Origin of the sequence: Microbacterium sp. OR16, assembly GCF_047306725.1 — a bacterium.
Lineage (GTDB): Bacteria > Actinomycetota > Actinomycetes > Actinomycetales > Microbacteriaceae > Microbacterium.
Genome location: NZ_JAZEXK010000001.1, coordinates 55,640 through 112,042, shown reverse-complemented (window position 1 = coordinate 112,042; position 56,403 = coordinate 55,640). Strand labels below are relative to the sequence as shown.

Annotated in this window: 49 protein-coding genes (2 of these 49 only partly in view); 28 read left to right on the top strand and 21 right to left on the bottom strand. The window is 70.8% G+C overall.

The window, feature by feature from the left end:
- Together V2S05_RS00520 and V2S05_RS00515 are read right to left on the bottom strand one after the other, a co-directional pair.
- A protein-coding gene (locus V2S05_RS00520; protein WP_413633314.1) for a DUF1648 domain-containing protein crosses the window boundary here: on the bottom strand, positions 1–19 show its 5' end (the start). 1,025 nt of this gene lie to the left of the window's left edge; 19 of the gene's 1,044 nt are visible here — the first part of the coding sequence; the start codon lies at positions 17–19; its stop codon lies off the left edge, out of view.
- A complete protein-coding gene (locus V2S05_RS00515; protein ID WP_413633312.1) occupies positions 16–366 on the bottom strand; it encodes a GntR family transcriptional regulator in 351 nt (116 codons plus the stop codon). Before V2S05_RS00515 ends, V2S05_RS00520 begins: the two co-directional genes overlap by 4 nt.
- A gap of 98 nt (positions 367–464) precedes the next feature.
- Between V2S05_RS00515 and V2S05_RS00510 the strand changes: the two genes are divergently transcribed.
- On the top strand, positions 465–947 hold the full coding sequence (locus tag V2S05_RS00510) for a DUF4442 domain-containing protein (RefSeq protein ID WP_413633311.1): 483 nt from the start codon (positions 465–467) through the stop codon (positions 945–947).
- 41 nt (positions 948–988) lie between these two features.
- Positions 989–2,218, top strand: a complete 1,230-nt coding sequence (locus V2S05_RS00505; protein ID WP_413633310.1) for an APC family permease — start codon at positions 989–991, stop codon at positions 2,216–2,218.
- 172 nt (positions 2,219–2,390) lie between these two features.
- Here V2S05_RS00505 and V2S05_RS00500 read toward each other — a convergent pair whose 3' ends face one another.
- Positions 2,391–3,161, bottom strand: a complete 771-nt coding sequence (locus V2S05_RS00500; protein ID WP_413633308.1) for a helix-turn-helix domain-containing protein — start codon at positions 3,159–3,161, stop codon at positions 2,391–2,393.
- Positions 3,162–3,241: 80 nt separating this feature from the next.
- On the opposite strand from V2S05_RS00500, the gene V2S05_RS00495 reads away from it, so the two are divergent.
- Complete coding sequence (locus V2S05_RS00495; RefSeq protein ID WP_413633307.1) at positions 3,242–3,751, top strand: VOC family protein; 510 nt, start codon at positions 3,242–3,244, stop codon at positions 3,749–3,751.
- 22 nt (positions 3,752–3,773) lie between these two features.
- Here V2S05_RS00495 and V2S05_RS00490 read toward each other — a convergent pair whose 3' ends face one another.
- Positions 3,774–5,081, bottom strand: coding sequence for a histidine--tRNA ligase (locus tag V2S05_RS00490; RefSeq protein WP_413635181.1), 1,308 nt, complete (start codon positions 5,079–5,081; stop codon positions 3,774–3,776).
- Between the two features lie 77 nt (positions 5,082–5,158).
- Between V2S05_RS00490 and V2S05_RS00485 the strand changes: the two genes are divergently transcribed.
- Both V2S05_RS00485 and V2S05_RS00480 read left to right on the top strand, forming a co-directional pair.
- The gene (locus V2S05_RS00485; RefSeq protein ID WP_271638248.1) at positions 5,159–5,386 is read left to right on the top strand and encodes a hypothetical protein; all 228 of its coding nucleotides are present in this window, start codon (positions 5,159–5,161) and stop codon (positions 5,384–5,386) included.
- Positions 5,370–5,708, top strand: coding sequence for a type II toxin-antitoxin system PemK/MazF family toxin (locus V2S05_RS00480; protein ID WP_413633306.1), 339 nt, complete (start codon positions 5,370–5,372; stop codon positions 5,706–5,708). Before V2S05_RS00485 ends, V2S05_RS00480 begins: the two co-directional genes overlap by 17 nt.
- A gap of 219 nt (positions 5,709–5,927) precedes the next feature.
- Here the strand turns inward: V2S05_RS00480 and V2S05_RS00475 are convergent, their stop codons facing one another.
- On the bottom strand, positions 5,928–6,725 hold the full coding sequence (locus V2S05_RS00475) for a MazG nucleotide pyrophosphohydrolase domain-containing protein (protein ID WP_413633305.1): 798 nt from the start codon (positions 6,723–6,725) through the stop codon (positions 5,928–5,930).
- 4 nt (positions 6,726–6,729) lie between these two features.
- Complete coding sequence (locus V2S05_RS00470; RefSeq protein ID WP_413633304.1) at positions 6,730–7,905, bottom strand: Na+/H+ antiporter NhaA; 1,176 nt, start codon at positions 7,903–7,905, stop codon at positions 6,730–6,732.
- A gap of 57 nt (positions 7,906–7,962) precedes the next feature.
- Between V2S05_RS00470 and V2S05_RS00465 the strand changes: the two genes are divergently transcribed.
- A complete protein-coding gene (locus V2S05_RS00465; RefSeq protein ID WP_413633303.1) occupies positions 7,963–10,626 on the top strand; it encodes a phosphoenolpyruvate carboxylase in 2,664 nt (887 codons plus the stop codon).
- A 129-nt stretch (positions 10,627–10,755) separates the two neighbouring features.
- Positions 10,756–12,123 carry an NADP-specific glutamate dehydrogenase gene (gene gdhA, locus V2S05_RS00460; protein ID WP_413633302.1) on the top strand — a complete coding sequence of 456 codons (1,368 nt, stop codon included), beginning with the start codon at positions 10,756–10,758 and terminating at the stop codon, positions 12,121–12,123.
- Positions 12,124–12,229: 106 nt separating this feature from the next.
- Here the strand turns inward: gdhA and V2S05_RS00455 are convergent, their stop codons facing one another.
- From V2S05_RS00455 to V2S05_RS00445, 3 genes are read right to left on the bottom strand one after another with little or no spacing between them, the layout of a single operon-like run.
- Positions 12,230–12,826 (bottom strand): gamma carbonic anhydrase family protein, encoded by a 597-nt coding sequence (locus V2S05_RS00455; RefSeq protein ID WP_413633301.1) that lies wholly within the window; start codon positions 12,824–12,826, stop codon positions 12,230–12,232.
- A gap of 22 nt (positions 12,827–12,848) precedes the next feature.
- Positions 12,849–13,886 carry a cytochrome d ubiquinol oxidase subunit II gene (gene cydB / locus V2S05_RS00450; RefSeq protein ID WP_413633300.1) on the bottom strand — a complete coding sequence of 346 codons (1,038 nt, stop codon included), beginning with the start codon at positions 13,884–13,886 and terminating at the stop codon, positions 12,849–12,851.
- A gap of 23 nt (positions 13,887–13,909) precedes the next feature.
- Entirely contained in the window at positions 13,910–15,499 is a 1,590-nt protein-coding gene (locus V2S05_RS00445; protein ID WP_413633298.1) for a cytochrome ubiquinol oxidase subunit I, read from the bottom strand.
- A 147-nt stretch (positions 15,500–15,646) separates the two neighbouring features.
- Here V2S05_RS00445 and V2S05_RS00440 point away from each other — a divergent pair, with 147 nt between their 5' ends.
- Together V2S05_RS00440 and V2S05_RS00435 are read left to right on the top strand one after the other, a co-directional pair.
- Positions 15,647–16,003, top strand: coding sequence for a BlaI/MecI/CopY family transcriptional regulator (locus tag V2S05_RS00440; protein ID WP_271638256.1), 357 nt, complete (start codon positions 15,647–15,649; stop codon positions 16,001–16,003).
- A 9-nt stretch (positions 16,004–16,012) separates the two neighbouring features.
- A complete protein-coding gene (locus V2S05_RS00435) occupies positions 16,013–16,822 on the top strand; it encodes a M56 family metallopeptidase (RefSeq protein WP_413633296.1) in 810 nt (269 codons plus the stop codon).
- A gap of 208 nt (positions 16,823–17,030) precedes the next feature.
- Here the strand turns inward: V2S05_RS00435 and cydC are convergent, their stop codons facing one another.
- The 4 genes from cydC to rarD form a co-directional block, all read right to left on the bottom strand.
- A complete protein-coding gene (gene cydC, locus V2S05_RS00430) occupies positions 17,031–20,360 on the bottom strand; it encodes a thiol reductant ABC exporter subunit CydC (protein WP_413633294.1) in 3,330 nt (1,109 codons plus the stop codon).
- Between the two features lie 136 nt (positions 20,361–20,496).
- Entirely contained in the window at positions 20,497–21,300 is an 804-nt protein-coding gene (locus V2S05_RS00425) for an alpha/beta fold hydrolase (protein WP_413633292.1), read from the bottom strand.
- Between the two features lie 20 nt (positions 21,301–21,320).
- Entirely contained in the window at positions 21,321–24,863 is a 3,543-nt protein-coding gene (mfd, locus tag V2S05_RS00420) for a transcription-repair coupling factor (RefSeq protein WP_413633290.1), read from the bottom strand.
- A 9-nt stretch (positions 24,864–24,872) separates the two neighbouring features.
- On the bottom strand, positions 24,873–25,829 hold the full coding sequence (gene rarD / locus V2S05_RS00415) for an EamA family transporter RarD (protein ID WP_413633288.1): 957 nt from the start codon (positions 25,827–25,829) through the stop codon (positions 24,873–24,875).
- An 81-nt stretch (positions 25,830–25,910) separates the two neighbouring features.
- On the opposite strand from rarD, the gene V2S05_RS00410 reads away from it, so the two are divergent.
- From V2S05_RS00410 to V2S05_RS00375, 8 genes are all read left to right on the top strand, one after another.
- The gene (locus tag V2S05_RS00410) at positions 25,911–26,474 is read left to right on the top strand and encodes a GNAT family N-acetyltransferase (RefSeq protein WP_413633286.1); all 564 of its coding nucleotides are present in this window, start codon (positions 25,911–25,913) and stop codon (positions 26,472–26,474) included.
- A 39-nt stretch (positions 26,475–26,513) separates the two neighbouring features.
- On the top strand, positions 26,514–27,377 hold the full coding sequence (locus V2S05_RS00405) for an Fpg/Nei family DNA glycosylase (RefSeq protein ID WP_413633284.1): 864 nt from the start codon (positions 26,514–26,516) through the stop codon (positions 27,375–27,377).
- A 245-nt stretch (positions 27,378–27,622) separates the two neighbouring features.
- Positions 27,623–28,663 carry a bifunctional diaminohydroxyphosphoribosylaminopyrimidine deaminase/5-amino-6-(5-phosphoribosylamino)uracil reductase RibD gene (gene ribD / locus V2S05_RS00400; protein WP_413633282.1) on the top strand — a complete coding sequence of 347 codons (1,041 nt, stop codon included), beginning with the start codon at positions 27,623–27,625 and terminating at the stop codon, positions 28,661–28,663.
- Complete coding sequence (locus V2S05_RS00395) at positions 28,663–29,310, top strand: riboflavin synthase (protein WP_413633280.1); 648 nt, start codon at positions 28,663–28,665, stop codon at positions 29,308–29,310. Before ribD ends, V2S05_RS00395 begins: the two co-directional genes overlap by 1 nt.
- A complete protein-coding gene (gene ribA, locus V2S05_RS00390) occupies positions 29,307–30,575 on the top strand; it encodes a GTP cyclohydrolase II (RefSeq protein WP_271638266.1) in 1,269 nt (422 codons plus the stop codon). The genes V2S05_RS00395 and ribA overlap by 4 nt, the downstream gene beginning before the upstream one ends.
- Positions 30,572–31,048, top strand: a complete 477-nt coding sequence (ribH, locus tag V2S05_RS00385) for a 6,7-dimethyl-8-ribityllumazine synthase (protein WP_413633279.1) — start codon at positions 30,572–30,574, stop codon at positions 31,046–31,048. Before ribA ends, ribH begins: the two co-directional genes overlap by 4 nt.
- A 17-nt stretch (positions 31,049–31,065) precedes the next feature.
- Positions 31,066–31,422 (top strand): Fe-S protein, encoded by a 357-nt coding sequence (locus V2S05_RS00380; RefSeq protein ID WP_413633278.1) that lies wholly within the window; start codon positions 31,066–31,068, stop codon positions 31,420–31,422.
- Between the two features lie 58 nt (positions 31,423–31,480).
- Positions 31,481–32,935, top strand: a complete 1,455-nt coding sequence (locus V2S05_RS00375; RefSeq protein WP_413633276.1) for an MFS transporter — start codon at positions 31,481–31,483, stop codon at positions 32,933–32,935.
- Positions 32,936–32,997: 62 nt separating this feature from the next.
- On the opposite strand, the gene V2S05_RS00370 is transcribed toward V2S05_RS00375, so the two are convergent.
- Positions 32,998–34,035 carry a S66 peptidase family protein gene (locus tag V2S05_RS00370; protein WP_413633274.1) on the bottom strand — a complete coding sequence of 346 codons (1,038 nt, stop codon included), beginning with the start codon at positions 34,033–34,035 and terminating at the stop codon, positions 32,998–33,000.
- Between the two features lie 106 nt (positions 34,036–34,141).
- On the opposite strand from V2S05_RS00370, the gene V2S05_RS00365 reads away from it, so the two are divergent.
- Positions 34,142–36,022, top strand: coding sequence for an ABC transporter ATP-binding protein (locus tag V2S05_RS00365; RefSeq protein WP_413633273.1), 1,881 nt, complete (start codon positions 34,142–34,144; stop codon positions 36,020–36,022).
- Positions 36,023–36,104: 82 nt separating this feature from the next.
- Here the strand turns inward: V2S05_RS00365 and V2S05_RS00360 are convergent, their stop codons facing one another.
- Positions 36,105–37,886 (bottom strand): phosphoenolpyruvate carboxykinase (GTP), encoded by a 1,782-nt coding sequence (locus V2S05_RS00360; protein WP_413635179.1) that lies wholly within the window; start codon positions 37,884–37,886, stop codon positions 36,105–36,107.
- Positions 37,887–38,084: 198 nt separating this feature from the next.
- Between V2S05_RS00360 and V2S05_RS00355 the strand changes: the two genes are divergently transcribed.
- On the top strand, positions 38,085–39,527 hold the full coding sequence (locus tag V2S05_RS00355) for a helix-turn-helix domain-containing protein (RefSeq protein WP_413633272.1): 1,443 nt from the start codon (positions 38,085–38,087) through the stop codon (positions 39,525–39,527).
- Between the two features lie 55 nt (positions 39,528–39,582).
- Here the strand turns inward: V2S05_RS00355 and V2S05_RS00350 are convergent, their stop codons facing one another.
- A complete protein-coding gene (locus V2S05_RS00350; protein ID WP_413633271.1) occupies positions 39,583–40,632 on the bottom strand; it encodes a winged helix DNA-binding domain-containing protein in 1,050 nt (349 codons plus the stop codon).
- A gap of 41 nt (positions 40,633–40,673) precedes the next feature.
- A complete protein-coding gene (locus V2S05_RS00345; RefSeq protein WP_413633270.1) occupies positions 40,674–42,122 on the bottom strand; it encodes a glyceraldehyde-3-phosphate dehydrogenase in 1,449 nt (482 codons plus the stop codon).
- Between the two features lie 191 nt (positions 42,123–42,313).
- Here V2S05_RS00345 and V2S05_RS00340 point away from each other — a divergent pair, with 191 nt between their 5' ends.
- Together V2S05_RS00340 and V2S05_RS00335 are read left to right on the top strand one after the other, a co-directional pair.
- Positions 42,314–43,720: an amidase gene (locus V2S05_RS00340; RefSeq protein ID WP_413633269.1), complete on the top strand. Its 1,407-nt coding sequence runs from the start codon at positions 42,314–42,316 to the stop codon at positions 43,718–43,720.
- A 19-nt stretch (positions 43,721–43,739) separates the two neighbouring features.
- Positions 43,740–44,390 carry an HAD-IA family hydrolase gene (locus tag V2S05_RS00335; protein ID WP_413633267.1) on the top strand — a complete coding sequence of 217 codons (651 nt, stop codon included), beginning with the start codon at positions 43,740–43,742 and terminating at the stop codon, positions 44,388–44,390.
- Positions 44,391–44,394: 4 nt separating this feature from the next.
- Here the strand turns inward: V2S05_RS00335 and V2S05_RS00330 are convergent, their stop codons facing one another.
- The gene (locus V2S05_RS00330; protein WP_271638277.1) at positions 44,395–44,832 is read right to left on the bottom strand and encodes an Lrp/AsnC family transcriptional regulator; all 438 of its coding nucleotides are present in this window, start codon (positions 44,830–44,832) and stop codon (positions 44,395–44,397) included.
- 153 nt (positions 44,833–44,985) lie between these two features.
- Between V2S05_RS00330 and pdhA the strand changes: the two genes are divergently transcribed.
- The 3 genes from pdhA to V2S05_RS00315 are packed head-to-tail and all read left to right on the top strand — an operon-like array spanning position 44,986 to position 48,694.
- The gene (pdhA, locus tag V2S05_RS00325) at positions 44,986–46,089 is read left to right on the top strand and encodes a pyruvate dehydrogenase (acetyl-transferring) E1 component subunit alpha (protein WP_413633265.1); all 1,104 of its coding nucleotides are present in this window, start codon (positions 44,986–44,988) and stop codon (positions 46,087–46,089) included.
- Positions 46,086–47,123: an alpha-ketoacid dehydrogenase subunit beta gene (locus V2S05_RS00320; RefSeq protein WP_413633264.1), complete on the top strand. Its 1,038-nt coding sequence runs from the start codon at positions 46,086–46,088 to the stop codon at positions 47,121–47,123. The genes pdhA and V2S05_RS00320 overlap by 4 nt, the downstream gene beginning before the upstream one ends.
- Positions 47,120–48,694: a dihydrolipoamide acetyltransferase family protein gene (locus V2S05_RS00315; protein WP_413633263.1), complete on the top strand. Its 1,575-nt coding sequence runs from the start codon at positions 47,120–47,122 to the stop codon at positions 48,692–48,694. Before V2S05_RS00320 ends, V2S05_RS00315 begins: the two co-directional genes overlap by 4 nt.
- 163 nt (positions 48,695–48,857) lie before the next feature.
- Here V2S05_RS00315 and ptsP read toward each other — a convergent pair whose 3' ends face one another.
- The 3 genes from ptsP to dhaK are packed head-to-tail and all read right to left on the bottom strand — an operon-like array spanning position 48,858 to position 53,087.
- Entirely contained in the window at positions 48,858–51,392 is a 2,535-nt protein-coding gene (gene ptsP, locus V2S05_RS00310) for a phosphoenolpyruvate--protein phosphotransferase (protein WP_413633261.1), read from the bottom strand.
- Positions 51,389–52,036, bottom strand: a complete 648-nt coding sequence (gene dhaL / locus V2S05_RS00305; RefSeq protein WP_413633260.1) for a dihydroxyacetone kinase subunit DhaL — start codon at positions 52,034–52,036, stop codon at positions 51,389–51,391. Before dhaL ends, ptsP begins: the two co-directional genes overlap by 4 nt.
- A 58-nt stretch (positions 52,037–52,094) precedes the next feature.
- Entirely contained in the window at positions 52,095–53,087 is a 993-nt protein-coding gene (gene dhaK, locus V2S05_RS00300) for a dihydroxyacetone kinase subunit DhaK (RefSeq protein ID WP_413633258.1), read from the bottom strand.
- A gap of 218 nt (positions 53,088–53,305) precedes the next feature.
- Between dhaK and V2S05_RS00295 the strand changes: the two genes are divergently transcribed.
- The 4 genes in view from V2S05_RS00295 to paaZ are tightly spaced (each overlapping or abutting the next) and all read left to right on the top strand, a layout consistent with a single transcriptional unit that may run on beyond the window.
- Positions 53,306–54,496 carry a thiolase family protein gene (locus V2S05_RS00295; protein ID WP_413633256.1) on the top strand — a complete coding sequence of 397 codons (1,191 nt, stop codon included), beginning with the start codon at positions 53,306–53,308 and terminating at the stop codon, positions 54,494–54,496.
- On the top strand, positions 54,489–55,247 hold the full coding sequence (locus tag V2S05_RS00290) for an enoyl-CoA hydratase/isomerase family protein (protein ID WP_413633255.1): 759 nt from the start codon (positions 54,489–54,491) through the stop codon (positions 55,245–55,247). Before V2S05_RS00295 ends, V2S05_RS00290 begins: the two co-directional genes overlap by 8 nt.
- Entirely contained in the window at positions 55,244–56,098 is an 855-nt protein-coding gene (locus tag V2S05_RS00285) for a 3-hydroxyacyl-CoA dehydrogenase family protein (protein ID WP_413633254.1), read from the top strand. Before V2S05_RS00290 ends, V2S05_RS00285 begins: the two co-directional genes overlap by 4 nt.
- Positions 56,095–56,403: the beginning of a phenylacetic acid degradation bifunctional protein PaaZ gene (gene paaZ, locus V2S05_RS00280; RefSeq protein WP_413633253.1), read on the top strand. Its footprint extends 1,773 nt past the window's final position; only the first 309 of its 2,082 coding nucleotides appear in the window; it begins with the start codon at positions 56,095–56,097; its stop codon lies beyond the right edge, outside the window. The genes V2S05_RS00285 and paaZ overlap by 4 nt, the downstream gene beginning before the upstream one ends.

The following is a 56,403-nucleotide window of genomic DNA, read 5'->3' as shown; positions in this document are numbered from 1 at the left end:
GCGTGTCGGATTCGATCATGAGTCCATCTCCTTGATGAGGGCGGCGAGAGTCGCGGGGGTGACACCGAGCGCGGCACCGCGCCGCACGAGTGCGGTGATCTCGTCGGCGAGACCGGCGAGGGGCGCGGCGGATGCCGAGATCACGGCGCCGCGGCCGCGCCGCAGGTCGACCAGTCCTTCGTCACGCAGCTCCTGATAGGCACGCAGCGCGGTGTGCACGTTCACCTCGGCCGCCGCGGCGAGTTCACGGGCCGGCGGCAGCCGGTCTCCGGGGCGCAGCCGCCCGATCAGCAGGTCGCCGCGCACCGACGCCGCGATCTGCTCGAACAGCGGGCGTGCGCTCTCTGGGTCGATCCGGATGAGCATGACACCTCCAACGCGTTTATTCTAATACAAATAGAACAACTGTGGGTGACATCCAGGCGATCTCACCTCGCGGCGACACGACCGGCAGACTGGCCCACATGCGCATCACCCCCCGACGTCTCGCCATCGGCATGAGCCTGTGGATCCCGAATCTCTTCAGCGGCATCCGCGTCCGCCGCTTCAGCGACGACTGGACGCACGCCACCGTCGAGCTGCACGTGAACGTCTTCACCCGCAACTACGTCAAGACGGCGTTCGGCGGATCGATGTCGGCGATGACCGACCCGTACTTCTTCATGCTCGTGATGCACCAGCTCGGGCGCGACTACGTGGTCTGGGACACCCGAGGCGAGATCGAGTTCGTCAAGCCGGGACGCGGCGTGCTGACCGCGCACTTCCACGTCTCGCCGCAGAAGGCGCAGGAGCTGCGCGAGCGCGCCCGCGGCGGCGCGAAGGTGCTCGAATGGTTCGAGACCGAGATCAGAGATGGCGACGGCGACGTGGTCGCACGGGTGCGGCGCGAGGTGTACGTGCGCGAGAAGAGGCGCGTCACGGCGTCGATGACGGGCTCGACCGCGTGACGTGACACCCGCTGTTCACCATCCGGTGGCACGATGAGCGGATGCCCCTCGCCCGCCGCCTGACTCTCACCGACGCCGTCGCGATCGGCCTCGGCTCGATGATCGGCGCGGGCGTGTTCGCCGTGTGGGCGCCGGCGCTCGGGGTCGCCGGCTCAGGGATCCTCATCGCCCTGGGGATCGCTGCGGTGGTGGCGTTCTGCAACGCCACCGCGTCGGCACAGCTGGCGGCGGTACACCCGGTCGCGGGCGGAACCTACGCGTACGCGCGCGCCGAGATCGGCCCGTGGTCGGGATTCATCGCCGGCTGGTGCTTCGTCATCGGCAAGATCGCCAGCTGCGCGGCGATGGCGATGACCTTCGCCGCGTACGCCGCACCCGAGGCGTGGCGCACACCGGTCGCCGTGATCGCCGTCGCGGCACTCGCAGTTGTGAACTGCTTCGGCATCACCCGCACCGCACTGCTCACGCGGATCCTCGTGGTGATCACGCTGATCGGCCTGGCGGTCGTCGTCGCGGCGGGCTTCGCCACAGCATCCGAGGCAGCGCCCGCTCCCCTGCCTGACGCCACCGCCTACGGCATCCTGCAGGGCGCAGGACTGCTCTTCTTCGCCTTCGCCGGGTACGCGCGCATCGCGACCATGGGCGAAGAGGTCGCCGACCCCGCGCGGAACATCCCGCGCGCGATCGTGCTGGCGCTCGCCGGCGCCGTCGTCGTCTACGTCCTGGTCGCACTCGCGGTCATGCGCACGCTGGGAGCGCATGCCATCGGCAGCGCGCGCCCGATCGCCGACGTCGTGGCTGCCTCCGGCTGGACGGGATCCGAACAGGTCGTGCGCGTCGCCGCGGCCACGGCATCGCTGGGCGCGCTGCTGGCCCTGCTGACCGGCATCGGCCGCACCGCCCTCGCGATGGGACGCGAAGCCGACCTGCCCCGCTTTCTGGCACACATCGACAGCCGCTGGCAGGTGCCGCAGCGTGCCGAGATCACGATCGCACTGATCGTCATCGGCATCGTGCTCATCGCAGACCTGCGCGGCGCGATCGGCTTCTCGTCGTTCGGCGTGCTGCTGTACTACCTGATCGCGAACGCCGCGGCGTTCCGCCAGAGGAGACCAGCCCGCCGCTACCCGCGCCTGCTGCAGGTGGTCGGCGCGCTCGGATGCCTGCTGCTCGTCTCTACGCTGCCCGCGGTCGCCTCGCTGATCGGCACCGGTGTCGTGCTCGCCGGCGTCGGCTACCGGATGCTGCGGCTGAGCCTCGCCGCGCGCTGAGCGCCGCGGGGAAGCGGCGACGATCGAGGCGCGGGCCACGCGGGTGCAGATTTCCCGGGCGGCGCGGCGCCGGGGCGTACGCCACGTGAGTGCAGGCGAACACGCGGGCGCAGGCCGATCTCCGGGGAATCCACCTCCGCTGGTGTGTTCGCCTTCCTCGGCGACGGCTGATTCAGATCCGCTCGCGGTACGAGCTCGGGGGCATGCCGAGCACGCTGCGGAAATCCGTCGTCAGGTGGGCATGATCGGCGTAGCCGAGGTCGGCGGCGAGGGTACTCAGATCGGCTGCAGGGTCGTCCCGCAGTCGCTGAGCCGCCTCCTGCAGTCGGCGGCGACGGATCATCGCGAGCGGCGGCATCCCCACGTACCGATGCGCCATGCGCTGCAGCGTGCGCAGCGACACGGCCAGCCGTGCCGCTGCCTGTTCCGCCGTGCGGATGCCCGAATCGGTCATCAGAAGCTGAGACATCGCATTCGCCTGGACGTCGGCATCCGTCACCGCGCCCTTCTGCTGGGCGAGCCAGCGCGAGACGACCTCGGCGGCACGGGCGTGCCGGTCATCGCCCGCCATCGCCGCTGAGACCTCGTCGACCAGCGTCGGCGCATCGATCATCAGGTCGGCGTCACGCAGCGCGGCGGGTTCTGCGGTGAGCGCGGCTGCACCAGCCGGCCTCAGCACAGCGCCCACCGCCCAGCCTCTTCCGCGCAGGTCGCGATGGGTGGCACGTGTCGTCGGCCCCGCCAGCTGAACTCCCTCGGACGAGATCACGAGGTTCAGGGCCGGATACGCCACGACCTCCTGGCGCGAGGTCTCGCCCCGCGGAAGATTCCACTCGGGAATCCAGAACCAGGCCACCAGCTCGGCGGCGGCAGGCGTCGGCGGAACCCGGTGGAACCGCGGCATCCGGTCGGGGAAGAGCACCCCGCGTCGTGCATCGATCACGCATCGAACACTACGCACGCCGTGCCGGATTGTCGCGAATCTTCAAGTGCGGCCTGCGGCGCCCTGCCTACCGTCGAGTCATGAGCAGTTCAGACAGGACCGGCACGGCCGGCCTCACCGGCACGCACACCACCGACGGACGCCCCAACGGGTCGACCACGCTCACGCCCTTCCTCGCGATCCCGAACGCCGTCGCCGCCCTCGCCTTCTACCGCGACGTCTTCGGCGCGCGCGTCGTCGACGTCACCGAATTCGACGGCGTCGTCGTGCACGCGGACCTCGACTTCGGTGCGGGGATGCTGCAGCTCGGAGAGCCGAATCCGACGTATCACCTGGTCGCGCCGCCGCAGGGTGACGACGACTGCTACTCGATGGGCCTCTATGTGCCCGATGTGGATGCCGTCGTCGCCCGCGCCGTCGAGGCCGGGGCGACCGTGCGCGAAGCGCCGTCGGACTTCGTCTCGGGTGACCGGTTCGCCAGCATCCGAGACCCGTTCGGCGTGCGCTGGTCGGTGATGACCCGCATCGAGGATCTGTCGGAAGAGGAGTCCGCGGCACGCGTCGCGGAATGGGCCGCACAGCAGGGCTGATCCACCCGCAGAAGGCCTGGACTCAGGACAGCGGCTTGACCTCGAGCGAGCCGACGGTGTCGCCGGAGCGCAGTGCCGCGAATCCGGTGTAGCCGTCGGCCGCCGCGCGCTCCAGCAGCGCCTTCATGTTCTTGGGTCGGCGCTCGAGGCGAACGCGTGCGACGCCGTCGCGCAGCAGCGCCGACTTGTGCGCCAGCAGCTCGGCCACCGGCACGTCGGCGTCGTGCACGAGCACGACGGTCTGCGCCGCCTCGGCCTCGACATCGGCGACCAGATCGACGATGCGCTCGAAGCCGATCGAGAAGCCCACAGCCGGCACCTGCTGGCCGAGGAAGCGGCCGATCATGCCGTCGTAGCGACCGCCGCCGCCCAGCGAGTAGTCCACCGACGGGTGGGCGAGCTCGAAGATCGTGCCGGTGTAGTAGCCCATGCCGCGCACGAGGAACGGATCGTAGACGAGGGGCGGCTCTCCCCCGAACTCGGTCTCTGCGACCTGTCCTGGGCTTGCCGAAGGGCCTGTCGAACGGCGCGCGGCGGTGACTGCCTCTCCGAGCGAGACGAGGTGCGCGACGATCTCGTCGGGGGCACCCTCGGGCAGGGCCTTGCGGATCTGTCGCTCGCCGTACGGGTTGTGCTCCAGGGTCTGCGGACGACTCAGGAACGCCTCGAACTGATCGACCGCCGCGGCAGTGACCCCCCGCTCGCGCAGCTCGGCGGCGACACCCGAGGGCCCGATCTTGTCGAGCTTGTCGATCGTGATGAGCACGCCGGGGCGCTCGTCCTCGGTGAAGCCGAAGCTGTCGAGCATCCAATCCAGGGCGCGGCGGTCGTTCACGCGCACGATGCCGCCCTCAAGACCGAGTGCGTCGACGGTGTCGATGGACGCCACGATCAGCTCGGCCTCAGCACGGGCGGAGTCGTCGCCGATGATGTCGATGTCGCACTGCACGAACTGGCGGTAGCGGCCCTTCTGCGGGCGCTCGGCCCGCCAGACCGGTCCGATCTGGATCGCGCGGAAGACCGCCGGCAGCTGGCCGCGGTTGGTCGCGTAGAAGCGTGCGAGGGGCACGGTGAGGTCGTAGCGCAGACCGAGATCGCTGAGTGCGGCGGGGTCGTCGGCCGCGGCCCGTATACCGTCGGCGTCGAGGCCGCGGCGCAGGATGCTGTACGACAGCTTCTCGTTGTCACCGCCCATCCCGGCGTGCAGGCGCCCGTGCTCCTCGACGACGGGCGTCTCGATCTCGTCGAAGCCATGCGCGCGGTAGCGCTCGCGGATGACGGCGAGCACGCGCTCACGACGGGCCTTGTCAGCGGGGAGGAAGTCGCGCATTCCGCGCGGCGGGTTCACGGTTGCCACCCGTCCATCTTTCCAGGTCTGAGGAGTATGCGAATCGGTATACTCGAGGTATGACTGTGACGACCATCAAGGTCTCCACCGAATTGCGGGATCGACTCAAAGAACAGGCTCGCGCCGAGAACAGCACCATCGGTTCGTACCTGGAGAAGCTGCTGGAGCGGGAGCTGCGGGCTCACCGCTTCGAGCAGCTGCGCGAGGCCATGTCCAAGACCACTCCGGAGGAATGGCAGAGCTACCGCGAGGAGACCGAGTGGTGGGATCGTGCCACTGAAGCATGAGCTCGCACCGCGTGACATCGTCTGGATGAACCCCGACCCGACGGTGGACCGCGAGCAGGCCGGCCGTCGCCCCGCGGTGGTCGTCGCCGGCGCTGGCTACCTTCAGGTGGTCGACACGCTCGCCATCATCGTGCCCATCACATCTGTGCACCGTCGCTGGCCGAATCATGTTCCGGTCAGCGGCCTTCCGGTGCCGTCCTGGGCGATGACGGAGCAGTTGCGCGTCGTCTCACGCGACCGACTGCACCGTGACCTCGGTCGGGTGGACGACGCGACCTTCCTGCAGATCCGGAGTTGGCTCAGGGATCACCTGGCTTTGTGAGCACGCCGCGGGCTGAGCGCCCGGCGAGGAGCCAGATGCCGGTCATCCCGGCCTCGAAACCGACATCCAGCTCCCGGACAGCACCGGCTCGCGCCATGCACAGCCAGGCGAGGAGCCAAACGCCGGTCATTCGCCGTCCGGAACCGGCTTCTGGCTCCCCGTCAGGCTCGACGCGAGGCACGCGGCACGCGGCACGCGGCCGACGTGGGGCAGTCGACGTCAGTCGCCGGGCTCGGCAGCGCGGACCTCGGACTCCAGCAGGCGCAGGCGCTCGCGCAGCGCGCGCTCGGCATCCCAGCCATGTTCACGCGCGACCGCCACGAGAGCGAGCAGAGCGTCACCCAGCTCGGCTTCGGATGCCGGCCCTTCGGCAGGCTCAGGGACCCAGGATGGGGCGGGCCCTTCGGCAGGCTCAGGGACCCAAGGTGTGGCAGGCCCTTCGACAGGCCCTTCGACAGGCTTAGGGACCCAAGATGTGGCAGGTTCTTCGGCAGGCTCAGGACAGGCGGCAGGGACCCAGGATGAGGCAGGCGCAGGGGTCAGGCGAGCGGCGCGCCCGAGCACCTTCTGGGCGCGGGCGAGTGCGGGCATCCCGGCCGGCACGCCGTCGAGCACGCTGCGACGCTCGCGCTTCTCGGCCGCCTTGGCCGCGTTCCAGTGCACGAGCACTTCCTCCGGCGTGGTCGCTACCGCATCGGCGAAGACGTGCGGATGCCGCCGCACCATCTTCTCGGTCAGTCCGCGTGCCACGTCGTCGATGTCGAACGGCTCCGACGCGTTCTGCGCGGCGATCGCCGCGTGGAACAGCACCTGCCACAGCAGGTCGCCGAGCTCTTCGCGCATCTCGGCGCGGTCGTCGCGCTCGACGGCGTCGATGAGTTCGTGCGCCTCTTCGATGAGGTAGGGGACGAGGTCGCGATGCGTGATCCGCTGCGACCAGACGCACCGCTCGCGCACCTGACGCATCGTCTCGGCGGCGGCGCGCAGCCCATCGGGCTCGCTGAGCGGATCGGTCATCGGCTCACTCCACCGCTGCGGCGAGACGGCGGTACGAGCGCGCTCGCGCGGTGACGACGATGGCCGAGAGCACCAGCGCGATCAGCGAACCACCCAGCACGCCGAGGATCGCCTGATCGCGGATCCCGCCATCATCGGCGAAGGCGAGGTTCGCGAGCAGCAGCGAGACGGTGAACCCGATGCCGCCGAGGGTGCCCGCGGCGAGGATGTCGGGCAGCCGCAGCGCCGGCTCGGTGCCCTTCGGACGCAGCTGCATGCTCAACCAGCCGAAGATGCCGATGCCGATGATCTTGCCGACCGGCAGCGCGATGAGAATGCCCCAGAAGGCCGGGGAGAGCTCGGTGGGAGACACCTGCGGGATGACGACGAACGCCGCGACGAAGGCGAAGACCGGGAGGATGACGCCGTTGACGGTCGGCTCGAGCGCGTGCCTCGTCTTCTCGGCCGGCGCGGGCGACATCGCCAGTCCCAGCATCACGCCGGCGATCGTCGCGTGGATGCCGGAGAGCGCCATGAACCCCCAGGCGATCACGCCGAGCACACCCATCAGCACGGCGATGCCGGACGAGCCGTTCTTCGCCACGACCCGGCTGAGCACCGCGAACACCGCGACGCATGCGACGGCGAGCGCGAACATCAGCCAGTTCACGTCGTGCGCGAAGAGGACCGCGATGAAGATGATGCCGATGATGTCGTCGAGGATCGCGAGGGCGAGCAGGAACACGCGCACCGCCGCCGGCAGGCCCTTGCCGAACATCGCGAGCACGCCGAGCGCGAAGGCGATGTCGGTCGCAGTGGGGATCGGCCAGCCGACAGCAGTGCCCGCGCCGGTCGCAGGGCCCGCGATCAGCAGGTAGATCGCGATCGGCACGATCACGCCGCCCGTGGCTGCGATCGCCGGCTGCACGGCCTTGCGCGGCGAGTCCAGCTCGCCGTGCGTGAGCTCGTACCGCAGCTCGATCGCGACGACGAGGAAGAAGATCGCGAGCAGCCCGTCGGCCACCCACTCCTCGATCGACAGGTCGAGACCGGTGCCCGGGATGACGATGTGCGCATGCAGCACGTCGGCGATCCCGTCGTGGGTGGCGAGGTTCGCCAGCAGCAGGCCGAGCGCCGCGGCCGCGAGAAGAAGCGCTGCGGGGAACTGCTGGCCGCGAAGGGGATTGTCCGAGATTCGCATCCCCTCCACTCTGTCACAGGGAACAGCGGCCGCGTTCGGGCGGATTACGCTCGAAGCATGTCGCTCGAGCCCACGAACACCGAAGCCATCCGCGTCATCACCCGATTCGAAGCCTCCCACGGCATTCCCGACGCGATGCGCGCGGATGTCAGGATGCTCGGCGCCCTGCTCGGGCAGGTGCTGCGCGAGTCGGGCAGCGCCGGCCTCTTCGAGGATGTGGAGCGGCTGCGGCTCGCGACGATCCAGGCATCCGATGCAGACGGCGACGGAGCGGCCTTCGATCGCGCCGCAGAGATCGCCGACTCCTTCACGATCGAGCGAGCCGACGAGGTCGCCCGCGCCTTCACCTGCTACTTCCATCTCGTCAACCTCGCCGAGGAGCACCAGCGCGTGCGCATCCTGCGCGAGCGCTCCGGCCAGCCCCGCGAGGGCGCGACCGACACCGTCGCGACCGCGTTCGCCCAGCTGACGAAGGAGGTCGGCGAGGACGCCGCTCGTGAGCGTCTCGCCGAGCTGCGCTTCCACCCCGTCTTCACCGCCCACCCGACCGAAGCGCGCCGCCGTGCCGTGTCGGGCAGCATCCGGCGCCTGTCCGAGCTGCTCACCGAGCACGATGCCGCGAGCGAAGGCGGCGCCGACGAGCAGCGCGCCCGCCGCCGGATGCTCGAGGAGATCGACACGCTGTGGCGCACCGCTCCCCTGCGTGCCCAGAAGCCCACCCCCACTGACGAGGTGCGCACGGTGATGGGAGTCTTCGACGAGACCCTGTTCAGCACGGTGCCGCACGTGTACCGCCGTATCGACGACGCGCTGCGCGGTGATGAGTCCGGCGCGAGCGCGCCCGTCGTGCCGGCGTTCGTGCGGGTCGGCTCGTGGGTCGGCGGCGACCGCGACGGCAACCCGTTCGTCACCGCGGCGGTCACCAGAGAGGCCGCGCAGATCGCGTCGGAGCACGTGCTGCGCGGACTCGAGCGCGCCCTCGATCGGATCGGCCGCACGCTCACCCTCGACGCCGCCGACACCCCGCCCAGCGAGCAGGTCAGCGCCATCTGGCAGCGTTTCGCCGACGAGCATCCGGAGCTCGCCGAAGAGATCGCGACCCGCTCGCCGTCTGAGCCGCACCGCCGCGTGATGCTCGCGCTCGTGCACCGCGTGCACGCCACCCGCACCGAGCAGGACGGCGGCTACCGCGCGCCCGAGGAGCTGCTCGCCGACCTGCGCGCCGTGCAGTCGTCGCTGGCGGATGCCGGGGCGCGCCGCCACGCGTTCGGCGGCATGCAGCACGTGATCTGGCAGGTCGAGACGTACGGGTTCCACCTCACCGAGCTCGAGGTGCGTCAGCACTCCAAGGTGCACCGGCAGGCTCTCGCCGAGCTCGACGCCGGCGGCGAGCTCAGCGCACAGACCGAGGAGGTGCTCGATGTCTTCCGCGCGGTCGCCGACATCCAGCGCCGCTACGGCCTGCGCGCCGCCGGCCGCTACGTGGTCTCGTTCACGCAGTCCGCGCAGGATCTCGCCAACGTGCACCGCCTCGCGGTATACGCCCTCGGCGAGGACGCGCCCGTGCTCGACGTCGTGCCGCTGTTCGAGACCTTCGCCGACCTGCAGGCGGCCCCGGCGATCCTCGCCGAGGTCGTGCAGTTCCCCGAGTTCCGCGCCCGCCTCGACGCGACCGGCGACCGGCTCGAGGTCATGCTCGGCTACTCCGACTCCTCCAAGGACGTCGGCCCGGTCGCCGCCAACCTCGCGCTCTACGAGGCTCAGCGGCAGATCGCCCTGTGGGCGAAGGAGTCGGGCATCCGTCTCACCCTGTTCCACGGCCGCGGCGGTGCGCTCGGCCGCGGCGGCGGGCCCGCCAACTCCGCCATCCTCGCGCAGCCGCCGCACTCGGTCGACGGTCGCTTCAAGCTCACCGAGCAGGGCGAGGTCATCTTCGCCCGCTACGGCGAGCCGGCTATCGCGATGCGCCACATCGACCAGGTGGCCGCGGCAACGCTGCTCGCCTCCTCCCCCACCGTCGAGCAGCGCACCAGCGGGGCCGCCGAGCGGTTCGCCGACGTCGCCCGGACGATGGATGCCGCCTCGCGCGAGCGGTTCTTCTCGCTCGTCGCCGCCGACGGATTCGCGCCCTGGTTCGCCACCGTCACACCGATGGAGGAGATCGGACTGCTCGCGCTGGGCTCGCGCCCGGCCCGACGCGGCCTGTCGGTGGAGTCGCTCGAGGATCTGCGCGCGATCCCGTGGGTGTTCGCGTGGACGCAGGCGCGGATCAACCTCGCCGGCTGGTTCGGGCTGGGGACGGCGCTGGATGCCGTGGGCGACGAGGCACGGCTGATCGAGGCGTACCGGGACTGGCCGCTGCTGCGCACCATGATCGACAACGTCGCGATGAGTCTGGCGAAGACCGACGAGCGCATCGCTCGCGAGTACCTCTCGCTCGGCGACCGCGATGACCTCGCGAAGATCGTGCTCGACGAGCTCGCCCTCACCCGCGACTGGGTGATCCGTCTCACCGGCGGCGAGCAGCTGCTGGGCAACAAGCCCGTGCTGCAGCGCGCCGTGCAGCTGCGCACGCCCTACGTCGACGCGCTGTCGCTGCTGCAGCTGCGTGCCCTGCGCGCGCTGCGCTCCGACATCCAGGGCGACACCGACCCCGATCTGCAGCGTCTGCTGCTGCTTTCAGTCAGCGGAGTCGCGGCCGGCCTGCAGAACACCGGGTGATAGCATCCCCTGCGACTTCTCGTCGGAGGCGGCGCTGGTCGCCAGCTAAAGTGAAGGCTCCTGCCTGATCCGGCGAAGCATCACGCGATACGATCGCGCCCTTCCATCCCCCACCAGAAAGCTTCCCGCGTGACAGAGAACACTGCCGACTTCCATCCGCTCAGCGATGCCGCCCAGCCCGTCTTCGACGCGGTGCGCAGCCTCAACCCGAATGAGCCGGAGTTCCACCAGGCGGTGCACGAGGTGCTGCACTCGATCGGACCGGTCCTCGAGCGCCACCCCAAGTACCTCGACCAGGGCGTGCTCGAGCGTCTCGTCGAGCCCGAGCGCCAGGTCATCTTCCGCGTGCCGTGGACCGACGACGCCGGCAGGCTGCAGGTCAACCGCGGATACCGCGTGCAGTACAACTCCGCTCTCGGCCCGTACAAGGGCGGTCTGCGCTTCCACCCCTCGGTGAACATCTCGATCATCAAGTTCCTCGGTTTCGAGCAGATCTTCAAGAACGCGCTCACCGGGCAGGGCATCGGCGGCGGCAAGGGCGGCTCGAACTTCGACCCGCACGGCAAGAGCGACGCCGAGGTCATGCGCTTCTGCCAGTCGTTCATGAGCGAGCTGTTCCGCCACATCGGCGAGCACACCGACGTCCCCGCGGGCGACATCGGCGTCGGCGGCCGTGAGATCGGCTACCTGTTCGGCATGTACCGCAAGATGACCAACCGTCACGAGTCGGGCATCCTCACCGGCAAGGGCATCGGCTGGGGCGGCGCCCAGGTGCGCACCGAGGCGACCGGCTACGGCGCGGTGTTCTTCGTGCAGGAGATGCTCGCGGTGCACGGCGAGAGCCTCGAGGGCAAGCGCGTGGCCGTGTCCGGCTCGGGCAACGTCGCGATCTACGCGATCGAGAAGGCCACCCAGCTCGGGGCGCGCGCGATCACAGCATCCGACTCCTCCGGCTACATCGTCGACGACGCCGGCATCGACCTCGCTCTGCTGCGCCAGATCAAGGAGGTCGAGCGCGGCCGTATCGTCGAGTACGCGAACCGTCGCCCCGGCGCTCGCTTCGTCGAGGGCGGCAACGTGTGGGAGATCCCGGTCGACATCGCCGTGCCCTCGGCCACGCAGAACGAGCTGAACGAGGATTCGGCCCGCATGCTCATCGCCAACGGTGTGCGCGCCGTCGCCGAGGGCGCGAACATGCCGTCGACCCCCGAGGCCGTCGGCGCGTTCCAGGACTCCGAGGTGCTCTTCGCGCCGGGCAAGGCGGCGAACGCCGGCGGTGTGGCGACGTCTGCTCTGGAGATGAGCCAGAACGCCTCGCGTCAGCGCTGGAACTTCGCGAACAGCGAGCAGAAGCTGCGCGACATCATGGCCGACATCCACGATGCCTCGTTCCGCGCCGCCGAGCGCTACGGCACCCCCGGCGACTACGTCGCGGGTGCGAACATCGCGGGCTTCGAGCGCGTCGCCGACGCGATGCTCGCGCAGGGCGTCATCTGACCGCAGCCCCGCCGCGACCCTTCGCTGAGAAACCACCTTCTGCACGAGAAACCACGCGCGAGCGCGTTTCTCACGCGGAAGGTGGCTTCTCGCGGGAGAAGGCGGGTCAGAGCCGCCGGTCGTGGGCGTGGCGGGCGAGCGAGCTCGCGTAGCGCTCGGTGAGCTGCACCATCAGGTCGGGGGTGTCGCGGTCGACGCCGAATACGTGTCCGGGAAAGTCGAGAGCGGGCATCGCGGCGGCGATCTCGTCGGCCAGGTCGGGCGACAGCAGCCGCGCCGGATCGCCGACGGCGACCCACCCGATCGGCACGACACTGCCCTCGGGCAGCACGGCGCGGCGCTGGACGATCGCGTTGACGCGCACCTCGCAGCGCGGGCCGACGATCGCGCCGTTGAAGATGCGGGCGCCGGATGCCAGGAACACCTCCTCGCCGATGGTCGCACCCGCGATGCTGGCCAGGGTGCCGACGAGGGTGTGATCGCCGATGTGCACCGCGTCGGCCGCGGTGGCCCGGATGAGCGCGTTCTCCATCACGATCACGTGCTCGCCGAGGGTGATCGGCCCGCCCTCGGCGGTGATGACGGCGCCGTGCAGCACCTGGCAGTTCGGGCCGATCTGCACGTCGCCCGAGATCACGGCGGTCGGTGCCACGACGGCGGTGTCATGGATGCGGGGCCGAGCCCCGAGGTGCTCGTACATCATGCGGCCAGACTAGCCCTGCGCGTCAGCGGGCGCGCAGCACCGCCGGCAGCACGATGTGCACCTCGGGGATCATGCCGGGAGTCACCCGCTTGCGGAAGATCCAGTAGCTCCATGCCTGATAGAGCAGGATCACGGGCAGCGACACGGCGGCCACCACCGTCATCACGCCTAGCGTGTACGGTCCGTTGGCGGCGTTCCACACGGTGAGGTCGAACGCGGCATCCACGGTCGACGGCAGCAGCACCGGGAACATGCCCGCGAAGATCGCCGCGGCGCCGAACAGACCGAACCCGGCGAAGCCGATGAACGCACGGCCCTCGCGGCGCACCTGCGCCGCCCGCCAGCCGAACACTGCGGCCAGCACGGCGCAGACGATGAGAGTCCAGGCGAATACGTTGCCGCCGTGCGCCAGCTGCACCCAGATCGCCCATACCGCAGCAGGCGCGATGCACAGCGGCGCCCAGCGCGCCGCGAACCGCCCCGCCCGCTCGCGCACCGGCCCGTCGGCCTTCAGGCCGAGGAACGTCGCCGAGTGCAGCAGCGCGAAGCCGACCACCGCGAGCCCGCCGAGCACGGCGGGAACCGTCAGCCAGACGAACGGCCCGCCGACGCGGTCGCCGTTGGCGTCGATGGGCAGGCCCGTCGAGGTCAGGGCGAGCGCAGCACCGATGCAGAACGCGACGATGAGCGAGCCGAGTCCGATCATCCAGGTCCAGACCGTGCGCCAGCGCTCGGTGTGCACCTTGCCGCGGTACTCGATGCCGACCGCTCGCACGATGAGACCGACCAGGGTGATGGTCAGCGGCACGTACAGGGTCGAGAAGAGGGAGGCGTACCAGGCGGGGAACGCGGCGAACATCGCGGCCCCCGCGGTGATCAGCCACACCTCGTTGCCGTCCCAGACCGGGCCGATGGTGTTGAGCATCACACGACGGTCGCGTTCGGAACGGGTGGAGAAGATCATGTGCATGCCCACGCCGAGGTCGAAGCCCTCGAGCAGCAGGTAGCCGATCCACAGCACCGCGATCGCGATGAACCAGACGACGGGAAGCGGTTCCATTTCCTCAGTTCCTCTCGGGCCGGTCAGTATGCGAAGGCGAGCACGTCGTCGCGTCGGTCGGGATCGGGTCGGTCATCGTCGTCATCCGGATGCCCGGCTGCGGCGAGCTCGGGCATGGAGGCGGCCACGCCGCCGCGGACGTACTTCACCATCAGGTAGAGCTCGATCGCGAGCATCACGCCGTACACGGCGCTGAGGGTGATCACTGAGAACAGCAGCTCCCCTGCGGTGACGCCGGGCGAGACGGCCGCCGCCGTGAACATGAACACCCCGTCGACGCCGGTCGCGTCGGGGTTCGGCGCGACGACGAAGGGCTGACGGCCCAGCTCGGTGAAGATCCAGCCGGCGATGTTCGCCGCGAACGGCGCGACGATGCCGAGCAGCGCGAGGCGCATGATCCACGGCGAGCGGGGCACCGTGCCCTTGCGGGTCAGCCACAGGGCGACCACGCCGCCGAAGGCGACCACTCCGCCCAGGCCGATCATGAGCCGGAAGCCCCAGTAGGTGACCCACATCACGGGCACGTACTGCACGTCGGTGCCGGCCATGTCGCCGTAGAGCGCATCATCGGGGATCGTCTTGCCGTACTGGTCGACGTACTGCGGCTCGAGGTCGTTGATCCCGGGCATCTCGGCACCCCACTCCCCCGTGCCGAGGAAGCCCAGCACACCGGGGATCTCTATGAGCGTGACGACATCGGAGCAGTCCTTCGATCCCGGGTCGCCGAGGGAGAGCACCGAGAACGCCGAGCCGGTGTGGCAGGCGGCTTCCGCAGCCGCCATCTTCATCGGCTGCTGCTCGTACATGAGCTTGCCCTGGATGTCTCCGGATGCCACGGTGCCGAGGAATCCGGCGATCGCCACGACCGCGCCGAAGCGCAGCGACCAGATCCACACGCCGTGGTCCTTCTTGTCGCGCCCCGCCACGGCATCCGCCTGCCCGACGATCACGCGACCGGTCTCGTCGACCGAGTCGATGCCGTCGTGGCGGCGCCGCCACAGGTGGTACCAGGAGATGCCGAGCAGGAACATGCCGGCGACGACGAGGGCGCCGAAGATCGTGTGCGTGTACGCGGCGATCGCGGTGTTGTTGGTGAGCACGGCCCACACGTCGGTCATCACCGGGCGTCCGTCGGCGCCGAGCTCGACGCCGACCGGGTGCTGCATCCAGGAGTTCGCGACGATGATGAAGAACGCCGAGATCCACGAGCCGACGACGGCGCACCACAGCGCGGCGAGGTGCAGCCCCTTGCGCAGGCGACCCCAGCCGAAGATCCAGATGCCGAGGAAGGTCGACTCGACGAAGAAGGCGAGCAGCCCCTCCATGGCGAGCGGGGCGCCGAAGACGTCGCCGACGAAGCGGGAGTACTCGCTCCACGCCATGCCGAACTGGAACTCCTGCACGAGACCGGTCGCGACGCCGACGATGAAGTTGATCAAGTAGACCTTGCCCCAGAACTTCGTCATGCGCAGGAACTTCTCGTCTCCTGTGCGCACCCAGCGGGTCTGCATGATCGCGACCATCATGCCGAGGCCGAGCGTCAGCGGCACCATCAGGAAGTGATAGACGGTCGTGATGCCGAACTGCCAGCGGGCGATGTCGAGAACGTCCACGCGGTTTCTCCGTTCGCGAAGGATGGCGGTCGATTCCGCCACGACTATTCTACGCCTCGTAGAACTTCTTCGACACACGATAGAACAAATTCGACAAGGAGTAGAATCGTGGGGCCGGACAAAATGCGGCAAGGGAGGGATGCGCTGATGGGAACGCTCGGAGAGCTCGAACGGGCCGTGATGGACGCCATCTGGGAGTCGGACGCGGCAATGAGCGCGTACGACGTGCAGAGCAGGCTGCAGGCCGAGGGCCGCTCGCTGGCCGTGACCACCCTGCTGACCGTGCTGTCTCGTCTGGAGAAGAAGGGCTTCGTCGCGTCGGACCGCTCGGCCCGCCCGCACCGCTACACCGCCGTGGCCTCCCGCGCGGATCACGTTGCCGAGCTCATGCACTCGGTGCTGGGCGACGCCGGCGACCGCACCGCCGTGCTCGAGCGCTTCGTCGGCGGGGTGTCCCCCGAGGATGCCGCCGTGCTGCGTCAGCTGCTCGGCCGCTCGGGCTGACGCGTCGCCATGCTGACGGTCGCGACAGACGCCGCGCAGAGCGGCGCGCTGGTCATCCCGCACGGGGTGGTCATCTTCGGCGCGGTCGCGCTGGGCCTGATCTCGATCGCTCTCGCGTGGCCGGTGCCGGTCGCCCTGTCGCGCGCGTCGTGGCCGATGCGCGCGCCGGTGATGGCGCTGCTGCTGTGGCAGGCGATCGGCCTGGCCGGAGGACTCTCGATGATCGGCGCGCTGGCTCTGGCCGGCTACGCGGCTCTGCCCGGGCATCCGTGGCTCGCGCCGGTGCCCGCCGTGCTGTTCACCGTCTATCTGCTCACCCACCTCGGCGCGACGATCGTGCAGGTCACGAAGCAGCGGCGCCGCCATCTCGCTCTGCTCGAGATGCTGACCTCACCCCATCCCACCCGCGCGCGTACGCGGGTGATCGACGACGCGGTGCCCATGGCGTACTGCCTGCCGAACGGGCCCCGGTCGGTGACGGTGCTCTCGCAGGGGCTGCTCGACCGGCTCGATCCGGACGAGCTGGTCGCGGTGATCGCTCACGAGCGGGCGCACGTCGAGCAGCGACATGATCTGCTGCTGCTCGCGTTCCGCGCCTGGCGCTCGGCGCTGCCGTGGTTCCCCATCGCCGCTCGAGCCGAGGTCGAGGTCGCCGCCCTCGTCGAGATGCTCGCCGATGACCACGCGCGTCGTGAGGTACGCGACGAGGTGCTGGCCCGGGCGATCCTGCAGGTGGGCGCGAGCGGAGTGCCCGGGGCCGATCATCCCGTGTCGGGGTCGATGCGGGTGAGCGACAGGTTCCGCCGGCTCGCAGACTGACGCACGTCTCGGGGCGGCCACGCGGCTCGCCGCGCCTCGCGAGCGCAGGCGAACACGCGAGCACAGGAGAAATCCGCCGAATCGAGCCTGCCTCCGCGTGTTCTCCTGCACCCGACGAGTGCGCGCGGGCAGCGCAAGGGCGAGCAAGGGCGAGCAGGGCGAGCGACGCACGCTGCACGGGCGCCCCATCATCCGGTGAGGCCGCGGCTCACCCGACGGGCACGGCGCGGGCCCCGAGTCGCACGACCGCGTCACCGTCATGCCGGTCAGCGCTCCGGTGCGAGACGAGCATGACGATCCGGTCGTCGGTGGCGCGGCGCACATCAGCCATCATCGCCGCGGCGGTCGGCCGATCGAGATGCGCGGTCGGCTCGTCGAGCAGGAGGATCTCGGCGCGGGTGAGCAGGGCCCGCGCGACGGCGAGCCGCTGACGCTCTCCTCCCGACAGGGCTGAACCGCCCGGGCCCACACGCGCGTCGAGATCGTCGTCGAGCGTGTCGAGCAGGCCCGTGAGACCCGCCTGCCTGAGCACGTCGCGCAGCGCATCATCGTCTGGTGCGTCGTCGCGATCGCGCGCGAGAAGCAGGTTGCCGCGCAGCGTCGAATCGAAGACGTACGCATCCTGCGGGCACCAGGCGACCCTGTCGCGCCAGCAGCGCTCGTCGAAAGCGGTGATCGGTCGCCCGTCGGCGGTGATCGCTCCGGATGCCACGGGCAGAGCGCCCATCACGGCCGAGAGCAGCGTCGACTTGCCCGAACCGGACGGCCCGTCCAGCACGAGCCAGCTGCCGCGAGCGACCTCGGCGGAGACGTCCGACACGGCGGGAGCCGCTGCGCCCGGGTAGCGCACTGTCACCGCTTCGAGGGCGAGGCGAGTGACGGCATCCGGCGCGGCCGTCCCCCACTGCGGCGTGGGCGCGGGCCGCAGCACCACGTCGAGGCGGCGCAGCACGCTCTGCAGCGCCGGAAGGCGGTGCATCGCGACGACGAAGGCGGCGAGCGGCTCGAGCAGGGCGAGCGACAGCAGGGCGACGACCGACGCCGACTCGGCGGGCAGCTCGGACGAGAGCACCGGCACGAGAACGGCGAGCATCGTGGTCGCGATGGTGACGACGGCAGCGCCGAGCCCTGCCGACCATGCGGCGCGCCTCTCGGCCGACGCGAGCCGCCGAGCGTGTGCGTCGAGCTGCCGGAGAGCGCCGTCGGCCACTCCGTTGCCACGCAGATCGTCGGCTGTGGAGGCGAGGACGGCGGTGGAGCGCACGATGGCCGAGCGTGCTGCGACGCGATCGGCGGAGGCGCCTCGTTCGCTGAGCAGGGCGAGCGACGAGGCGAGGACGACGGCGACGATCAGCACCGCGGCGACCAGCACGGTGAGGTGCGGGGTGACGAACGCGGCCGTGACGACGGTGCCCGCGAGCACGAGCAGGCCGCCGCCGAGGGGCGGGACGACGCGCGGCAGCTGATCGCGCAGATCGTCGGTGAGCGTGACGAGGTAGTCGAGCGGCGCGCCGCCCTCGAGCAGGCGGCGGGATCCGGCGCCTCGGGCCGCGATCGCGCGCCAGAGTCGCAGGCGCAACGCGTCGACCACGAGGAACGTGGCGCGGTGCGTGACCAGTCGATCGGCGTATCGCCCGACCGCGCGGCCGATGCCGAACGCGCGCACGCCGACGATGGCCACGAGCAGGTACATGATGTACTCCTCGACGCTGGCGCGCACGATCAGCCACCCCGAGACGGCGGTGAGCGCCACGGCGAGCCCGGCGGCGAGCGCGGAGAGCGCCATCGACGCCGCCCACAGCCAGGCGTGCGGGCGCAGCAGAGAGGCGAGGGTGAGGGTTCGCCGCCCGGTCGGCTCAGCACCGGAGGGGGAAGGCGATTCAGACGGCTGCCGCGGCTCGAGCCGTTCGTCAGATGCCGGATGCTCGTGTGCACAGGCGCCGCCGCCGGCGTCCTCAGCCACCTGTTCGGCCACGGACACGAAACGGTCGGCGAGCGCCAGGGTCTCGGGCTCGTGACTGGCGAGCACGACCGTGCACTGCCCGGCGCGGCGTCGCACGGCCGCGCGCACGAGCTCAGCCGCGACGGGGTCGAGGTGCGCGGTCGGCTCGTCGAGAACGAGCAGGCGGGCGCCGGCATCCACTCGCGCGAGAGCCCGCGCCACCGCCAGCCGGCGCTGTTCGCCCGGGCTGAGCTCGGCGACCGCCGCATCCGCCAGGCGCTCCAGGCCCAGCTCGTCGAGCGCGGCGGGCCCGGCGCCGTACAGCGCGAGCTCCTCGCGCGGTGTCGCGGCGAAGGCCCCAAGCGCCTGTGGCGCCCAGGCCACGGCATCCGGATCCACTCCGCGCACCGCACCCGAGACCGCCGCCTCGGCGGGAAGCGCACCCGCGAGCGCACCGAGCAGCGTCGACTTGCCCGCGCCGCTCGGGCCGGTGATCGCGGTCACTCCCGAGATCTCGGCCGTCACCGCGCACAGCGCGGGTGCCTGCCGACCGGGATAGGTGACCGTCAGCGCGTCGACGCGAACCGGACCGGCCGGGTCGAGGCGCGGGTCGCGGCGGGACGGGGCGCCGAGCATCGCCTTCGCCCGCTCGAGCGCGGAGAGTCCGTCCTGCGAGGCGTGGAAGGCCGTGCCGACATCGCGCAGGGCGGTGAAGCACTCCGGTGCGAGGATCAGCGCGATGAGGGCGGGCTCGAGCGCCATGGTGCCGTTCAGCAGTCGCAGACCGAGGAACACGGCGACGACCGCGACCGAGATGGTGGCGATGAGCTCGAGGGCCAGGGCCGACAGGAAGGCCCAGCGCAGCGTCTCCTCGGTGCGCTGGCGGTAGCGGCGCTGGATGCCGTCAAGCGCCCGTGTCTGCTCGTCGACCCGGCCGAGACCCACGAGCACGGGCAGGCCGCGCGCGAGCTCGGTGAGGTGGTCGGCAAGGCGGGTGAGCGCGCTGAGCGCCGCGTCTGTGCGCTGCTGGGTGTGCTTGCCGATCAGGATCATGAACAGCGGCACGAGCGGGACGGTGATCACGATGATGAGGGCGCTGAGCCAGTCGGCACCGAGGATGCGCAGCCCGACCAGCAGCGGGATGATCGCCGCACCGATGAGGGAGGGCAGCGATTGGATGAAGTAGTCGTCGAGGTCGTCGAGCCCGTCGGCGGCGAGCACGGCGGTGCCGCCACCGGCACGATCGCCGTCGGCGATGCGCTGCCACAGCCGCGTGCGCAGGTCGCGTTTGACGTCGGTGGCGACGCGGCGCGAGACGACGGAGGTGCCCCATTCCGCTCCGGCCCGCAGCAGCGCTCCCGCCACACCGAGGATGAGGATGGCGCGGGTGGCCTCGGGGATGAGACCGGATGCCGCCAGCCCGGCGATTCCGCGCGCGACCGCCTCGGCGATGAGCACGAGGCCGAGTGCGCGCCCGGCTGCGAGCAGCCCGAGCGCATACAGCGCCCGCTTCGGCACCGACGACAGGTCGGGGCGTCGCGACGGCTGCTGCGGGCGCGACGCCTCCAGCACCCAGGGGTCTCGGTCTGCGCTCACCCCAAAATTCTACAAGAGGTAGAAGTGGGCGCGACGCCTCCGCCCTGCAGACCGGCCCGCGCGTACGCTTCGCGCGCACCGGAGCCGAGGAATCCTCCGCACCGCGTGCGCATAGCCGGGCGAAGCGCACCGGGGGTCAGCACCGCATGCCCTCGAGCACCGCGAGCAGCGCATCGCTCGTCGGCTGAGGGGCATCGAGCATCACCACATGCCCGGCCCCGCGGATGGCATGCTCCCGCACGCCCTTGTGCGCGGCCCAGCGCGGCATCGCCGTGGCGATGTTGCCCGTGCGATCGGCTGCACCGCGGATGAGGCCCAGCGGCACAGGGGTGCGGTATCCGGCATCCGGATCCACGAACGAGACGGTGGCTCGCCAGACATCGATGAACATCCGCTTCGGCATCCGCGCGAAGACCCGCTCGATCCCGTCGACCACCTCCGCATGCACGGCCGAGGCCTGCGCCATCATGCGCGGCAGCCGAGAGGCCGGGATCACGGCCAGCGTCGGCGCCGCGAGGCGCAGCCCGAACCGCTCCATGGCGCTCAGCGGTCCGGCGTTCCATGTGGAGCCGATGACGACGAGACCCGCGACCCGATCCGGATGCCGCTTCGCGAACTCTTGAGCGAGATTTCCGCCCAGTGAGTGCCCGATCAGAATCGCCCGGTCGACGCCGCAGGCGTCGAGCAGCGCCGCGAGGTCGTCGAGCGCGTCGGTCGCGCTGAAGCGTGTGCCGGGCGCGAGGGCTGACTCGCCGTGGCCGCGCATGTCCCACAGGATCACCCGGTCACCGGCATTCCGGATCGCCTCGGCCTGCGGCAGGAACGATGTGTGATCCATGCCGGCGCCGTGGGTGAGCACCACCGGCACGCCCGTCCCGCCCGTATCGTGGAACCGCAGGCGCGCCCCTGGCTGTTCGAGTGTCCGATCGAGTGCCGCCATGCCTCGAACCTACCCGCGGATCAGACGCCCGCAGCCTCGGTCTCCGCCTTCGCCGGCTCGGGGAACATCGCGGTGAAGAGGTTGCCGACCCATTCGATGAGATCGGAGTCGGTGGGCATCGGCACGACCAGCGCCTCTCCCCCGCCGACCAGCTTCGCCTTCGGATACAGCCGCTGCAGGCGCACCTTCATCGAATCCTCGAACCGGGCGGGAGCGATGCGCAGGTTCGAGCCCATCGCGACGACGTCCGACAGCCCCGCCCGCGCGGCGCGTCGGCGCAGACGCGCCACCTTCACCAGCGTGGTCACCTCGTCGGGGAACGCGCCATAGCGGTCGACGAGCTCCTCGACCACGAGGTCGATCGCGTCGTCCGCGGCCGACACGGTCGCCGCCGACGACAGCTTCTGGTAGGCCTCCAGCCGCAACCGCTCGCTGTCGATGTAGTGCTCGGGGATGCGGGCATCCACCGGAAGCTCGAGGCGCAGCTCGACCTCGGAGTTCGTGTCCTCGCCGCGGAAGGTCGCCACGGCCTCGCCGATCATGCGCAGATAGAGGTCGAAGCCGACCCCGGCGATGTGACCGGCCTGCTCGGCGCCGAGCAGATTGCCCGCGCCGCGCAGCTCGAGATCCTTCAGCGCCACCTGCATGCCCGAGCCGAGGTCGTTGTTCACGGCGATGGTCTGCAGCCGGTCGGCGGCGGTCTCGCTGAGCGGCTTCATGTCGTCGTAGAGGAAGTAGGCGTACGCCCGTTCGCGGCCGCGACCGACGCGCCCGCGCAGCTGGTGCAGCTGCGACAGGCCGTACTTGTCGGCGCGATCGATGATGATCGTGTTGGCGTTCGAGATGTCGAGCCCGGTCTCGATGATGGTCGTCGAGACGAGCACGTCGTACTTGCGCTCCCAGAAGTCGTCGACGACCTGCTCGAGCTGGTGCTCGCCCATCTTGCCGTGCGCCACGGCGATGCGCGCCTCGGGCACGAGCTCGGCGAGCTCGGACGCGACGCGCTGGATCGACTGCACGCGGTTGTGCACGAAGAACACCTGCCCCTCACGCAGGATCTCGCGGCGGATCGCCGCGGCGATCTGCTTGTCACTGCGCGGACCGACGAACGACAGGATCGGATGCCTGTCCTCCGGCGGCGTCTGCAGAGTCGACATCTCCCGGATGCCCGTGACCGCCATCTCGAGAGTGCGCGGGATGGGCGTGGCGCTCATGGCGAGGATGTCGACGTTCGTCTTCAGCTTCTTCAGCGCGTCCTTGTGCTCGACCCCGAAGCGCTGCTCCTCGTCGATGATCATCAGGCCGAGGTCCTTGAAGATGACCTGGTCGGTGAGGATGCGGTGCGTGCCGATGACCATGTCGATCGAACCGTCGACGAGGCCCTGCAGAGTGAGCCGCGCCTCTTTGTCGGTCTGGAACCGGGACAGCGGCCGCACCTTCACAGGGAATCCGGCGAACCGCTCGGTGAACGTCTCGAGGTGCTGCTTCACGAGCAGCGTCGTCGGCACGAGCATGGCGACCTGCTTGCCCTCCTGGATCGCCTTGAACGCGGCGCGCACGGCGACCTCGGTCTTGCCGAAGCCGACATCGCCGGAAAGCAGCCGGTCCATCGGGATCGGGCGCTCCATGTCGGCCTTGATCTCTTCGATCGTCTGCAGCTGGTCGGGGGTCTCGGCGAACGGGAACGCCTCTTCCAACTCGCGCTGCCAGGGCGTGTCCGGCCCGAACGCGTGACCCTTCGAGCTCATCCGCGCAGAGTAGAGCTTCACGAGCTCTACGGCGATGTCGCGCACGGCCCGGCGCGCCTTCCCCTTGGCCGCCGCCCAGTCGCTGCCGCCCATCTTCGACAGCGTCGGGGCGTCACCGCCGACGTACTTCGAGAGCATGTCGAGCTGGTCGGTCGGCACGAAGAGCTTGTCGCCGGGGTACCCCCGCTTCGAAGGCGCGTACTCGAGCACCAGGTACTCGCGGGTGGTCTTCACCGCGTTGCGCCCGCCCGACGACACCTCGCGCTTGGTCATCTCGACGAAGCGCCCGATGCCGTGCGTGGAGTGCACGACGAAGTCGCCCTGCTTCAGCTGCAGCGGGTCTACGACGTTGCGGCGACGCGACGCGAGCTTCTTGACCATGCGCTGGTCGCCGCCGATGGTGCGACCGTAGAACTCGTTGTCGGTGAGCACCGCGATCCGGGCATCCGGCACCTGGAAACCCGACTCGACGGACCCGGCGACCAGCGTCGCCACCCCACCCTCCGGCTCGTCGATGAGGCGGTCGACGATGCGCGCGGCGAGGCCGCGGTCGCTGAGCACGTCGCGTGCCCGCTCGACCAGTCCCTGCCCCGACGAGATGACGACGACACGCCAGCCCTCGCCGAGCCGCGCCTCGACGAACGCGATCGCGCCGTCGACGTTTCCGTGGAACGACGGGATGATCGAGGCGTCGAGGTTCTCGGCCGCTTCGTCGTCGACCGCGAACGGAGTGACACGCCACCACACGCCGTCTCGCCCGTGCACGATCTCGCGCATGCGCGCGAGGCTGAGGAAGTCGCCCGCGCCGAGGTCGATCGGAGCGGATGCCCCGGAGGTCGCCGCGCTCCACGCCGCGTCGAGGAACTCGCGGTTCGTCTCGCCGAGGTTCTGCGCGCGCGAGCTGGCGCGCTCGGGATCGACGACCGCTGCCGCCGAGCCCTCGGGCAGGTACTCGGCGAGCGTCACCAGAGGGCCGGCCACGACCGGCAGCAGCGATTCCATGCCCTCGACAGGGATGCCCTGAGACATCTTCTCGAGCATCGCCGACATCGCCGGGAAGCGGCCCACCAGCTCACCCGCGCGCTCGCGGACCTCGGCGGTGAGCAGCAGCTCTCGACTCGCCGCCAGGGAGACGGACTCGACTTCTCCGGGCAGGGAGCGCTGATCGGCGACCGAGAAGGCGCGGATCTGGTCGACCTCGTCGCCGAAGAACTCCACCCGCAGCGGGTGGTCGGCGGTGGGCGGGAAGACGTCGAGGATGCCGCCGCGCACCGCGAACTCACCGCGACGCGAGACCATGTCGACGCGGGAGTAGGCGCGCTCGACGAGCTGCTCGACCGCGTCCTCGAGCTCGATGCCCCGCCCGCCGACGCGCAGCTCGAGCGGCGCCGCGTCGCCCAGGTTGGCGGCCAGCGGCTGCAGGGCGGCGCGCACCGAGGCGATGACGACGAGCGGCTTCTCGCCCGTCCAGGTCACGATGCGGCGCAGTGTGTCCAGCCGCCTGCCGACCGTATCGGGGCTGGGACTCAGCCGCTCGTGCGGCAGGGTCTCCCACGCGGGGAAGGTGAGGATCTCGGCGTCGTCGAGATAGGCGGCGAGCGCCGCCGCGACCGATTCGGCCCGACGGCCGGTGGGGGTGACGACGAGGGCGGATGCCGGTCTGCCGGTCGATGCGCGCTTGCGCAGCAGCCCCGCGATGATGGGGGCGTCGAGCCCGTCGACCGCCGAGATCTCAGCGTCGGTCTGCGCCCAGGTGAGGGCGTCGCGGTACAGGTTCGCCTCTTCCAAGGCGCGCAGAATCCCCGGAACAGTCACCGGACGATTCTAGTCGCGACGGTCAGTGTCGGGCTCGCCGACGCCGGGCGCACCGGGATCGCTCGGCAGCGGCAGGTCGGCGCGCCCTCGACGGCTGCGCCGCGTGCCGCGGAAGCCCTCGACCGCCAGCACCGCGAGGGCGACGGCGAGGATGACGTAGACGAGGGCATCCGCACCCTGCATCCGCTCGCCCAGCAGCAGCGCGACGCCCACCAGCAGCACGGGCTCGACGTAGCTGAGCAGTCCGAAGACCGGCAGCGGCAGCAGCGTCGCCGCGGCGAGATACAGCGACATCGCCGCCGCGCTGGCCAGTCCGATGCCGACCAGGCCCGACAGCTCGGCGGCCGAGATCACGCCGGGCGTCGCGGTGACGAGGAAGATCACCGCCAGCGGCACCATCAGCAGCGATTCGGCGCCGAACACGATCGGCCCGTCGAGACCGAAGCGCTGGCGCACCACGAAGTAGACGGTGTACGGCAGGCAGATCGCGAGCGTCACCCACGACAGCTGCGGGGTGGCGGCGACCTTCACCGCGACGGCGACCGCCGCGAGCGCGACCACGAGCCACTGCATCCGGCTCACCCGCGCGCCCAGCAGGAAGCGTCCGCCGAGCACGAGGCAGATCGGCAGCAGCAGGTACCCGAGAGAGGTGTCGAGGGCATGCCCATGCATGGGCGCCCACATGAAGAGCCAGAGCTGGAAGCCGATGATCGCCGCGAGGCCGATCAGCAGCAACGGCATCCACCAGCGCGCACGCAGCCGTCGGCCCAGCAGACTCAGCTGCTCGCGGGCGAGCGGATGCAGCAGGGCGAGCCCATAGCAGGCGAAGGTCACGAGGATCCGCCAGGCGAAGACGACCTCGGCGGACGAGCTCAGCACCCCCGCGAGCAGGAAGATGACCCCGAACAGCACCGAGGCGAGCACCGACGCGAGCACGCCGCGCGGCGATGTGTGCTGCACCGCCACGTCCGCCTCCTTCTGGCGCCTGACATCCGGCGCACCGCGTTCCAGGATATCGACGCCTCGCCGTGCGGATAACGTTGCCGGATGGAACCCGTCTCCCTGCGCACCCAGCGGCTCGTGCTCAGCATCCCGACCGAAGCGGACATCGACGCGATCACCGCCGCCTGTCAGGACCCGGAGGTGCCCCGCTGGACCACGGTGCCCAGTCCGTACACCCGGCAGCACGCGACCGACTTCGTCGAGCTCGTGGCGGCGTGGTGGGCGGATCGCGCGGAGACCGTGTGGGCGATCCGCAAGGACGGCGTGCTGGCCGGAATGATCGGCCTGCACCGGATCACCGATCACCCGCATGGCGGAGAGGCGGAGATCGGGTTCTGGGGCGTCGCCGCGTTCCGCGGGCAGGGAGTCATGGTCGAAGCCGCGCGGGCCGTGATCGACTTCGCCTTCGACGAGCTGGGCCTCGCGCGGCTCAGCTGGCGCGCGGTAGCGGGCAACATCCCGTCAGCCCGCACGGCGCGCTCGCTCGGCTTCCGCTATGAGGGCACGCTGCGCCAAGGGCTGACGAGCCCGCGCGGGCGGGATGACGGCTGGGTCGCCGGGCTCCTGGCATCCGACGACCGCGCACCGGTCGCATGGCCGGTGCTGTGAACCGCCCTCGACCCCCTGCGCCCGTGACAGGATGACGGCATGCCCGAGATGCCGGAGGTGCAGGGACTGGTCGACTTCCTCGCCGCACGTGCGGCGGGGCGCACCGTCACGCGCGTCAGCGTGGCGGCTATCGCCGCGCTGAAGACCTTCGATCCGCCGGTCACGGCGCTGCAGGATGCCCGGATCACGGGCGTCACGCGGCACGGCAAGTTCATCGACCTGAGCCTCGGCGACGACCTGCATCTCGTGTTCCACCTCGCGAAGGCCGGCTGGCTGCGCTGGTACGAGGAGCTGCCGACGACGCCCATCAAGCCGGGCCGCAGCCCGATCGCCGTGCGGGTGGCACTCGACGACGGCAGCGGATTCGACCTCACGGAGGCGGGCACGAAGAAGTCGCTCGCCGTCTACGTCGCCCGTCACCCGAACGACGTGCCCGGCATCGCCCGGCTCGGCCCCGACCCGCTCGACCCCACCTTCACGCGGGATGCGTTCGCCGCGCTGCTCGCGGGTCGCCGCACCCAGATCAAGGGGCTGCTGCGCGACCAGGGTCTGATCGCGGGCATCGGCAACGCGTACAGCGACGAGATCCTGCACGCGGCGAAGATGTCTCCGTACGCACCGGCGGCGAACCTCGACGACGCCGAGATCGACCGGCTGTACGACGCGATGCAGCAGACGCTCCGCGAGGCGATCGACGAGGCGGCGGGCAAGCCGCCCGCCGATCTGAAGGACGCCAAGCGGCGCGGCATGCAGGTGCACGCCCGCCGCGGCGAGACGTGCCCGGTGTGCGGCGACACGGTGCGCAGCGTGTTCTTCGCCGACCGGTCGCTCGAGTACTGCCCCACCTGCCAGACCGGCGGCAAGGTGCTCGCCGACCGCCGGCTCTCGCGACTGCTGAAATGACGACGGTGTGACGAGGAATGAATCGTCACCGAGCACGTTGACTAGACTCTGAGCATCAACGTGCTCCGGGGTCGGTGTGAATCCGAACCGGCGGTGACAGTCCGCGAACGCCTGGCGACAGGCGCCGATCCGGTGGAACTCCGGAACCGACGGTGATGCGGGCATCCGCTCGTTAGTCCGGAAGAGAGGCAGCACGTGGCGTACGCGTGCGCTGCAGACCCCGGGAACCCAGAGAAGGATGACCGATGGCAGTGACCGAGGCCGAACGCGACGCCATGCGTCGCGCGCTCGCGCTCGCCTCGAAGGGCCCACGCGGCCTCAACCCGCAGGTGGGCGCCGTCATCCTCTCCCCCGCCGGTGACGTGCTGGCCGAGGGCTGGCACCGCGGCGCCGGCACCGCGCACGCCGAGGTCGACGCGCTCTCGCAGCTCGGGCCGGGAGAGGCATCCGGCGCGACCGCCGTCGTCACGCTCGAGCCGTGCAACCACACCGGGCGCACCGGCCCGTGCGCGCAGGCGCTGATCGATGCGGGCATCGCACGCGTCGTGTACGCGACGGGCGACCCGGGCGACGTCTCCAGCGGCGGCGCGGATCGGCTCCGCGCGGCGGGCGTCGAGGTCGTCGCGGGCGAGCAGGCGGATGCCTCCCGCCGCCTCATCGGCGACTGGCTGACTGTGCAGCAGCTGGGCCGCCCGCACGTCACGGTGAAGTGGGCGCAGAGTCTGGACGGCAGGGCCGCGGCATCCGACGGCACCAGCCAGTGGATCACCGGGCCCGACGCCCGCACCGACGTGCACCGGCGCCGAGCCGATGCCGACGCGATCGTCGTCGGCACCGGGACCGTGCTCGCCGACGATCCCGCGCTCACCGCGCGCGACGGAGACTCCCTGTACCCGCACCAGCCGATCCCCGTCGTGATCGGCTCGCGCCCCACGCCGGCCGATGCCGCCGTGCACCGGCATCCGCGCACCCCGCTGTTCTACGACACGCGAGACCTGACCGCGGTGCTCGCCGACCTCCGCGACCGCGGCGTGCAGCGCGTCTTCGTCGAAGGCGGACCGACGCTGGCGAGCGCGTTCATCGCCGCGGGCTTCGGTGACACCGTACTCGCCTACATCGCCCCGGTGCTGCTGGGCGGCGAGCGCCTCGCGCTCACCGACATCGGCGTCGCCTCGATCGGTGACGCCCTGCGCCTGCAGATCGAGCAGTGGATGCCGCTCGGCCCCGATCTGCTCGCCATCGCACACCCCGCGACGGAATCCGCCGCGGGAGAGGAAGGAAGCTGATGTTCACCGGAATCATCGAGGAGATCGGCGAGATCGCCACGATCTCGGCATCGGGCGACGGGTGGCGGCTCACCGTGCACGCCCCGAAGGCGGCGGCGGATGCCGTGCACGGCGAGTCCATCGCCGTCAGCGGGGTCTGCCTGACCGTCGTCGACTCGACCGAGACGACGTTCGACGCCGACGTCATGAAGCAGACGCTCGACGTGTCGGCGCTCGGCGCCGTGCAGGTCGGCTCGCGCGTGAACATCGAGAAGGCGATGCCCGTCGGCGCACGCCTGGGCGGACACATCGTGCAGGGTCACGTCGACGGCGTCGGCACCGTGCTCGAGGTCAGGCCCGGAGCCGAGTGGCGGGTGCTGCGCATCAGCCTGCCCACGGCGCTCGCACCGCTCGTGGTCGACAAGGGCTCGATCAGCGTCGCCGGCACGTCGCTCACCGTGAGCGCTGTAAGCGGGCCTTCGACAGGCTCCGTGACCCGGAGCGACGAGCACTGGTTCGAGGTCTCCCTCATCCCTGAGACGCTCGAGGCGACAACCCTCGGTGCTCTCGAGCCCGGCGACGTCGTCAACCTCGAGACCGACATCCTCGCTCGTCACGTGGAGCGCCTGCTCGCGTTCCGCTCCGACCCGGAAGGAGGCTCGCGATGAGCCTTTCGCCCATCTCCGACGCCCTCGACGCGCTGCGCGCCGGCAAGCCGATCATCGTCGCCGACGACGAGAACCGCGAGAACGAGGGCGACATCATCATCTCCGCCGAGCTCGCGACGGCCGAGACGATGGCCTGGATGGTGCGCTGGACCTCGGGTCTGATCTGCGCCCCGATGCCCGCCGATCTCGCCGACCACCTGAACCTGCCGCCCATGGTCGAAACCAACGAGGACGCCCGCACCACGGCCTACACCGTCAGCGTCGACGCCGCCGAGGGCGTCACGACGGGCATCAGCGCCCGCGACCGCGCGCTGACGCTCAATGTGCTGGCGAATCCGGCATCCGTCCCGACCAGCCTCATCCGTCCCGGCCACATCCTGCCGCTGCGCGCGGTCGACGGCGGCGTGCGCGAGCGCGGCGGGCACACCGAGGCGGCCGTCGAGCTGATGCGCCTCGCGGGCCTGCAGCCGGTCGGCGCGATCGCCGAGGTCGTCGCCGACGACGGCAGCATGATGCGCCTGCCGGCGCTGCTCGAGCTCGGCGTACGAGAGGGAGTGCCGGTCATCACCATCGAGCAGCTCATCGCGCACCTGAACGAGATCGACCCGCGCGACGAGGCCGACTGCCTCGCCCGTCGCTCCGGGCGGCGAGTCAGCCTGCGCGCCGACGCCAACGTGCCGACCGATCACGGCACCTTCCGCTTCCTCGCCTACAAGGACCGCATCAGCGGCACCGACCACATCGCCGTCGTGTCAGGCACGCCCGGCGAGACGGCACTGGTGCGGGTGCACTCGGAGTGCCTCACCGGCGAGGCATTCGGCTCGCAGAAGTGCGAGTGCGGGCCCCAGCTGCAGGCGGCCCTGGACCGCATCGGTGAGGAGGGCGGTGTCGTCATCTACATGCGCGGCCACGAGGGCCGGGGCATCGGGCTGATCAACAAGCTGCGCGCATATGCGCTGCAGGAGGAGGGTCTCGACACAGTCGACGCCAACCTCGCGCTCGGGCTGCCCGCCGACGCGCGCGAGTACGCCGCCGCCGCCGGCATCCTCACCGATCTGGGCGTGTCGAAGGTGCGTCTGCTCACCAACAACACCGACAAAGTCGAGAAGCTGCAGGCGCTCGGCCTCGATGTCGTCGAGCAGGTGCCGCTGATCGTCGGCGTGGGCCCCAACAACCACCAGTACCTCGAGACCAAGCGCGATCGCATGGGTCACATCATCGGCGCGGACGAGCTCGCCCGTGCCCTCGGAAAGGACGACGCATGAGCGGCGCAGGAGCACCCACCCCGAACACCCCGATCGATGGCAGCGGTCTGCGCGTCGTCGTGATCGCGGGGACCTGGCACGAGACGATCTCGAACGGCCTCATCGCCGGCGCGCAGCGCGTGCTCGACGAGGCGGGAGCCGCGCACACGCTGGTGCGCGTGCCCGGATCGTTCGAGCTGGCCGTCGCCGCTCAGGCGGCTTTCGCCGGCGGGGCGGATGCCGTGGTCGCGCTCGGCGTGATCATCCGCGGCGGGACGCCGCACTTCGAGTATGTGTCGTCGGCCACCACCGATGGGCTCAGCCGGGTGGCGCTGGATGCCGGAAAGCCGGTCGGGTTCGGTGTGCTCACCCTCGACGACGAGCGGCAGGGCCTCGACCGTGCCGGACTCGCGGGCTCGAAGGAGGACAAGGGCGCCGAGGCCGCGGACGCGGCGCTGCGCACCGCCCTCGTCGTGCGCGCGCTGCGCGGCTGACCCGCTAGCCTGGGGTCATGGAGACCCTGCGCCACATCGTCGTGTTCGTTCACCTCATCGGCTTCGCCGTGCTGTTCGGAGCCTGGGCGGTGCAGGCGTTCGGCGGCAAGCGCGAGATCATCAAGCTGATGCACATCGGCGTCACGATCGCCGCCGTCGCGGGGCTCGCGCTCGCGGCCCCGTGGGGTCTGCCCGACGGCGCCGAGATGAACTACGCCAAGATCGGCACGAAGCTCGTCGTGCTGCTGATCATCGGCGCGTTCCTCGGCATCGGCCAGGCCCGCCAGCGCAAGAGCGGCCAGGTGCCGTCGGCCCTGTTCTGGGGCATCGGCGTGCTGACCGCGGTGAACGCGGGCATCGCCGTCATCTGGTGACCCGGGGGCCCGCCGGGCCCATAGACTCCTCGAGGTTCTGCCACCGGAGGAGCAACACATGACAACGACCACCGCCCCGGCCAACCCGCGCTCGCGGGTCATCCTGGCCAGCCTCGTCGGCACGACGATCGAGTTCTACGACTTCTACGTCTACGCGACGGCGGCGGTTCTCGTCTTCCCCGTGCTCTTCTTCCCGACCGGCAACGACACCACCTCGCTGCTCGCCTCGTTCGGCGTGTTCGGTGCGGCGATGATCGCCCGCCCGATCGGCGCCGTGGTCTTCGGGCACTTCGGTGACAAGTTCGGCCGCAAGGCGACCCTGGTCGCCTCGCTGCTCACGATGGGCATCGCGACGTTCCTCATCGGCCTGCTGCCGACCTTCCAGCAGATCAACTGGTGGGCGGCGCTGCTGCTGCTGATCCTGCGCCTCGCGCAGGGCTTCGCACTCGGCGGCGAGTGGTCGGGCGCGGCGCTGGTCGCTACCGAGAACGCTCCCGCGGGCAAGCGCGCCTGGTACGGATCGTTCCCTCAGCTCGGCGCACCACTCGGCTTCATCATCGCGAACGGCATCTTCCTCGGCATCAACGCCCTGCTGCCGCATGAGACCGACGCTGCGCTGAAGTCCGAGGCGTTCCTCAGCTGGGGCTGGCGCGTGCCGTTCCTGTTCTCGGCCGTCATGGTGATCATCGGCCTGTGGGTGCGTCTCAAGCTCGTCGAGTCCGAGACCTTCACCCGCGCGGCCGACACCGGGCGCATCCGCAAGCTGCCGCTCGCGACGGTGTTCCGCCACCACTGGAAGCAGCTGATCCTCGGCACGTTCATCATGCTCGCGACCTACGTGCTGTTCTACCTGATGACGAACTTCACGCTCGCCTACGGCACGAAGGCCGGCTCGCTCGAGGTGGCGTCGGCCGCCGCACAGCAGGCCGCCGACGCGGCCGGCAAGCCGTTCGACGCGTCGGCCTTCGCGGCCCAGTTCTACCCGGGGCTCGGCTTCGGCTACACCCAGTTCGTGATCATGCAGATCGTGGGCGTGGTGTTCTTCGGCATCTTCACCCTGCTCTCCGGCCCGTGGGCCGACCGGTTCGGGCGACGCCGGCTGCTGCTGTGGGTGACCGGCGCGATCATCGTGTTCGGGCTCACCTTCAACCTGTTCCTCATGCCGCAGGACGACCCGGCGCTCACCACGGCCGTCGTGCAGGGCTTCCTGATCCTCGGCTTCCTGCTGATGGGCGCCACCTTCGGCCCGATGGGCGCGCTGCTGCCCGAGCTGTTCCCCACGAACGTGCGGTACTCGGGCTCAGCGATCGCGTACAACGTGTCGTCGATCCTCGGCGCGGCCGTCGCCCCGCTGATCGCCGTCGAGCTGTGGCGCCTCGGCGACGGCTCGCCCTGGCTGGTCGGCATCTACCTGTCGGCCATGGCCGTGCTGACGTTCATCGCACTGTGGCTGTCGCCCGAGACGAAGGACCACGACTACGAGGCAGACCTGGGCGTCGCCGCCCAGGTCTGACACCGCCGGCATCCCCCGCCCCAGCGCCAGACGCCGACCCCCCGCCCCGCCGGCGAGACACCTCAGCCGTCGTATGACGCCTGAACCCTTCGGCCTGCGCCGTCGAGGGTCATCTCCCCGCCGTAGGGCAGGATCCACTGCGGACGCGTGTGCCCGAAGGGCACGCCGACGCAGACCACGGCATCCGGGTTGTACCGGCCGACCATCTCGAGCACGACATCCCGCTGTGCCCCACGCAGCGCAGACCTCTCGGCCGCCGTGGGCATCACCTCGAACGAGCTCACCGGCGGGCGGGCGAACAGCACGCCCGCGACCGACCCGAGCAGTCCTCTCTCGCCGTAGCCGCGCAGCTGCTCGGCGACGCGTGCGGCCGGGGTGAGCCGCTCGCTCGTCTCGAGCAGCAGGATCGCTCCGGTGAGGTTGTCGTTCGACGGCATCCGGTCGGCGAGCGCCAGCTGGTCGACCACCTCGAGGCAGCCGCCCCACGTACGGCCCGTCACCCGCTTCGCGGGTCGGGCCCACGTCCAGGGCTCGGTGGGTTCGCGGTCGCCGTACTCGGTCAGAGCCGCCGGGGCGTCCCAGTGGCGCCCGAAGTCCTCCGACTCCCCCGGCTCGGTGATCTCGATCTCACCGCTGTCGAGCAGCGCGGCGCACAGGGAACGCAGATGCACCTCGTCGACCGCCGGCCCCGGCCCGAGGTGCACCTGCGTCGAGCCGCCGTAGAACCCGGCCACGCCGTGCCGCCACAGCCAGTTCAGGATGTTCGTGTTGTCGCTGTACCCGAGGAACGGCTTCGGGTCGGCGACGGCGAGCGCAGGATCGAGATGCGGCGTCACGAGGATCTGGTCGCTGCCGCCGATGGTGGCGATGATCGCCCGGATGCTCGGATCAGCGAAGGCTGCGTTCACGTCGGCCGCCCGCGCTTGCGGGCTCGCATCCAGCTGCCTCGTGGTCGGATACTCGACAGGAACGAGTCCGGTCAGCTCCCGCAGACGCCGCATCGCCTGCTCGTGCACCTCGGGCCCGACCGCGGGCGCGGCGAAAGCGGGCGAGAGGACGGCGATGCGGTCGCCGGGAGCGGCTTTCGGAACATGCAGCATGCCTCTATCCTGCCCGCGGCGCGCGCGGGCAGCGAAACAGGCCGCGCATAAGGAGTTCGGTCGACAATAGAAGCACTCACCCACGACTCCTCACGAATGAGGTCCCATGTCTCGCACGGCGCCGTCACGCCGACGCGGGCGCGGCGCGCAGCCCGAAGGCCCGCGCGCGACGTTCCGCCAGCTGCTCCCGTTTCTGTTCGAGCACAAGAAGGTGCTCGTCGTCGTCGCGGTGCTCAGCATCGTCGGTGCGGCCGCGTCGCTGGCGCAGCCGCTGCTCGTCGGGCAGCTCATCGCTCGCGTGCAGCAGGGGCAGACGCTGGGGATGCTGGTCTGGCTGCTGATCGGCTTCGTCATCGCGGCGTCGGTGATCTCGGGCTACCAGCACTACCTGCTGCAGCGCACCGGCACGGCGGTCGTGTACTCCAGCCGCCGCAAGCTCATCGCCCGCATCCTCCATCTGCCGATCAGCGAGTTCGACGCGCGCCGCACCGGCGACCTCGTCTCGCGCGTCGGCACCGACACGACGCTGCTCTACGCCGTGCTCACCCAGGGGCTGGCGGATGCCGTGGGCAGCGCGATCCTGTTCGTCGGCGCGCTCATCGCGATGCTGATCATCGATCCGCTGCTGCTGCTGCTCATCGTCGTCGTAATCGGCGTCTCGGTGGTCGTGGTCGTGCTGCTGTCGGGGCGCATCCGCACCGCGTCGGCGGCGCAGCAGCACAAGGTCGGCGAACTGGCATCCGGAGTCGAGCGCGGCATCTCGTCGATCCGCACCGTACGCGCATCCGGCGCCACCGAGCGCGAGACGGCAGCCGTCGAGGGCCTCGCCGGCGAAGCCTACGGTCTCGGCGTGCGCATCGCGAAGATCTCATCGATGGTCGTACCCGTCGCGGGCGTCGCGCTGCAGCTGTCGCTGCTGGTGGTGCTCGGCGTGGGCGGGCTGCGCGTGGCATCCGGCGCCCTCACGATCGCCTCACTGGTGACCTTCATCATGTTCCTGTTCATGCTCGTGATGCCGCTCGGCCAGGCGTTCGGGGCGATCACCTCGGTGAATCAGGCGCTCGGTGCGCTCGGGCGCATCCAGGAGGTGCTCGACCTGCCGACCGAGACGCAGCACGACGAGCCGGATCCGGCGGCCAGCGCCGCCCCCGTGGTCGGCGCCCCGGCGATCGAGTTCCGCGACGTGCGGTTCCGCTACCCCGACGCGGTCATCGCCGCCCGCGAGGCCGCGGCGAAGGAGGCGCAGACCCTGCTCGTCGACGCACACCTCGAGCGCGCGTCGGACGGGATCCCGGATGAGATCGACCGCGACGTGCTGAAGGGCGTCTCGTTCGCCGTGCCGCGCGGCGCGCGCGTCGCCCTGGTCGGGCCCAGCGGCGCCGGCAAGAGCACCATCCTCTCGCTCATCGAGCGCTTCTACGACCCGACCGGCGGGTCGATCCGCCTCGCCGGGCACGACGTGCGCACCTACCCGCGCGAGCAGCTGCGCGCGCAGTTCGGGTACGTCGAGCAGGACGCACCGACTCTCGCCGGCACGCTGGGCGAGAATCTGCGGCTCGCGGCTCCGGATGCCTCGGATGCCGACTGCGAACGCGTGCTGCGCTCGGTGAACCTCGGCGACGTGCTCGAACGCAGCCCCCTGGGTCTTGCGGCACCGGTCGGCGAGGACGGCGTGATGCTCTCTGGCGGTGAGCGTCAGCGTCTCGCGATCGCGCGTGCTCTGCTCACCGAGGCGCCGATCCTGCTGCTCGACGAGTCGACCTCGTCGCTCGACGGGGTCAACGAGCAGCGCATGCGCGAGGCGATCGACGCGGCCGCCGCCGACCGCACGCTGCTCGTGATCGCGCACCGCCTTTCGACCGTGGTCGACAGCGACCTGATCGTGGTGCTGCAGGGCGGGGTGGTGGTCGGTCAGGGCACCCACGCCGAGCTCATCGAATCCGCGCCGCTGTACCGCGACCTGGCGAGGCATCAGCTGCTGGTCTGAGGCTTCCCCGACCGAGGGTCGACTCAGCGCCCGAGCCGCCGCTCCGCCGCCGAACTGTCTGCGATCTCGGGCTGCGTCGCCCTCAGCGCGCGGCGTTCAGCCGGTACCGCAGCGCTTCCAGTTCGCTGCGCAGCGCCGCCGGCAGCGCGTCGCCGAACATGGCGTAGAACTCCTCGGTGGAGTCGGCCTCGGCGAGCCACGCGTCGATGTCGACGTCGAAGAGCTCGTCGAGATCGGCGTCGGTGATCTCGAGCCCCTCGAGGTTGAGGTCATCACGCCGCGGCAGGCGCCCGATCGGGCTGTCGACGGCGGTGACCTCGCCGGAGATGCGGCGGATGATCCAGTCGATCACGCGCGAGTTCTCGCCGAACCCTGGCCACAGGAATCGCCCGTCGTCGCCGCGGCGGAACCAGTTGACCTGGAAGATGCGCGGTGCGCGGTCGAAGCGCAGCGAACGCCCCACCTTGAGCCAGTGGGCGAAGTAGTCGCCCATGTTGTAGCCGCAGAACGGCAGCATCGCGAACGGGTCGCGGCGGAGCTCCCCGAGGGTGCCCTCGGCCGCGGCGGTGCGCTCCGATGAGATGGTCGAGCCGATGAAGACGCCGTGGCTCCAGTCGGTCGCCTCGACGACGAGCGGCACGTTGGTCGCACGGCGTCCGCCGAAGAGGATCGCGTCGAGGGGCACGCCCTCAGGGTCTTCCCAGTCCTCGGCGATCTGCGGGCACTGCGCGGCCGACACCGTGAAGCGCGAGTTGGGGTGCGCGGCCGGCCCCTCGGACTGAGGCGTCCAGGGGTTGCCCTGCCAGTCGATGAGTTTCGCGGGCGGAGTGTCGGTGAGGCCCTCCCACCACACGTCGCCGTCGGGGCGCAGCGCGACGTTGGTGAAGATCGTGTTGCCCCAGAGCGTCTCGACGGCCGTCACGTTGGTCGACTCGCCCGTTCCCGGGGCGACCCCGAAGAACCCGGCTTCGGGGTTCATGGCGTACATCCGACCATCCTCGCCAGGACGGATCCACACGATGTCGTCGCCGAGCGTCTCGACCGTCCATCCCGGGATGGTGGGACGCAGCATCGCGAGGTTCGTCTTGCCGCAGGCCGAGGGGAACGCGGCCGCGATGTGATGCGCCTCGCCCTTCGGATCGGTCACGCGGATGAGCAGCATGTGCTCGGCGAGCCAGCCCTCGTCGCGTGCGATGACCGACGCGATGCGCAGGGCGAAGCACTTTTTGGCGAGGATCGCGTTGCCGCCGTACCCCGAGCCGTACGAGTAGACCTCGAGCGTCTCGGGGAAGTGCACGATGTACTTCTCGTCGTTGCACGGCCACGGCACGTCGGCCTCTCCCGGCCCGAGCGGGGCGCCGACCGAGTGGACCGTCTTCACCCACGGGGCGCCGTCGGCGATCTGACGGGTGACCGCGTCGCCGACGCGGGTCATGATGCCGATGGATGCCACGGCGTAGGCGCTGTCGGTGACCTGCACGCCGATGTGCGACAGCTTGCCTCCGACCGGTCCCATCGAGAACGGGACGACATACATCGTGCGACCGCGCATCGAGCCCTCGAACAGCCCGTCGAGAGTCTCGCGCATGGCTGCCGGATCGGCCCAGTTGTTGGTGGGGCCCGCATCGCGCTCGCGCTCCGAGGCGATGAACGTGCGCCCCTCGGTGCGCGCCACGTCACTCGGGTGCGAGCGGGCCAGGTACGAGCCCGGCCGCCACTCCGGGTTGAGCTTGATGAGCTTGCCCTCGTCGACGAGCTCGCGCAGCAGGGCGTCGTTCTCGGCTCGGGATCCGTCGATCCAGTGCACGCGATCGGGTTGGGTGAGCGCGGCGATCCCGTCGACCCAGGCGCGCAGCTCGGTCATGGCCGACGTGTCATACGCGGGCACGTCGCCCCGGCCGTGCAGGGGCGACACGGCATGTGCGCGGGACGTGAACGTGTCGGCGAGTGCCATGGGAGCTCCTTCAGACGGTGGCGGTACGACAATCCTCCGGCAGGTTTCGGTTTGTTTGCCGCCAGCTGACGTTGAAAGAACGCCGCTTTTTTCGGATATGCTCAAACAATGGCGACCAGCGGACTCGAACTCAGCACCCTCGGACATCGCATCCGACACCACCGCACGGCGCGGAATCTCACCCTCGACGAGCTGGGCGCCAAGGTCGGCATCGCCGGCTCGCAGCTGAGCCTCATCGAGAACGGCAAGCGCGAGCCGAAGCTCTCGCTGCTGCAGGCCATCGCCGACGCGTGCGGAACCGACGTCGCAGACCTGATCTCGGGAGAGCCGCCGAACCGCCGCGCGGCTCTCGAGATCGAGCTCGAGCGCGCGCAATCGAGCCCGATCTTCCGTCAGCTGGGCATCGCCGGGGTGCGCGTGTCGAAGACGATGAGCGACGAGACCATCGAGGCCATCCTGGGTCTGCATCGCGAGCTGCACCGTCGCGAGACCGAGGCGATCGCCACACCCGAAGAGGCGCGTCGCGCGAACACCGAGATGCGTCTCACCATGCGCGCGCGAGACAACTACCTCCCCGAGATCGAGGCTCTCGCCGAGAAGCACCTCAAGGCCGCCGGACACGTCTCGGGAGCGCTGACCCACCGCACCGTGACCCTGATGGCGGCGAAGCTGGGCTTCGAGCTCATCTACGCCGACGATCTCCCGCACTCCACCCGCTCGATCACCGACCTCGAGCACGGCCGCATCTATCTGCCGCCGGCGTCGATCCCCGGCGGGCACGGCCTGCGCTCAATGGCGCTGCAGGCGATGGCGCACCGCATCCTGGGTCACACTCCCCCGACCGACTACGCCGACTTCCTGCAGCAGCGGCTGGAGATCAACTACTTCGCCGCGTGCTGCCTGATCCCCGAGACCGCCGGCGTCGCCTTCCTGCAGCAGGCGAAGAAGGACCGCAACCTCGCCGTGGAGGACTTCCGTGACGCGTTCGGGGTCACGCACGAGGCGGCCGGCATGCGCATGACGAACCTCATGACGCACCACCTCGACATGCGCCTGCACTTCCTGCGCGTCGACGAGAACGGCGCGATCACCCGGGTCTACGAGAACGACGACCTGCCGCTGCCGATGGACGTCACCGGGGCCGTCGAGGGACAGCCCGCCTGCCGCCGGTTCGGGGCGCGCGCCGCTTTCGAGCAGCGCAACCGCACCACCGAGCACTACCAGTACACCGACACCCCGTCGGGGACGTTCTGGTGCGCCACGCAGACCGGGTCGTCGACCGACGGCGGATTCTCGGTCACGGTCGGCGTGCCGTTCGACGACGCCCGGTGGTGGCGCGGGCGCGAGTCGCAGCACCGTGCGCAGTCGACCTGCCCTGACGAGTCGTGCTGCCGCCGGGCCGCGCCGACTGTCTCCCAGCGCTGGGAGGGGCGTGCCTGGCCGAGCGCCCGCGTGCATACGCACATGTTCCGTCCCCTGCCGCGCGGCGCATTCCCAGGCGTCGACGACAGCGAGGTGTACTCCTTTCTCGATCGGCACGCCGGCGAGTAGGCGAAGGCAGCGGCCGTCGGCGTCGGGGTTGTCGGACGATCCGGCCGGTCGCGGCTCAGTCGCCGACGAACCGCGCGAAGCGCGTGAGGCCGGATGCCGCGGCCGGGTCGTCGACGGGCTCGAACAGCTCCGCCGGCGCGCCGCGGGCCGCGTCCGCGTGCGACCAGACGCCCACTACCCGGCCGCTCTCGACGATCGTCGGGCGCACCATGCCGTTCTTGCCGGGCCCCACGGCATCGAGAAGACCGGGATCGCAGACCGGAGTGCGATCGGCGTAGGAGATGTAGTACTCGTCGAACGCCGGCAGAGCGAACGCGGTCGTGTCGTCGAGACGTCTTCGCGGGGGGCGCAGCGCGACGAAGAGCCCGTCGCCGACCTCTCGCATCCGGCCCGCCGCACGTTGGGCCGCCTCGCGCGCGGCGCTGAGGGTCAGTCCCGACCACCAGGCGAAATCGCGCACGCTCGCCGGACCGTGACCGTCGATGTAGCGCACGAGCAGCTCGGCGAGCGGGTCGTCCGGTTGCGCGGACTCCGTGATCCAGCTGTCCGCAGCGACGAAGCGCTGCTCGCGGGACACCGTGCCGCCGGCGGCGGGCTCGATCGGCCCCTGGCAGAGGAGACCGGCGATGGTGAGCGCGAAGAGCACATGAGTGCCGCGCTGGCCCGAGGGGTCGATGCCGGCGCTCTGCATGAGCGCGAAGGACTCGGCCCTCGTGCATCCGCCGTCTCGAGCCGGCGGACCGATCGCATTCCAAGCGGTGTCGAGCATCTCGTCGTCGATGCCGAGGGCGCGATGCCGCCCCGCGGCCTGCTGCCGCTGCCTGTCCGCCGTCACCGAGAGCACCCACGCCAGGTCGCGCGCGTGGACGATGTGCAAGGTGCCGCGCATCGTCCACGCGCGCACCAGCTGGCCGCTCCGGAACGCCCCATCGACGTCATCGATCCTCGGTGATCCCGTCGTGCGCACGCCCAGCGCCCACCGGCCGGCCAGCAGATCCTGGCTCTGAACGGCGAGCATGTGCCGAGCCGCGCCGATGATCGACGGCGCGGGTGCGGTCAGCCGGTGCGCGCGCAGGCGCGCAGCGAGAAGGCCGCGGGGATCCATGTCTCCATGATCCACGCGGCCTACGGCACGCGCCAGGCTCGTCAGGCGTGCAACGTCACCTCGCGGCGCGCGGGCAGCACCACAGGGTGGGTGCCCGCCATCACCTCGAGCACGCGCACGACCTGGCACGAGTAGCCGTACTCGTTGTCGTACCAGACGTAGAGCACGACGTCGCGGTCGTTCGCGATGGTCGCGAGGCCGTCGACGATGCCGGCGCGGTGCGAGCCGACGAAGTCAGTCGAGACGACCTCCGGACTCTCGACGTAGTCGATCTGCTGGCGCAGCTTCGAGTGCAGCGATGCGCGGCGCAGGTAGTCGTTGAGCTCGTCTTTCGTGGCGGGGTTCTCGAGCGTCAGGTGCAGCACCGCCAGCGACACATCGGGGGTGGGCACGCGGATGGCCGAGCCGGTGAGCTTGCCGGCGAGCTGCGGCAGGGCACGGGAGACGGCCTTCGCGGCGCCGGTCTCGGTGATCACCATGTTCAGCACCGCCGAGCGGCCGCGACGGTCGCCCTTGTGGAAGTTGTCGATGAGGTTCTGGTCGTTCGTGAACGAGTGCACCGTCTCGACGTGGCCCCGCACGATGCCGTACGCCTCGTCCATCGCGGCGAGCACCGGGGTGATCGCGTTGGTCGTGCACGACGCTGCGGAGAGGATGCGGTCATCCGGCTCGATGGTGCTGTCGTTGATGCCGTGCACGATGTTCTTCAGCTCGCCCTTGCCGGGGGCGGTGAGAAGCACGCGCGCGGCGCCCTTCGACTGCAGGTGGCGGCTGAGGCCCTCCTCGTCGCGCCAGCGCCCGGTGTTGTCGACGATGATCGCGTTGTCGATGCCGTAGGCGGTGTAGTCGACGGTGGCGGGGTCGTCGGAGTAGATCACCTGGATGCGATTGCCGTTGGCGATGATCTGCGAGTTCTCCTCGTCGACCGTGACGGTGCCGGCGAAGCGGCCGTGCACCGAGTCGCGCAGCAGCAGCGAGGCGCGCTTGACGATGTCGTTGTCGGAGCCGCGGCGCACGACGATGGCACGCAGACGCAGTCCGCTGCCACCGCCGGTGTGGGCGATGATGATCCGGGCCAGCAGCCGGCCGATCCGGCCGAAGCCGTACAGCACGACGTCGACGGGCTCGGAGAGCTCGGCGCCGAGCGCGGGCGCGAGAGTGCTGCGCAGGTACTCGTCGAGGTCGCCACCGGTCTCGGCGTGGCCCTCGATCAGGCGAGCCACATCCAGCGAGGAGGCGCCTGGGGCGAGCTCGCGCAGCGTCTCGAGCACGGCGAGCGTGTCGGTCAGGGCGATCTGCCGGTGACCGAGCTGCGCGACGCGCTCGTGCACCTCGAGGATGCCCGTGGTCGACAGCCCGAGCAGCCGGTGCCCGTGCAGCGACGTCACCACGTCGCGCTCCCTGTTCAGCCCGCCGATGAGCGGGATCATCCGCTCTGCCAGCTCTTCCTTGACCTTCCAGTCGTCGCGGTGTGTCACGACATCGTCCATGTGCGTCCTTGCGTGATGCTCGAGCGCCGCCGGGTCGGGCGCTGCGGTGAATGAGGGGGCGGATCCGCCTCGACCAGGCTAAGGGCGCCGATGCGATGCGAGAGGACGATTCCGGTATGCAGAACCCGACAGACTGTCTGTGAGCTATGAAACCGGATTCTTAACACGTGCGGCGGCCTAGGCTCGAACCCATGACCGACCTGCACGATCTGAGCGCTATCGAGCAGCTCGCCGGATTGCGCGCCGGGGAGTTCTCTCCGTCAGAGCTCGTCGCCCACTACCTGGCGCGCATCGCCCGGTGCGACGAGGAGGTCGGTGCGTTCGTCGAAGTCACAGGCGAAGCCGCCTGCGCACGGGCTGCCGCATTGTCGGGGACCGAGCCGGCCGGCGCCCTGTGGGGGCTGCCCTTCGCCGACAAGGACCTCGTCGCGCGCGCGGGTGTGCCGATGCGTTCGGGTTCTCGGCTGCACCGCGATCACGTTCCGACGACGACTGCGGATCAGGCCGCGGTGCTCGACGAGGCGGGCGGAATCAGCCTCGGCAAGACCAGCACGCCGGAGTTCGGGCTGACCGGATACACCGAGACGCTGATCGGCCCGCCCACCCGCGATCCGTGGAACCTCGCGAACGGCGCGGGAGGCTCCAGCGGCGGCGCCGCCGCGGCAGTCGCCGCGGGTCTGCTCCCTCTCGCACCTGGTTCCGACGGAGGCGGCTCGATCCGCATTCCGGCAGCCACGGTGGGCGTCGTCGGGATCAAGCCGTCTCGTGGGCGGGTGCCGTTCGCCTCAGGCCTCGACAGCCCGGGTGGACTGCCGGTCGCGGGGCCGATAGCCCGTTCGGTGGCGGATGCAGCGCTGCTGCTCGACGTGCAGTGCGGAGGGCGACCGCATCGCTTCGCGACGCGCGCTCTCGCGTCGGAGCCGTTCGTCTCCGCCGCGACGGCATCGTCGACTCCGGCCAGGATCGGGGTGACCACGGTCTCGCCGTGGGACGACGCCGACGACATCCGCCTCGATCCCGAAGCCGCTCGCGCTGTCGAGGTGGCCGCGACGCTGCTGTCGGATGCCGGGCACGGCGTCGACGGATTCGAGTGGCATCCGCGCGGCTACGCCGAGCTGTTCACCACGCTCTGGCGCACGAGCGCTGCCAGGATGACGCTGACCGAGCAGGAGCTCGAGCTCGTCGAGCCGATCACCGCCTGGCTCGTGCGTGAGGGGCGCAGGCTGACGGGCTCCGAGGTGCTGCAGGCTCTGGCTGCGGCGTCCGTCTTCGAGCAGGAGACGATCACGGCGTTCGACCCGTTCGACGCCGTGCTCACCCCTGCGCTGGCGCTGCCTCCGCAGCCGGTCGGCTGGTTCGATCGCGACGACCCGGAGCATGGGTTCTCGCAGCAGGTGCGGTATGCGCCGTACAGCAGCTTCGTCAACGTGGCGGGCCTTCCCGCGATCGTCGTCCCGGTCACCACCGACGCGTCGGGGCATCCGGTCAGCGTGCAACTGATCGGTCGACCGGGCGGCGAGGCGGCGATCATCTCGCTCGCCGCGGCGCTGGAGCGTCTTGCCGGACCGATGCCGAAACCGGCGATCTGGCGCCGATGACTCGGCCTACGCTGGGCACATGACCATGATCTTGCACGCCCGCGCCGTCCTGCTCGACATGGACGGCACCCTCGTCGACTCGACCGCAGTGGTCGAGCGGCTGTGGCTGGAGTGGGCGAAGCCGCACGGGATCGACCCGGATGTCGTGCTGCGGACCGTGCACGGCCGCCAGGGCCACCAGAGCATGGCCCTACTGCTTCCTGACCGCGACCACGCCATCAACCTGGCCGAGAATCAGGAGATGCTCGCGCGCGAGAGCGCCGACGTCGACGGGGTCGTCGAGATCGCGGGCGCGGCGGCATTCCTCGCCGCTCTGAGCCCGGTGCCCCACGCCATCGTCACGTCCGCGAACGTAGCGCTGATGACCGCCAGGATGCAGGCCGCCGGTCTCACCGTGCCCGCGCTCGCGATCACCGCCGAGAGCGTCACCGATTCCAAGCCGCACCCCGAGGGGTTCCTGGCGGCCGCCGCGCAGCTGGGCGTCGACCCGGCCGACTGCATCGTGTTCGAGGACTCCGAGGCCGGGGTGCAGGCAGGCCTCGCAGCGGGGATGCGGGTGATCGGCGTCGGCGCGCACGCTGCGGCGTTCGGGGCGACGCATGCCGTCGATGATCTGACCCGCGTGATCGTGAAAGCCGACCCGGACGGCCTGCGGCTCACGATCGGCTGAGTGATCACTCCCGCGTGAAGTCCTCGAAGATCAGCGTCGTGCGGGTCGACCGGATCGACGGGATCGCCTGGATGTCCTCCAGCACGACGCGCCGCAGGTCGCGGGCGTCGCTCGCGCGCACGAGCAGGATCACGTCGAAGTCGCCGCCGACGAGAGCCATGTGCTCGACCTCGGGAATCGCGCGCAGCCGGGTCTGCACCTCCTGCCAGCTCGCCTGCTCTATGGCGAGCATGACGTAGGCGGATGCGTGGTGCCCGAGCTGCACGGGATCGGTGCGCACCGTGTATCCGGCGATCACACCCTGCTCGGTGAGCCGCTTGATGCGCGCGTGCGCGCCCGCACGGGAGATGTGCACGCTCTCGGCGATGTGCGTCATCGACGCCCGCGCGTCACGGCGCAGCTCGGCGAGGATCGCGCGATCCGTGGCATCGAGCTCAGCCATCGAGCACCGTCCGTTCCGTCAGTGGATGCTGACATTCTGACACCTGAATGGCTCCCTACAGAACGAACGTTCAATATTCCGCTCGATCCGTTGGACGGCTGACCAGTCGAGGGCATCCTGGGGGCACCACGTTCGGCAAGGAAGGCGAACCGGATGATGCGAGACGACCTGCTCCCCCGAGAGATCCCCGTGCGTCTGATCGATCCGCGCGGCAACGGGATCGACGACGACCACTACACCGCGCCCGACGTCGACCGGCTGCGCGACGCCTACCGCGCGCTGGTCGAGGGTCGTCGGATCAACGACCAGGCCAGCGCCCTCGTGCGCCAGGGTCGACTGGCCGTCTATCCGTCCTCGCACGGCCAGGAGGCCTGCCAGGCGGCCGCCGCTCTCGTGCTCGACGAGCGGGACTGGCTCTTCCCCACCTACCGCGACGCCGTCGCGATCATCGGGCGAGGCGTTTCGCCGGCGGAGGCGATGGTTCTGCTGGCCGGCGACTGGCACAGCGGGTACGACCCGGCCGAGCACCACGTCGCCCCGCAGGCGACGCCCCTGGCGACGCAGCTGCTGCACGCGGTCGGCTTCGCGCAGGCGGCACGGCACCGCGGCGAGGACACCGTCGTGCTCGCCCTGTGCGGCGACGGCGCCACCAGCGAGGGCGACTTCCACGAGGCGATGAACTTCGCCGCCGTGTTCCACGCTCCCGTCGTCTTCTTCGTGCAGAACAACGAGTTCGCCATCTCGGTGCCGCTCGCACGCCAGAGCGCGGCACCCTCGCTCGCACACAAGGCGATCGGCTACGGGATGCCCGGCGAGCGCGTCGACGGCAACGACGTCGCCGCCCTGCTCGCGGTGCTCGGCGAGGCTGTCGAGCGCGCCCGCAGCGGGGGCGGCCCCTCGCTGGTCGAGGCGCACACCTATCGCATGCAGGCGCACACCAACGCCGACGACGACACGCGCTATCGCGAGCGCGACGAGGTGCAGGCGTGGGTCGAGCGGGATCCCCTCACTCGCCTGCGCGCGCATCTCACCGCCCGGGGCGCGCTGTCGGACGATGACGAGCGGCGCATCGCGGCCGACGCGGAGAGCATCGCCGCAGAGCTGCGCACCGCGCTGAACGCCGATGCCGACCTCGACCCGGAGGATCTGTTCCGCTTCGTCACCGCCGAACGGTCGCCACAGCTCGCGGAGCAGTGGCGGATGCTGCAGAGCGAGATCGAACGGAATGCCCTGACGGAGACGGGAGCACGGCCATGAGCATCGCATCCGACCTCAGCATCGACGAGCCCACTGCTCGCGTCGTCGGCACGATGACCATGGCCGCTGCTCTCAATCGCGCCCTCGCCGACGCCATCCAGGACGATCCGGCCGTCGTCGTCTACGGCGAGGACGTCGGCGCGTTGGGCGGCGTCTTCCGCATCACCGACGGGCTCGCCGAGCGCTTCGGCGACGACCGCTGCTTCGACACTCCACTCGCCGAGGCCGGCATCGTCGGCACCGCTGTCGGCATGGCCATGAACGGCATGCGTCCGATCGTCGAGATGCAGTTCGACGCGTTCGCGCTGCCGGCGTTCGAGCAGATCGTCAGTCAGGTCGCGAAGTTCGGCAACCGCACGCGCGGATCGATGCGGATGCCGCTGGTGATCCGCATCCCGTTCGGCGGCGGCATTGGCGGGGTCGAGCACCACTGCGATTCGTCGGAGGCGTACTACGCGCACACCCCCGGGCTCACCGTCGTCTCGCCGTCCACCCCGCAGGATGCGTACTCGCTGCTGCGTGCGGCGATTGCCTCGCCCGATCCGGTGATCTTCCTCGAGCCGAAGAAGCTGTACTGGACGAAGGGCGAGGTCGACACCTCGATCACGGCCGAACTCGGCACCGCCCGGATCGCGCGCGAGGGCACCGACGTGACAGTGCTGGCCTACGCCGCGATGGTTCCGGTGGCCCTCGAGGCTGCCGAGATCGCTGCGGCGGAGGGCCGGAGCATCCAGGTCATCGATGTGCGCTCGCTGTCGCCGTTCGATGATGCGACGGTCACGGCCTCCGTGCGCGCCACCGGACGCGCAGTCGTCGTCGCCGAAGCGCCCGGGTACGCGAGCGTCGCGAGCGAGATCCAGGCGCGCGTCTTCGAGCGGTGCTTCGAGCACCTCGAAGCGCCGGTGCGCCGTGTGACCGGCTTCGACACCCCGTACGCGCCACCCAAGCTCGAGCACTGGTACCTGCCCGATGCCGACCGCGTACTCGACGCCATCGACTCGCTCTACCCCGACGATGAGGAGGCGCCCCGATGACGACCGCGACAGCGCGCGTGTTCCGCCTGCCGGATCTCGGCGAGGGGCTCACCGAAGCGGGCCTCGTGCAGTGGCTGGTGCAGGTCGGCGACACGATCACCACCGATCAGGCGATCGCCGAGGTCGAGACGGCGAAGAGCGTCGTCGAGCTGCCCTCGCCGTTCGCGGGCGTGGTCACGGCGCTGCACGGCGAAGCCGGCGACGTGATCGCGGTGGGTGCGCCGGTGCTGGAGGTGGCAGACGGAATCAGCGACGAATCCGTCGCCGGTGTACCGCCGGACGGTTCGCAGTCGGATGCTGCGCAGTCGCATGGTGCGCAGCCGGATGGTGCGCAGTCGGATGCTGAGAAGGATGCCTATCGCACCGAGGAGCGTGCCGGGTCGGGCAACGTCCTGATCGGCTACGGCACCACCGAGCGCGTCTCGTCTGGCCGTCGCCGTCCGCGGGCATCCGGTTCAGCCCTGGCCTCTCCCCCTCTTCCGCCGAGAGCACGGCACCTCGCCGAAGGCTCCGCGACATCACGCGAAGAGCCCACACACGCGGCGACATCCCGTGCCGTCGAGAAGGCCGCACCGCGCACGGTGGCGGTGCGCTCCCCGATCGTGCGGCGACTGGCTCGTGATCTGGGTGTCGACGTGGGTCGGATCGACCCGACGGGCGCCGACGGTGCGGTCACCCGCGCCGACGTGCTGCGGGCCGCGGCGATGCTCGACGGTGAGCAGAGCGTCGAGCATCGCGGGCCCCGCAGCCCGGAGCCGCGGGGGCAGGCATCCGGATCGCACGGGCAGGCGTCCGGGACGCGGGCGCGGCCGTCCGACGGCGCGACCGACGGAGCCGGCGCGACCGACGGCGGCGGCGTGGTCGGGGTCGTCGGTCTCACCGTCGCCTCCCGCGAGCGGCTCTCGCCGATGCGGAAGGCGATCAGCGCGACGCTGAGCCGCAGCCGCGCCGAGATCCCGGAGGCCACGGTGTGGGTCGACGTCGACGCCACCGAGCTGTTCCAGGCGCGCTCGCAGATGGCGCCCGACGGCGAACGCGCCCCGTCGCTCACAGCCCTCGTCGCGCGGTTCACGCTGATGGCCCTCGCCGACTTCCCTCTGCTGGCCTCCCGTCTGAGCGACGACGCATCCGAGATCGTCACGTTCGACGGGGTGAACCTCGGCGTCGCCGCCGACACCGAGCGCGGCCTGATGGTGCCCGTGATCGCCGGGGCGCACGAGCTCACCGTCGACGAGCTCGACGCTCAGCTGCGCGAGCTGGCGGCGACCGCCAGAGCGGGGCGGATGCCCGCCGACCGACTGCGCGGGTCGACGTTCACGCTCAACAACTACGGGAGCCTGGGGGTCGACGGCTCGGCGGCGATCATCAATCATCCCGAGGTCGCGATCATGGGTGTCGGCCGCATGATCGAGCGGCCCTGGGTCGTGGACGGGCAGATCGTCGCACGCCGCATCGCCCAGCTGTCGCTGGTCTTCGACCACCGCGTCTGCGACGGCGGCTACGCCGCCGGGTTCCTGCGCCGCGTGGTCGAGCTGATCGAGCATCCGCTGCGGGCGTTCGGGCGGCTCTGAGCCGACCGGCGCCTGTGCGCGGCGTGCGGTCGGGGCGCAGCCAGCCGGCGCACGTCACTAGCGCATGCGAACCAGCGCACGCGCACCAGCACAGCGACCGGCGCACGTGCACCGCCGCGCCGCGATGAACCAGTGCACGCACACCAGCGTGCACGCGGCGCGGTCAGCGTTCGAGGGCGGCGGCTGCCGCAGAGCGCGCCTCCGCAGCGGTCGCGGCGGCCGACGCCGCCCCAGCCACGCGACGGCACTGCTCCGGCGTCACTGCCGCGAGCGCTGCGGCGACCCGGCCGAGCGAGCGCGGGGTCATCGACAGGCTCGTGACCCCGAGTCCCATAAGCACGGGTGCGAGCGTGGGATCTCCGCCTGCCTCGCCGCACACGCCGACCGCGCGATTCGCCGCGCGCCCGGCCGACCCGACCATGCCGATCAGACGCAGCACGGCCGGCTGCCACGGGTCGTTGAGGTCGCCCAACTCGCCCAGCAGCCGGTCCGCGGCGAGGGTGTACTGCGCGAGGTCGTTTGTGCCGAGGCTGACGAAGTCGACGACCTCGAACATCTCGGCGGCGAGCAGCGCCGCCGACGGGGTCTCGATCATCACGCCCACGCGCTCGAGGCCGAAGCCCCGGGCTCTCGCGGCGAAGTCGCGCGCCTCGTCGGCCGAGGCGACCATCGGGGCCATCACCTCGACGAGCGCGGATTCCGCCGACGCCGCTTCGGCCAGTGCACGCAGCTGATCGTCGAGCAGCTGCGGCGAGCGTCGCGCGATGCGCAGTCCGCGCACCCCGAGCGCCGGGTTCTGCTCGTCGTCGGCGTTCGCGAAGGGCAGCGGCTTGTCGCTGCCCGCGTCGAGTGTCCGCACCACCACCTTGCGTCCGGGGAAAGCCGAGAGCACACCCCGATAGGCAGCCACCTGCTCGGCGACCGTGGGCGCGTCGGTGCGGTCGAGAAAGCAGAACTCGGTGCGGAACAGCCCGATGCCCTCGGCACCCGCTGCGGCGGCAGTCTCGGCATCCGCCGCTCCGCCGACGTTGGCGAGCAGCGGCAGGCGCGATCCGTCGGCCAGCCGCCCGGTTCCGTTGAAGGGGGTCACGACGGCCGCCCGCGTCGCTGCGTCGATGCGCGCGGGTTCCGGATCGACCTCGACGGTGCCGCGGTCGCCGTCGACGAGCACGGTGGTGTCGGGCGAGAGGCCCGTCGCGCCGATGACGCCGACCACGGCGGGCAGGCCGAGAGAGCGGGCGATGATCGCGGTGTGCGAGGTCGGACCGCCCTGTTCGGTGACGAGCGCCACGCACCGTCCGCCGTGCAGCGCGGCCGTGTCGGCGGGAGACAGGTCGCGCGCGACGAGCACGAACGGCTCATCGCGCTGCGGCACGCCGGGAGAGGCGAGCCCGAGGATCTCTGCGACGATGCGGTCTCTCACATCGCGCACGTCGGCGACGCGCTCGGCCGTGCGCCCGCCCAGCGCCTCCAGCGCTTTCTGCTGCGCCGCCGCGACCTCCCAGATCGCGCGCGCGGCGCTGCGCCCAGCGTCGCGGACCAGTGCCGTCGCGTCGGCGATGAGATCAGGGTCGGATGCCAGCAGCGCAGACGCCTCGAGGATGTCGTGTGCGTCGCCGGACGCGGCGGCGGCGCGGGAGCGCAGGTCGGCCGCGACGGCGAGGCAGGCCCGGTCGATGCTGGACGCCTCGGTCTCGCGCCCGCCTACGGCGATGACAGCCGCCGCGTCGGGCTCGGGCACCGGCGGAGCGAGAGTGACGACGGGCGCCGCGGCGACTCCGGCGCTCACACCGCGCCCGCGCAGCGTCGTCCCCGGCGGGACAGGTGCCGGGGCGAGAGCTGCCGGCGCAGCAGGTGCCGGCGCGGCAGACGCCGGCGCGGCAGGTGCAGAACGTTCGGTCGCGGAGACCGGCTCGTCGGAAGCAGGGCCCGCGCCGGCGGGAGCGTCGTCGACGCCCTCGCCGAATCCGTTCTCGAACAGTGCGGCGAGCGCATCGAGCACGTGGTCGTCCGCAGCCGAGAGCTCGATCTCGTCGCCGCGACGCGCGCCGAGCACGAGCAGCCGGCTGAGGCTTCCCGCCGACGCATCCGGGCCGTCGGGCAGCCTGCGCAGGCGCACATCCGCTCCGGCCGACGTCTCGGCGATGAGCGCGGCGGGCCGGGCGTGGATGCCGAGCGGGTTGCGCACGCGCACCCGCCGAGTGATCCGTGCGCTCTCACGACCCGGCGGTGCGGCCTTGTCCTGATCGCGCTCTTCCGGGACGGCCTCGACGGGCGCAGTTGGCTGCAGCTGAGCGGTCTTCCCCGCCAGGGCCACCGCAGCTTCTTCGGCCACCGCGTCGAGTGCGCCTCCGGCGGCGGCCGCCACGACCGCGGCCAGCAGCCCCTCTACGAAGGGTGCCGGCGCCAGGCGCACCGGCACGTCGCTGGTTCGGAACTCCAGGGCGAGCTCCGCGCTCATCACCGCAGAACCCAGATCCATGAGCACGAGCACGCCGTCGCACTCGGCAGCCAGGTCGTCGATGGCAGCGGCCACGGCCATGGCATCCGTTCCGAGGATCGGTTTGCCGTCGCCGTCAGAGCCCGCCCCTGCGGCCACGCGCACCGGAGGTGCGTCGACGTGCACCATCTGCAGCGCGAGCTCGAGCGCCGCCTCGCCGAGCCGCGCGCTGTGCGAGACGGCGACGATCCCGATCATCCGTCGGCGCCCGGCGCGGCCGCGGCGAGAGTCTCGAACAGGATCGCGGTCGATGCCGCACCGGGATCGAGGTGACCGGCGCTGCGTTCGCCGAGGTAGCTTGCGCGGCCCTTGCGGGCGACGAGCGGCAGCGTGGCGTCTCGCCCGACGGCGGCGGCGCCCGCCGCGGCAGCCAGCGCGGCTCGCACGTCGGCCCCGTCGGCGAGCGCCGAGTCGAGCGCGTCGACGGCGGGGGCCATCGCGTCGTACATCGTCTTGTCGCCTGCCTCGGGCTTGCCGCGAGCGACGACGCCCTCGAGCCCCGCGCGAAGCGCGCGCGCGAGCGCTGCGGAGTCGAGACTCGACACAGCCCCCGCGGTCATGCCCATGCGCAGGAAGAACGTGCCGTACAGCGGTCCGCTCGCACCGCCCACAGAGCTGACCAGCGTCATCCCGACCCCCTTGAGCAGCTCGTCGATCGTCTCGGGCGCGCCGGCGCCGAGCTTGTCGACGACCGCCGTCATGCCGCGAGCCATGTTGGCGCCGTGGTCGGCGTCGCCGATGGCCGAGTCGAGCTCGGTGAGCCAGTCACGCTTGTCGTTCATGGCGGCGGCGAAGCGGGAGATCCAGTCGTGCAGGGCGGCGGTGTCGATGGTCGAGGTCATACGTGCTCCTGGGTGGCGAGGGCGGTCGGATGTCGGTGTCAGCGCGGCGCCGGCCGGGTCAGGCGCCCCAGCGCAGGCCCGGGGTGACGACGGGCGCATCCCACAGCCGCAGGATCTCGTCGTCGGCCTTCAGCACGGTGACCGAGCAGCCGGCCATGTCGAGCGAGGTGATGTAGTTGCCCACGAGGTTGCGCACGATCTGCACGCCCGCCTTCTCGAGCAGCGCGGCGACCTCGGCGTACATCAGATACAGCTCGATCTGCGGAGTCGCGCCCATGCCGTTGAGCATGACGATCGCGGGGCCGGCGAGATCGAGGTCGGCGAGGACCGGCTCGACGAGCAGGCGGGCGATGTCGGATGCCGGGGCGAGCGGTTCGCGATGCCGCCCGGGCTCGCCGTGGATGCCGATGCCGATCTCCATCTGGTCGTCGGGCAGATCGAACGTGGGCTTGCCCGCCGCGGGCACCGTGCAGCTCGTGAGAGCCATGCCCATAGACCGGCCCTGTGCGTTGACCTTCTTCGCGAGCGCGACGACTGCAGCGAGATCCTGCCCCTCCTCGGCAGCGGCGCCCACGATCTTCTCCAGCAGCACGGTCAGGCCGACGCCGCGGCGTCCGGCGGTGTACAGCGAGTCCTGCACGGCGACGTCGTCGTCGACGACCACCGTGCCGACCTCGATCCCCTCCATCTCGGCGAGCTCCGCGGCCATCTCGAAGTTCAGCACGTCGCCGGTGTAGTTCTTCACGATGTGCAGCACGCCGGCGCCGCGGTCGACCGCCTTGGTCGCGGCCTGCACGCGGTCGGGTGTCGGCGAGGTGAACACCTCTCCGGCGACGGCGGCGTCCAGCATCCCGATTCCGACGTAGCCGCCGTGCAGCGGCTCGTGGCCCGACCCGCCGCCCGAGACGACGGCGACCTTGCCCTGCTCTTTCGGCGTCGCACGGGTGATCACGTGCGTCTCGAGGTCGACCGACAGCTCGGGGTGGGCGGCCGCCACACCTCGCAGCGATTCGACGAGCACGTCCTCGGGCTTGTTGATGAGCTTCTTCATGCTGCGATCTCCTTCGATCCTCAGGGTGCGGACCAGCACGGGAACGTGCTCTGTCATGGTCGAATCTGCTCGGAGCCCCTGCCGTTGTCAAGATCGATCGCGAACCCTCCGATGGCGCGCCTGCGAGTGCGGCGGTTGCCATACGGTGAGCGATCTGGAATCGTATTCCTGAACGATCGGTCTGTAATGGATCGTCGGCCGCGATGGAGAGGATGACGATGTCCGAGGCCTATCTCGTCGGCGGCGTGCGCACCCCGGTGGGCCGGTACGGCGGCGCCCTCTCCGGCATCCGCCCCGACGACCTCGCCGCGCTCGTCGTCGGAGAGGTCGTCCGCCGGGCCGGCGTGCGGGCGGATGCCATCGACGAGGTCATCCTGGGGGCGGCGAACCAGGCCGGTGAGGACAACCGCAACGTCGCCCGCATGGCGGTGCTGCTGGCGGGCCTGCCAGACGGCATCCCTGGATTCACCGTCAACCGTCTGTGCGCGTCGGGGATGACGGCGGTCGCGCTGGCCTCGCACGCGATCCGAGCGGGCGACGTCGACCTGATGGTGGCGGGCGGTGTCGAGTCGATGACGCGTGCACCCTGGGTGCAGGCCAAGCCCGAGCGCGCGTGGGGCAAGCCCGGCGACGCCTACGACACGTCTATCGGGTGGCGCTTCCCGAATCGCCGCCTGCTGGCCAGAGAGAAGGCGACCTTCTCGATGCCCGAGACGGCAGAGGAGGTCGCGCGGGTCGACGGGGTCAGCAGGGCGGATGCCGATGCGTTCGCGCTGCGCAGCCACGAGCGCGCCCTCGCGGCCATCGACGCGGGGCGCCTCGCCGCCGAAATCGTTCCGGTCAGGACGAGCCGCGGCGTCGTCGACACCGACGAGGGCCCGCGCCGGGAGACGTCGCTCGAGGCCCTGGCCGCGTTGCGGCCGGTCGTCGCGGGTGGCGAGGTGGTGACCGCCGGCAACGCGAGCTCGCTCAACGACGGCGCCTCGGCGATCATCGTCGCGGGGGCGGATGCCGTCGCCCGGCACGGACTGCGCCCGCGGGCGCGCATCGTGGCCTCGGCCACCGCGGCCCTGGCGCCCGAGATCATGGGTCTCGGCCCGGTTCCCGCGACTGAGAAGGCGCTGCAGAAGGCCGGCCTCGCCGTGGCCGACATCGGCGCGGTCGAGCTGAACGAGGCGTTCGCGTCGCAGTCGCTGGCGTGTATCCGCCGTCTGGGGCTCGACCCCGAGATCGTCAACTCCGACGGCGGGGCGATCGCCCTCGGGCATCCGCTCGGCTCCAGCGGCTCGCGCCTGCTGGTCACGCTGCTCGGCCGCATGGAGCGCGAGGGCGTGCGGTACGGGCTCGCGACGATGTGCGTCGGCGTCGGCCAGGGCACGGCGATGATCGTGGAGCGCGTCGATGGCTGAGACGCTGCGGGTCGAGACGCGCGGCGACCGGATGGTCGTGATGCTCGACCGTCCTGCCGTGCGCAACGCGATCGACCAGAGCATGGTCGACGAGCTGCACGCCGTGTGCGCTGATCTCGAGAACACGCCGCGGGTGCTCATCATCACCGGTGGGGACGGCGTCTTCGCGTCGGGAGCGGACATCCGCCAGTTGCGTGATCGCACCGCCGACGACGCGCGGCGCGGGATCAACTCGACCGTCTTCCGTCGCATCCGCGAACTGCCGATGCCGGTCATCGCCGCAGTCGACGGCTTCGCCCTGGGCGGCGGGGCCGAGCTCGCCTACGCCGCAGACATCCGCATCGGCACATCGCGGGTGCGCTTCGGCAACCCCGAGACGGGGCTCGGCATCATCGCCGCCGCCGGCGCCACCTGGCGCCTTCCCGAGATCATCGGGCACGCCCGGGCGAGCGAGCTGCTGCTCACCGGGCGGATCATCGACGCCGACGAGGCCCTCGGGTGGGGGCTGCTGTCGTCGCTGCACGAACCCGACGAGCTGCTCGACGCGGCGCACGCCGTCGCCGACCGCATCTGCGCGAACGGCGCGCGGGCCACCGAGCTCACCAAGCGCGCCCTGCTCGCGCCCGCTGATCAGCATCCGGCGATCGAGCTCGAGCTGCAGGCCGAGCTGTTCGACAGCGATGAGAAGCGCCGACGCATGACGGCGTTCCTCGAGCGCCGGTCGCAGCGACTCGAGAAGGAGAGGCGATGAGCGTACCGGGAACCGTCGGCGTGCTCGGCGGCGGGCGCATGGGCGCCGGTATCGCGCACGCGTTCCTGCTCGCCGGGGCGCGGGTGCGGCTCGTCGAGCGGGACGAAGAGTCCGCCGAGGCGGCGCGCAGGCGCGTGCTGACGAGCATCGAGAACTCCGTGCGCCGTGGCGACCTCGTCGAGCCGCGCCCGGTGATCGAGTCGTTCGCCGCGCACACCGACCCCGTCACCTTCGCGGGCGTCGGCCTGGTGATCGAGGCCGTGCCCGAGGATCGCACGCTGAAGGCGCAGGCGCTGGCGCACATCGAGCAGATCGTCGCGACCGACGCCGTGCTCGCCACGAACACGTCGTCGATCTCGATCGACGAGCTCGCCGCCTCGCTCGAGCGGCCCGAGCGGTTCCTCGGCCTGCACTTCTTCAACCCGGTGCCCGCCTCTGCGCTCGTGGAGATCGTGGTCGGGTCGCGCACGGAACGCGCCGTCGTCGACGCCGCGCGCGAATGGATCGCGACGCTGCGGAAGACGCCCGTGGTGATCCGCGACTCCCCCGGTTTCGCGTCGAGCCGCCTCGGCGTGCTGCTGGGCTTGGAGGCGATCCGGATGCTCGAGGAGGGCGTCGGAGATGCCGGCGACATCGACGCGGCCATGGAGCTGGGGTATCGGCATCCGATGGGTCCGCTGCGCACGACCGACGTCGTCGGGCTCGACGTGCGCCTCGGCATCGCCGAGGAGCTCGCGCGGGAGCTCGGGCCGCGGTTCGAGCCGCCGCGGCTGCTGCGGCAGATGGTGGATGCCGGAAAGCTGGGCCGCAAGAGCGGCGAGGGGTTCTACGTGTGGAACGAGGAGAGATGACCGACTTTCTGCCGAGCTACGTCCAGGGCGAGTGGTGGACGCCGTCCGCCGGAGCGCCGGGCACCGACGTCCGCGACGCGTCCACCGGCGACATCATCACCCGGGTATCGACCGAGGGGCTCGATCTGGCCGGCGCCCTCGAGTACGCGCGAACCACCGGTCACGCGAGTCTCGCCGAGCTGACCTTTCACCAGCGCGCGCTGCTGCTCAAGCAGTTCGCCCTGGCGCTCACCGAGCGCAAGGACGAGCTGTACGCGCTTTCGGCACGCACCGGCGCGACGAAGGCCGACTCGTGGGTCGATATC

Excerpts from the sequence above, each read along its gene's own strand:
- V2S05_RS00515 (WP_413633312.1), bottom strand. The coding sequence starts at position 366 with ATGCTCATCCGGATCGACCCAGAGAGCGCACGCCCGCTGTTCGAGCAG.
- V2S05_RS00510 (WP_413633311.1), top strand. The coding sequence starts at position 465 with ATGCGCATCACCCCCCGACGTCTCGCCATCGGCATGAGCCTGTGGATC.
- V2S05_RS00505 (WP_413633310.1), top strand. The coding sequence starts at position 989 with ATGCCCCTCGCCCGCCGCCTGACTCTCACCGACGCCGTCGCGATCGGC.
- V2S05_RS00495 (WP_413633307.1), top strand. The coding sequence starts at position 3,242 with ATGAGCAGTTCAGACAGGACCGGCACGGCCGGCCTCACCGGCACGCAC.
- V2S05_RS00490 (WP_413635181.1), bottom strand. The coding sequence starts at position 5,081 with ATGCGCGACTTCCTCCCCGCTGACAAGGCCCGTCGTGAGCGCGTGCTC.
- V2S05_RS00485 (WP_271638248.1), top strand. The coding sequence starts at position 5,159 with ATGACTGTGACGACCATCAAGGTCTCCACCGAATTGCGGGATCGACTC.
- V2S05_RS00475 (WP_413633305.1), bottom strand. The coding sequence starts at position 6,725 with ATGACCGATCCGCTCAGCGAGCCCGATGGGCTGCGCGCCGCCGCCGAG.
- V2S05_RS00470 (WP_413633304.1), bottom strand. The coding sequence starts at position 7,905 with ATGCGAATCTCGGACAATCCCCTTCGCGGCCAGCAGTTCCCCGCAGCG.
- V2S05_RS00465 (WP_413633303.1), top strand. The coding sequence starts at position 7,963 with ATGTCGCTCGAGCCCACGAACACCGAAGCCATCCGCGTCATCACCCGA.
- V2S05_RS00455 (WP_413633301.1), bottom strand. The coding sequence starts at position 12,826 with ATGATGTACGAGCACCTCGGGGCTCGGCCCCGCATCCATGACACCGCC.
- cydB (WP_413633300.1), bottom strand. The coding sequence starts at position 13,886 with ATGGAACCGCTTCCCGTCGTCTGGTTCATCGCGATCGCGGTGCTGTGG.
- V2S05_RS00440 (WP_271638256.1), top strand. The coding sequence starts at position 15,647 with ATGGGAACGCTCGGAGAGCTCGAACGGGCCGTGATGGACGCCATCTGG.
- V2S05_RS00435 (WP_413633296.1), top strand. The coding sequence starts at position 16,013 with ATGCTGACGGTCGCGACAGACGCCGCGCAGAGCGGCGCGCTGGTCATC.
- V2S05_RS00425 (WP_413633292.1), bottom strand. The coding sequence starts at position 21,300 with ATGGCGGCACTCGATCGGACACTCGAACAGCCAGGGGCGCGCCTGCGG.
- V2S05_RS00410 (WP_413633286.1), top strand. The coding sequence starts at position 25,911 with ATGGAACCCGTCTCCCTGCGCACCCAGCGGCTCGTGCTCAGCATCCCG.
- V2S05_RS00405 (WP_413633284.1), top strand. The coding sequence starts at position 26,514 with ATGCCCGAGATGCCGGAGGTGCAGGGACTGGTCGACTTCCTCGCCGCA.
- ribD (WP_413633282.1), top strand. The coding sequence starts at position 27,623 with ATGGCAGTGACCGAGGCCGAACGCGACGCCATGCGTCGCGCGCTCGCG.
- V2S05_RS00395 (WP_413633280.1), top strand. The coding sequence starts at position 28,663 with ATGTTCACCGGAATCATCGAGGAGATCGGCGAGATCGCCACGATCTCG.
- ribA (WP_271638266.1), top strand. The coding sequence starts at position 29,307 with ATGAGCCTTTCGCCCATCTCCGACGCCCTCGACGCGCTGCGCGCCGGC.
- ribH (WP_413633279.1), top strand. The coding sequence starts at position 30,572 with ATGAGCGGCGCAGGAGCACCCACCCCGAACACCCCGATCGATGGCAGC.
- V2S05_RS00380 (WP_413633278.1), top strand. The coding sequence starts at position 31,066 with ATGGAGACCCTGCGCCACATCGTCGTGTTCGTTCACCTCATCGGCTTC.
- V2S05_RS00375 (WP_413633276.1), top strand. The coding sequence starts at position 31,481 with ATGACAACGACCACCGCCCCGGCCAACCCGCGCTCGCGGGTCATCCTG.
- V2S05_RS00370 (WP_413633274.1), bottom strand. The coding sequence starts at position 34,035 with ATGCTGCATGTTCCGAAAGCCGCTCCCGGCGACCGCATCGCCGTCCTC.
- V2S05_RS00365 (WP_413633273.1), top strand. The coding sequence starts at position 34,142 with ATGTCTCGCACGGCGCCGTCACGCCGACGCGGGCGCGGCGCGCAGCCC.
- V2S05_RS00360 (WP_413635179.1), bottom strand. The coding sequence starts at position 37,886 with ATGACCGAGCTGCGCGCCTGGGTCGACGGGATCGCCGCGCTCACCCAA.
- V2S05_RS00355 (WP_413633272.1), top strand. The coding sequence starts at position 38,085 with ATGGCGACCAGCGGACTCGAACTCAGCACCCTCGGACATCGCATCCGA.
- V2S05_RS00350 (WP_413633271.1), bottom strand. The coding sequence starts at position 40,632 with ATGGATCCCCGCGGCCTTCTCGCTGCGCGCCTGCGCGCGCACCGGCTG.
- V2S05_RS00345 (WP_413633270.1), bottom strand. The coding sequence starts at position 42,122 with ATGGACGATGTCGTGACACACCGCGACGACTGGAAGGTCAAGGAAGAG.
- V2S05_RS00340 (WP_413633269.1), top strand. The coding sequence starts at position 42,314 with ATGACCGACCTGCACGATCTGAGCGCTATCGAGCAGCTCGCCGGATTG.
- V2S05_RS00335 (WP_413633267.1), top strand. The coding sequence starts at position 43,740 with ATGACCATGATCTTGCACGCCCGCGCCGTCCTGCTCGACATGGACGGC.
- V2S05_RS00330 (WP_271638277.1), bottom strand. The coding sequence starts at position 44,832 with ATGGCTGAGCTCGATGCCACGGATCGCGCGATCCTCGCCGAGCTGCGC.
- pdhA (WP_413633265.1), top strand. The coding sequence starts at position 44,986 with ATGATGCGAGACGACCTGCTCCCCCGAGAGATCCCCGTGCGTCTGATC.
- V2S05_RS00320 (WP_413633264.1), top strand. The coding sequence starts at position 46,086 with ATGAGCATCGCATCCGACCTCAGCATCGACGAGCCCACTGCTCGCGTC.
- V2S05_RS00315 (WP_413633263.1), top strand. The coding sequence starts at position 47,120 with ATGACGACCGCGACAGCGCGCGTGTTCCGCCTGCCGGATCTCGGCGAG.
- ptsP (WP_413633261.1), bottom strand. The coding sequence starts at position 51,392 with ATGATCGGGATCGTCGCCGTCTCGCACAGCGCGCGGCTCGGCGAGGCG.
- dhaL (WP_413633260.1), bottom strand. The coding sequence starts at position 52,036 with ATGACCTCGACCATCGACACCGCCGCCCTGCACGACTGGATCTCCCGC.
- dhaK (WP_413633258.1), bottom strand. The coding sequence starts at position 53,087 with ATGAAGAAGCTCATCAACAAGCCCGAGGACGTGCTCGTCGAATCGCTG.
- V2S05_RS00295 (WP_413633256.1), top strand. The coding sequence starts at position 53,306 with ATGTCCGAGGCCTATCTCGTCGGCGGCGTGCGCACCCCGGTGGGCCGG.
- V2S05_RS00290 (WP_413633255.1), top strand. The coding sequence starts at position 54,489 with ATGGCTGAGACGCTGCGGGTCGAGACGCGCGGCGACCGGATGGTCGTG.
- V2S05_RS00285 (WP_413633254.1), top strand. The coding sequence starts at position 55,244 with ATGAGCGTACCGGGAACCGTCGGCGTGCTCGGCGGCGGGCGCATGGGC.